The organism is Dictyoglomus sp., from assembly GCF_049968615.1.
GTDB lineage: Bacteria > Dictyoglomota > Dictyoglomia > Dictyoglomales > Dictyoglomaceae > Dictyoglomus > Dictyoglomus turgidum.
In genome coordinates this window covers 57,672-114,008 of sequence record NZ_JBMFQK010000001.1, presented here as the reverse complement: position 1 = coordinate 114,008, position 56,337 = coordinate 57,672, and the positions used below count along the sequence as shown (strand labels likewise).

The 56,337-nt window shown below is 33.1% G+C and carries 63 protein-coding genes and 1 pseudogene (2 of these 64 running past the window's edge); 49 read left to right on the top strand and 15 right to left on the bottom strand.

What is annotated here, in order from left to right:
• The 8 genes in view from ispE to argS are tightly spaced (at most 34 nt apart) and all read right to left on the bottom strand, a layout consistent with a single transcriptional unit that may run on beyond the window.
• On the bottom strand, window positions 1–546 hold the 5' portion of the coding sequence (ispE, locus tag ACP5QL_RS00610) for a 4-(cytidine 5'-diphospho)-2-C-methyl-D-erythritol kinase (protein ID WP_012583845.1). The gene continues 330 nt to the left of window position 1, outside the view; only the first 546 of its 876 coding nucleotides appear in the window; its start codon is at window positions 544–546; its stop codon lies off the left edge, out of view.
• Window positions 534–1,373 (bottom strand): 16S rRNA (adenine(1518)-N(6)/adenine(1519)-N(6))-dimethyltransferase RsmA, encoded by an 840-nt coding sequence (rsmA, locus tag ACP5QL_RS00605; protein WP_012583844.1) that lies wholly within the window; start codon window positions 1,371–1,373, stop codon window positions 534–536. The genes ispE and rsmA overlap by 13 nt, the downstream gene beginning before the upstream one ends.
• Complete coding sequence (locus ACP5QL_RS00600) at window positions 1,373–2,230, bottom strand: 3D domain-containing protein (protein WP_428124899.1); 858 nt, start codon at window positions 2,228–2,230, stop codon at window positions 1,373–1,375. Before ACP5QL_RS00600 ends, rsmA begins: the two co-directional genes overlap by 1 nt.
• Window positions 2,227–3,441: a tyrosine--tRNA ligase gene (gene tyrS, locus ACP5QL_RS00595; RefSeq protein WP_273333382.1), complete on the bottom strand. Its 1,215-nt coding sequence runs from the start codon at window positions 3,439–3,441 to the stop codon at window positions 2,227–2,229. The genes ACP5QL_RS00600 and tyrS overlap by 4 nt, the downstream gene beginning before the upstream one ends.
• Window positions 3,442–3,447: 6 nt before the next feature.
• Window positions 3,448–3,921 carry a QueT transporter family protein gene (locus ACP5QL_RS00590; RefSeq protein ID WP_012583841.1) on the bottom strand — a complete coding sequence of 158 codons (474 nt, stop codon included), beginning with the start codon at window positions 3,919–3,921 and terminating at the stop codon, window positions 3,448–3,450.
• Window positions 3,922–3,933: 12 nt separating this feature from the next.
• Window positions 3,934–4,485, bottom strand: a complete 552-nt coding sequence (locus ACP5QL_RS00585; protein ID WP_012583840.1) for an HD domain-containing protein — start codon at window positions 4,483–4,485, stop codon at window positions 3,934–3,936.
• Between the two features lie 34 nt (window positions 4,486–4,519).
• Complete coding sequence (locus tag ACP5QL_RS00580) at window positions 4,520–5,158, bottom strand: MBL fold metallo-hydrolase (RefSeq protein ID WP_428124898.1); 639 nt, start codon at window positions 5,156–5,158, stop codon at window positions 4,520–4,522.
• A 12-nt stretch (window positions 5,159–5,170) separates the two neighbouring features.
• Complete coding sequence (gene argS, locus ACP5QL_RS00575) at window positions 5,171–6,823, bottom strand: arginine--tRNA ligase (protein ID WP_012583838.1); 1,653 nt, start codon at window positions 6,821–6,823, stop codon at window positions 5,171–5,173.
• Between the two features lie 119 nt (window positions 6,824–6,942).
• Between argS and uvrC the strand changes: the two genes are divergently transcribed.
• The 36 genes and pseudogenes from uvrC to ACP5QL_RS00395 all read left to right on the top strand — a co-directional run bounded on the left by uvrC (window position 6,943) and on the right by ACP5QL_RS00395 (window position 38,768).
• Window positions 6,943–8,739 (top strand): excinuclease ABC subunit UvrC, encoded by a 1,797-nt coding sequence (uvrC, locus tag ACP5QL_RS00570; RefSeq protein ID WP_428124897.1) that lies wholly within the window; start codon window positions 6,943–6,945, stop codon window positions 8,737–8,739.
• Window positions 8,740–8,832: 93 nt separating this feature from the next.
• Window positions 8,833–9,720, top strand: coding sequence for a pyridoxal 5'-phosphate synthase lyase subunit PdxS (pdxS, locus tag ACP5QL_RS00565; protein ID WP_273333385.1), 888 nt, complete (start codon window positions 8,833–8,835; stop codon window positions 9,718–9,720).
• A gap of 1 nt (window position 9,721) precedes the next feature.
• A complete protein-coding gene (pdxT, locus tag ACP5QL_RS00560; protein WP_273333386.1) occupies window positions 9,722–10,294 on the top strand; it encodes a pyridoxal 5'-phosphate synthase glutaminase subunit PdxT in 573 nt (190 codons plus the stop codon).
• 2 nt (window positions 10,295–10,296) lie between these two features.
• Window positions 10,297–10,734, top strand: a complete 438-nt coding sequence (locus tag ACP5QL_RS00555; RefSeq protein WP_012583834.1) for a UvrB/UvrC motif-containing protein — start codon at window positions 10,297–10,299, stop codon at window positions 10,732–10,734.
• Complete coding sequence (locus ACP5QL_RS00550; protein WP_424661912.1) at window positions 10,731–11,801, top strand: ATP--guanido phosphotransferase; 1,071 nt, start codon at window positions 10,731–10,733, stop codon at window positions 11,799–11,801. Before ACP5QL_RS00555 ends, ACP5QL_RS00550 begins: the two co-directional genes overlap by 4 nt.
• A gap of 15 nt (window positions 11,802–11,816) precedes the next feature.
• Window positions 11,817–14,288: an ATP-dependent Clp protease ATP-binding subunit gene (locus ACP5QL_RS00545; protein ID WP_012583832.1), complete on the top strand. Its 2,472-nt coding sequence runs from the start codon at window positions 11,817–11,819 to the stop codon at window positions 14,286–14,288.
• Between the two features lie 11 nt (window positions 14,289–14,299).
• Window positions 14,300–15,673, top strand: coding sequence for a DNA repair protein RadA (radA, locus tag ACP5QL_RS00540; protein WP_012583831.1), 1,374 nt, complete (start codon window positions 14,300–14,302; stop codon window positions 15,671–15,673).
• Complete coding sequence (gene disA / locus ACP5QL_RS00535; protein WP_428124896.1) at window positions 15,661–16,716, top strand: DNA integrity scanning diadenylate cyclase DisA; 1,056 nt, start codon at window positions 15,661–15,663, stop codon at window positions 16,714–16,716. The genes radA and disA overlap by 13 nt, the downstream gene beginning before the upstream one ends.
• 261 nt (window positions 16,717–16,977) lie before the next feature.
• Window positions 16,978–17,583 (top strand): annotated as a pseudogene (locus ACP5QL_RS00530) (PIN/TRAM domain-containing protein); the annotation flags it as partial.
• Window positions 17,571–18,266 carry a 2-C-methyl-D-erythritol 4-phosphate cytidylyltransferase gene (gene ispD, locus ACP5QL_RS00525; RefSeq protein WP_012583828.1) on the top strand — a complete coding sequence of 232 codons (696 nt, stop codon included), beginning with the start codon at window positions 17,571–17,573 and terminating at the stop codon, window positions 18,264–18,266. The pseudogene ACP5QL_RS00530 and the gene ispD, both read left to right, overlap by 13 nt.
• A complete protein-coding gene (ispF, locus tag ACP5QL_RS00520) occupies window positions 18,251–18,721 on the top strand; it encodes a 2-C-methyl-D-erythritol 2,4-cyclodiphosphate synthase (protein ID WP_353745315.1) in 471 nt (156 codons plus the stop codon). The genes ispD and ispF overlap by 16 nt, the downstream gene beginning before the upstream one ends.
• 18 nt (window positions 18,722–18,739) lie before the next feature.
• Window positions 18,740–19,459 (top strand): 23S rRNA (guanosine(2251)-2'-O)-methyltransferase RlmB, encoded by a 720-nt coding sequence (gene rlmB / locus ACP5QL_RS00515; RefSeq protein WP_012583826.1) that lies wholly within the window; start codon window positions 18,740–18,742, stop codon window positions 19,457–19,459.
• Window positions 19,456–20,346, top strand: coding sequence for a site-specific tyrosine recombinase XerD (gene xerD / locus ACP5QL_RS00510; RefSeq protein WP_012583825.1), 891 nt, complete (start codon window positions 19,456–19,458; stop codon window positions 20,344–20,346). The genes rlmB and xerD overlap by 4 nt, the downstream gene beginning before the upstream one ends.
• Window positions 20,343–21,527: a phosphopentomutase gene (locus tag ACP5QL_RS00505; protein WP_012583824.1), complete on the top strand. Its 1,185-nt coding sequence runs from the start codon at window positions 20,343–20,345 to the stop codon at window positions 21,525–21,527. Before xerD ends, ACP5QL_RS00505 begins: the two co-directional genes overlap by 4 nt.
• Entirely contained in the window at window positions 21,524–22,828 is a 1,305-nt protein-coding gene (locus tag ACP5QL_RS00500; protein WP_012583823.1) for a pyrimidine-nucleoside phosphorylase, read from the top strand. The genes ACP5QL_RS00505 and ACP5QL_RS00500 overlap by 4 nt, the downstream gene beginning before the upstream one ends.
• 18 nt (window positions 22,829–22,846) lie before the next feature.
• Complete coding sequence (locus ACP5QL_RS00495) at window positions 22,847–23,449, top strand: site-2 protease family protein (RefSeq protein ID WP_012583822.1); 603 nt, start codon at window positions 22,847–22,849, stop codon at window positions 23,447–23,449.
• A 17-nt stretch (window positions 23,450–23,466) separates the two neighbouring features.
• Window positions 23,467–24,456 (top strand): tryptophan--tRNA ligase, encoded by a 990-nt coding sequence (gene trpS / locus ACP5QL_RS00490; protein WP_012583821.1) that lies wholly within the window; start codon window positions 23,467–23,469, stop codon window positions 24,454–24,456.
• Entirely contained in the window at window positions 24,453–25,112 is a 660-nt protein-coding gene (locus ACP5QL_RS00485; protein ID WP_012583820.1) for a rifampin ADP-ribosyl transferase, read from the top strand. The genes trpS and ACP5QL_RS00485 overlap by 4 nt, the downstream gene beginning before the upstream one ends.
• Entirely contained in the window at window positions 25,087–25,584 is a 498-nt protein-coding gene (gene scpB, locus ACP5QL_RS00480; protein WP_012583819.1) for an SMC-Scp complex subunit ScpB, read from the top strand. Before ACP5QL_RS00485 ends, scpB begins: the two co-directional genes overlap by 26 nt.
• Window positions 25,584–26,306, top strand: a complete 723-nt coding sequence (locus tag ACP5QL_RS00475; protein WP_164931095.1) for a pseudouridine synthase — start codon at window positions 25,584–25,586, stop codon at window positions 26,304–26,306. Before scpB ends, ACP5QL_RS00475 begins: the two co-directional genes overlap by 1 nt.
• Window positions 26,282–26,986 carry a helix-turn-helix domain-containing protein gene (locus ACP5QL_RS00470; protein ID WP_012583817.1) on the top strand — a complete coding sequence of 235 codons (705 nt, stop codon included), beginning with the start codon at window positions 26,282–26,284 and terminating at the stop codon, window positions 26,984–26,986. The genes ACP5QL_RS00475 and ACP5QL_RS00470 overlap by 25 nt, the downstream gene beginning before the upstream one ends.
• Entirely contained in the window at window positions 26,983–28,305 is a 1,323-nt protein-coding gene (gene rimO / locus ACP5QL_RS00465) for a 30S ribosomal protein S12 methylthiotransferase RimO (protein ID WP_012583816.1), read from the top strand. The genes ACP5QL_RS00470 and rimO overlap by 4 nt, the downstream gene beginning before the upstream one ends.
• Window positions 28,302–28,799: a CDP-diacylglycerol--glycerol-3-phosphate 3-phosphatidyltransferase gene (gene pgsA, locus ACP5QL_RS00460; protein ID WP_012583815.1), complete on the top strand. Its 498-nt coding sequence runs from the start codon at window positions 28,302–28,304 to the stop codon at window positions 28,797–28,799. The genes rimO and pgsA overlap by 4 nt, the downstream gene beginning before the upstream one ends.
• Complete coding sequence (gene thpR / locus ACP5QL_RS00455) at window positions 28,780–29,364, top strand: RNA 2',3'-cyclic phosphodiesterase (RefSeq protein WP_012583814.1); 585 nt, start codon at window positions 28,780–28,782, stop codon at window positions 29,362–29,364. The genes pgsA and thpR overlap by 20 nt, the downstream gene beginning before the upstream one ends.
• A 172-nt stretch (window positions 29,365–29,536) precedes the next feature.
• Window positions 29,537–29,965: an adenosylmethionine decarboxylase gene (gene speD, locus ACP5QL_RS00450; RefSeq protein ID WP_012583813.1), complete on the top strand. Its 429-nt coding sequence runs from the start codon at window positions 29,537–29,539 to the stop codon at window positions 29,963–29,965.
• Between the two features lie 40 nt (window positions 29,966–30,005).
• On the top strand, window positions 30,006–30,920 hold the full coding sequence (gene speE, locus ACP5QL_RS00445) for a polyamine aminopropyltransferase (RefSeq protein WP_012583812.1): 915 nt from the start codon (window positions 30,006–30,008) through the stop codon (window positions 30,918–30,920).
• Window positions 30,921–31,062: 142 nt separating this feature from the next.
• Window positions 31,063–31,188: a hypothetical protein gene (locus tag ACP5QL_RS00440; RefSeq protein WP_012583810.1), complete on the top strand. Its 126-nt coding sequence runs from the start codon at window positions 31,063–31,065 to the stop codon at window positions 31,186–31,188.
• Window positions 31,188–31,706 carry a shikimate kinase gene (locus ACP5QL_RS00435; protein WP_012583809.1) on the top strand — a complete coding sequence of 173 codons (519 nt, stop codon included), beginning with the start codon at window positions 31,188–31,190 and terminating at the stop codon, window positions 31,704–31,706. The genes ACP5QL_RS00440 and ACP5QL_RS00435 overlap by 1 nt, the downstream gene beginning before the upstream one ends.
• On the top strand, window positions 31,699–32,136 hold the full coding sequence (aroQ, locus tag ACP5QL_RS00430; RefSeq protein ID WP_012583808.1) for a type II 3-dehydroquinate dehydratase: 438 nt from the start codon (window positions 31,699–31,701) through the stop codon (window positions 32,134–32,136). Before ACP5QL_RS00435 ends, aroQ begins: the two co-directional genes overlap by 8 nt.
• 622 nt (window positions 32,137–32,758) lie before the next feature.
• Window positions 32,759–33,958, top strand: coding sequence for a glycosyltransferase (locus ACP5QL_RS00425; protein WP_428124895.1), 1,200 nt, complete (start codon window positions 32,759–32,761; stop codon window positions 33,956–33,958).
• Window positions 33,959–34,032: 74 nt separating this feature from the next.
• Entirely contained in the window at window positions 34,033–34,443 is a 411-nt protein-coding gene (locus ACP5QL_RS00420) for a hypothetical protein (RefSeq protein WP_428124894.1), read from the top strand.
• On the top strand, window positions 34,440–35,120 hold the full coding sequence (locus tag ACP5QL_RS00415; protein ID WP_428124893.1) for a hypothetical protein: 681 nt from the start codon (window positions 34,440–34,442) through the stop codon (window positions 35,118–35,120). Before ACP5QL_RS00420 ends, ACP5QL_RS00415 begins: the two co-directional genes overlap by 4 nt.
• 26 nt (window positions 35,121–35,146) lie before the next feature.
• Window positions 35,147–35,536, top strand: a complete 390-nt coding sequence (locus tag ACP5QL_RS00410; RefSeq protein WP_273333393.1) for a hypothetical protein — start codon at window positions 35,147–35,149, stop codon at window positions 35,534–35,536.
• 56 nt (window positions 35,537–35,592) lie between these two features.
• The gene (locus tag ACP5QL_RS00405) at window positions 35,593–36,258 is read left to right on the top strand and encodes a hypothetical protein (RefSeq protein ID WP_428124892.1); all 666 of its coding nucleotides are present in this window, start codon (window positions 35,593–35,595) and stop codon (window positions 36,256–36,258) included.
• 255 nt (window positions 36,259–36,513) lie between these two features.
• Window positions 36,514–37,749 (top strand): glycosyltransferase family 4 protein, encoded by a 1,236-nt coding sequence (locus ACP5QL_RS00400; RefSeq protein ID WP_428124891.1) that lies wholly within the window; start codon window positions 36,514–36,516, stop codon window positions 37,747–37,749.
• Entirely contained in the window at window positions 37,707–38,768 is a 1,062-nt protein-coding gene (locus ACP5QL_RS00395; RefSeq protein WP_428124890.1) for a glycosyltransferase, read from the top strand. The genes ACP5QL_RS00400 and ACP5QL_RS00395 overlap by 43 nt, the downstream gene beginning before the upstream one ends.
• Here the strand turns inward: ACP5QL_RS00395 and ACP5QL_RS00390 are convergent.
• From ACP5QL_RS00390 to rsmI, 3 genes are read right to left on the bottom strand one after another with little or no spacing between them, the layout of a single operon-like run.
• Window positions 38,765–39,814 (bottom strand): type IV pilus twitching motility protein PilT, encoded by a 1,050-nt coding sequence (locus ACP5QL_RS00390; protein ID WP_428125132.1) that lies wholly within the window; start codon window positions 39,812–39,814, stop codon window positions 38,765–38,767. The genes ACP5QL_RS00395 and ACP5QL_RS00390 overlap by 4 nt on opposite strands.
• A gap of 29 nt (window positions 39,815–39,843) precedes the next feature.
• A complete protein-coding gene (gene plsX, locus ACP5QL_RS00385; protein ID WP_012583799.1) occupies window positions 39,844–40,854 on the bottom strand; it encodes a phosphate acyltransferase PlsX in 1,011 nt (336 codons plus the stop codon).
• Window positions 40,851–41,720 carry a 16S rRNA (cytidine(1402)-2'-O)-methyltransferase gene (gene rsmI, locus ACP5QL_RS00380; RefSeq protein ID WP_273333396.1) on the bottom strand — a complete coding sequence of 290 codons (870 nt, stop codon included), beginning with the start codon at window positions 41,718–41,720 and terminating at the stop codon, window positions 40,851–40,853. The genes plsX and rsmI overlap by 4 nt, the downstream gene beginning before the upstream one ends.
• A 64-nt stretch (window positions 41,721–41,784) precedes the next feature.
• On the opposite strand from rsmI, the gene ACP5QL_RS00375 reads away from it, so the two are divergent.
• The 13 genes from ACP5QL_RS00375 to ACP5QL_RS00315 are packed head-to-tail and all read left to right on the top strand — an operon-like array spanning window position 41,785 to window position 52,117.
• Window positions 41,785–42,642, top strand: a complete 858-nt coding sequence (locus ACP5QL_RS00375) for an endoribonuclease YicC domain-containing protein (RefSeq protein WP_164931024.1) — start codon at window positions 41,785–41,787, stop codon at window positions 42,640–42,642.
• A gap of 16 nt (window positions 42,643–42,658) precedes the next feature.
• Complete coding sequence (locus ACP5QL_RS00370; RefSeq protein WP_012583796.1) at window positions 42,659–42,916, top strand: DUF370 domain-containing protein; 258 nt, start codon at window positions 42,659–42,661, stop codon at window positions 42,914–42,916.
• Window positions 42,917–43,549 carry a guanylate kinase gene (gene gmk / locus ACP5QL_RS00365; RefSeq protein ID WP_012583795.1) on the top strand — a complete coding sequence of 211 codons (633 nt, stop codon included), beginning with the start codon at window positions 42,917–42,919 and terminating at the stop codon, window positions 43,547–43,549.
• Window positions 43,530–43,733, top strand: coding sequence for a DNA-directed RNA polymerase subunit omega (gene rpoZ / locus ACP5QL_RS00360; protein WP_012583794.1), 204 nt, complete (start codon window positions 43,530–43,532; stop codon window positions 43,731–43,733). The genes gmk and rpoZ overlap by 20 nt, the downstream gene beginning before the upstream one ends.
• 8 nt (window positions 43,734–43,741) lie before the next feature.
• Window positions 43,742–45,853, top strand: a complete 2,112-nt coding sequence (priA, locus tag ACP5QL_RS00355; RefSeq protein ID WP_428124889.1) for a replication restart helicase PriA — start codon at window positions 43,742–43,744, stop codon at window positions 45,851–45,853.
• 10 nt (window positions 45,854–45,863) lie between these two features.
• On the top strand, window positions 45,864–46,325 hold the full coding sequence (gene def / locus ACP5QL_RS00350; RefSeq protein ID WP_428124888.1) for a peptide deformylase: 462 nt from the start codon (window positions 45,864–45,866) through the stop codon (window positions 46,323–46,325).
• A complete protein-coding gene (gene fmt / locus ACP5QL_RS00345) occupies window positions 46,322–47,266 on the top strand; it encodes a methionyl-tRNA formyltransferase (RefSeq protein WP_273333399.1) in 945 nt (314 codons plus the stop codon). The genes def and fmt overlap by 4 nt, the downstream gene beginning before the upstream one ends.
• A 15-nt stretch (window positions 47,267–47,281) precedes the next feature.
• Entirely contained in the window at window positions 47,282–47,971 is a 690-nt protein-coding gene (locus ACP5QL_RS00340; RefSeq protein ID WP_012583790.1) for a zinc metallopeptidase, read from the top strand.
• A complete protein-coding gene (gene rsmB, locus ACP5QL_RS00335) occupies window positions 47,971–49,263 on the top strand; it encodes a 16S rRNA (cytosine(967)-C(5))-methyltransferase RsmB (RefSeq protein ID WP_428124887.1) in 1,293 nt (430 codons plus the stop codon). Before ACP5QL_RS00340 ends, rsmB begins: the two co-directional genes overlap by 1 nt.
• Window positions 49,256–50,302, top strand: a complete 1,047-nt coding sequence (rlmN, locus tag ACP5QL_RS00330) for a 23S rRNA (adenine(2503)-C(2))-methyltransferase RlmN (RefSeq protein WP_273333400.1) — start codon at window positions 49,256–49,258, stop codon at window positions 50,300–50,302. The genes rsmB and rlmN overlap by 8 nt, the downstream gene beginning before the upstream one ends.
• Window positions 50,299–50,862, top strand: a complete 564-nt coding sequence (locus tag ACP5QL_RS00325) for a PASTA domain-containing protein (protein WP_012583787.1) — start codon at window positions 50,299–50,301, stop codon at window positions 50,860–50,862. The genes rlmN and ACP5QL_RS00325 overlap by 4 nt, the downstream gene beginning before the upstream one ends.
• Window positions 50,863–50,865: 3 nt before the next feature.
• Window positions 50,866–51,528, top strand: a complete 663-nt coding sequence (gene rpe, locus ACP5QL_RS00320) for a ribulose-phosphate 3-epimerase (RefSeq protein ID WP_424661896.1) — start codon at window positions 50,866–50,868, stop codon at window positions 51,526–51,528.
• 1 nt (window position 51,529) lies between these two features.
• Window positions 51,530–52,117, top strand: a complete 588-nt coding sequence (locus tag ACP5QL_RS00315; RefSeq protein WP_273333401.1) for a hypothetical protein — start codon at window positions 51,530–51,532, stop codon at window positions 52,115–52,117.
• Here ACP5QL_RS00315 and ACP5QL_RS00310 read toward each other — a convergent pair.
• The 4 genes in view from ACP5QL_RS00310 to ileS are tightly spaced (at most 23 nt apart) and all read right to left on the bottom strand, a layout consistent with a single transcriptional unit that may run on beyond the window.
• Window positions 52,091–52,873: an ABC transporter ATP-binding protein gene (locus tag ACP5QL_RS00310; RefSeq protein ID WP_012583784.1), complete on the bottom strand. Its 783-nt coding sequence runs from the start codon at window positions 52,871–52,873 to the stop codon at window positions 52,091–52,093. The two genes, ACP5QL_RS00315 and ACP5QL_RS00310, sit on opposite strands and share 27 nt — an antisense overlap.
• A complete protein-coding gene (locus ACP5QL_RS00305) occupies window positions 52,870–53,808 on the bottom strand; it encodes a FecCD family ABC transporter permease (RefSeq protein WP_012583783.1) in 939 nt (312 codons plus the stop codon). The genes ACP5QL_RS00310 and ACP5QL_RS00305 overlap by 4 nt, the downstream gene beginning before the upstream one ends.
• Complete coding sequence (locus ACP5QL_RS00300) at window positions 53,808–54,710, bottom strand: ABC transporter substrate-binding protein (RefSeq protein WP_273333402.1); 903 nt, start codon at window positions 54,708–54,710, stop codon at window positions 53,808–53,810. The genes ACP5QL_RS00305 and ACP5QL_RS00300 overlap by 1 nt, the downstream gene beginning before the upstream one ends.
• A gap of 23 nt (window positions 54,711–54,733) precedes the next feature.
• Window positions 54,734–56,337: the 3' portion of an isoleucine--tRNA ligase gene (gene ileS, locus ACP5QL_RS00295; RefSeq protein WP_273333403.1), read on the bottom strand. 1,324 nt of this gene lie beyond the right edge of the window; the window shows 1,604 of its 2,928 coding nt (coding positions 1,325–2,928); the start codon falls outside the window, past its right edge; it ends in the stop codon at window positions 54,734–54,736.

The following is a 56,337-nucleotide window of genomic DNA, read 5'->3' as shown; positions in this document are numbered from 1 at the left end:
TATTTTGGAATAGATCTCCTTTGTACTTATACCATACGGAGGAAAGATAAGAATAAATTTAAAATTTTGATGGGTTATTTTTTTGATAATTTCTCCTTTTCCCTCTGCTATAGCAGAGCCACCATAAAAGAAGAAGGGAATATCTGAACCTAAGGTCTCTCCTATTTTTGCCATATCTCTCAAAGGGAGATTTAAGTTGGTAAGAAGATTTAATCCCCAAATTGTTCCTGCAGCATTTGAGCTTCCTCCACCAAGTCCTGCCTGAGTTGGTATTTTCTTGAAAAGGAATACCTTGGCACCTACTTTTTCTCCTGTGATTTCAATAAATTTTTTATAAGCTTTGTAGACAAGATTTTCTTCTGAGGGGATGGGGAGATTTGATTCCAATATAAAGTGAGGATAAGGAAGTAGGGAAATCTGCATAAAGTCCCAAAAATCTACATTGTGAAGAAGTATTTTTACATTATGATATCCATCTTCTCTTTTGTTTATTACATCAAGAAAAAGGGTAATTTTACCAAAAGTATATATGTTTAACTTTTCCATAAATTAAAAGCCTTATTTGATAAGGTAATATATCCTTCAGGCGATAGCTCTTCTGCTCTTATTTTACCATCAATATTAAGTTCGGTGAATACGTATTTCCAATCTATAGAAGGAAAAGCTCTTTCCAAGTTATTTAGGAGAAATTTTCTTCTTTGATTAAAACTTTCCTTTATGAGTTTGAAGAAGAATTCTTTGTTATAGATTTTGTCAAGTTTAGGGTTAAATTTTAATTTTAGTACAACTGATTCTACTTCAGGTGCAGGAAAAAAGCAAGAAGGGGAAACTTTTGAGATAATTTCATAAGAATAAGTGATGTGAAGCAAGATAGAAAGAGGGCTGTATTTTTTGCTTCCAGGTGAGGAAGTTAGTCTTTCAGCCATCTCCTTTTGAAGCATTATAACCATAAGATGGGCATAGGGACCTTTTTGAAAGTATTCTCCCAAGAAACTACCAGATATATAATAGGGCAAATTCCCTACCAGTTTATAAGGTAAATTTATGATTCTTGAAAGATCTAATTTTAGAACATCCTCAAAGAGTATCTCCACATTGTTATAGTCTTTTAATAGTTCCTCAAGGATGGATTTGAATCTTTTATCAATCTCTACTCCAATAACTTTTTTAGCTTTTTTTGCAAGCTCAAGGGTTAAAGTTCCAACTCCGCACCCCACCTCTAATATATTGTCTTCTTTTGAAATCTCTAAAGCATCAATAATTTTTTTTAAAATATTTTTATCAATTAAAAAGTTTTGTCCTAAGCTTTTTTTTAGAAATATATTATTCCTTCGAAGAATTTCTATAAGCTTTGATTTGCTTGTTAAATCCATTAAGCTATTCTTTTAAGAAGATAAATAGTGATTTTTCGTCTACCAAAATATTTTACTTCTCTTAAGGTAGAAAAACACAAATCTACTTTCCATCCTTTTATGAGTCCCCCAGTATCTCCCGCTAAAGCAAAGCCATAATTAGGAATATAAAAAGCACTTTTTAGGGGAATGTATCTTGGATCTACAGCTATTATTCCTTTCATAGCTCTCCAGCCTATAGCAGTGATGTTGTTTCCATCGCCTCCAGTCCAGGGTTCATAGGCGGTTGCAGTTACTTTTATGGGTTTTACCACTTCAAAAGTAGCGGAATCTAATTTGAGGTATTTAAGGATGGGGGTTGTAATTTCTATAATTTTAGGGGACATCTTTTGAAGCTCTTTCTTAGAGATTAGGACTTTTTTTTCTGGTTTTCCATTGATTGTTCTTCTTTTGTAAATTTCTTCGATCTTACCAAACCTTCCATAGTCCTTTATCTTCTCTGTATAAGTTTTTGCATAGGTTACTTTCAGGATGATCTTAGGTTCAATAATGTTTATTTTTTTAATAGTAGTCTCATTCACTCTTGTAATTCTTATCTCTTTTATTCTTTCTGTTAGTGGAGTTCTTGCTGGAGGACTGACAATATCAAATTTAGATACTTTTATCTTCTTTTCTTCGAGTACTTCCCAAACAAAGCCAGCATTGGTTTTAACTTTTATAGGTCTCTTATTTCCATCCACTATGATGACCTCTTTTATAGGTCTTAAATGGGTAAAATTTCTCCATAAATTAGTTTCTATAATTTTAGCAGAAGCTATTATGACTAAACTTCCAAAAAATACAGTAACACTTATAATTCTTTTCTTTGTTTTTTTCATCCTTTTTTAATCCTCCTAAAAAAGTGTTTTCCCACCCTTAATATGAAGGGCTTATCAATAGTAATATCTAAATTTATGTCTTCTATTCTTGTACCATCTATTTCTACAGCACCTTGAGAGATTAGTCTTTTGGCTTCGCTATTACTTTTTGCTGCACCCACCTGAGTTAGCAGTTTTACAACCCATATTTTAGGTTCAGATATTTCCACTTCAGGTACATTTTCAGGAAGTTCTTTATTTCTAAATATTCTGTTAAATTCTTCCTCTGCTTTTAAACTTGCTTCTTCTCCATGATATATTTTCACAATTTCTCTTGCTAATCTTGCCTTTGCATCTCTGGGATTAAGCTTTCCTTCTTTCATTTCCTGTTCTATTTTTCTAATCTCTTCTTTGGGAAGTTCTGTTGCAAGCTCATAGTATCTAATGATTAACTCGTCAGGAATTGACATTACTTTTCCATACATTTCATTAGGGGGCTCGGTAAGTCCTATGTAATTTCCAAGGCTCTTACTCATTTTTTGTTTCCCATCAAGTCCTTCTAAAATTGGCATCAGCATTGCTACTTGAGGTTCCAAACCATACTCTCTTTGAATTTCTCTTCCCACGATAAGGTTAAATTTTTGATCAGTTCCTCCAAGTTCTATATCTGCTTTTATAGCTACAGAATCATAGGCTTGAAGCAGGGGATACATGATCTCGTGTATAAAAATTGGTTTTTGTTCTTTGAATCTTTGAGCAAAATCGTCTCTTTCTAACATTCTTGCAATGGTATATTTGGAAGTTAAAACCAAAACATCTTCTAATTTCATTTTTCCAAACCATTCTTCTTGATACCTTATTTCTGCCTTTGTGACATCAAGAATCTTTCCTACCTGTTCTTGGTAGGTTAAAGCATTTCTTTTAACCTGATCTGGAGTTAGAGGTTTTCTGGTTTCGCTCCTCCCTGAGGGATCTCCTATTCTTGCAGTAAAATCTCCAATAATAAATACTACTTGATGTCCAAGATCTTGAAATTGTTTTAATTTTCTCAACACCACAGCATGTCCTAAATGTAGATCAGGAGCAGAAGGATCTGCTCCTAATTTTACTCTTAAAGGCCTTCCTTCTTCTCGTGCTTTTTTTAGTTTTTCATATAAGCCATCTTCAGGAATTATTTCTACCACATTAGATTTTAATATCTCTAATTCTTCCTCAATACTTAGTTTTCTCATCTCTGTCTACTCCTCGGTAAAGAATTTCTTTAAATTTTCATTCCTGAATATGTAAAGAAGAATAGGAAGCCCAATAATGTATGTAGCAATAGTTTCGCCTACTCCTATGTAGAGCACATTTAACAAATAAGGTAGCTTAAAAAAGAGGTGAAGATACAAACTAACCCCGAAAGCATTTATAAGTATTGGAGGAATAGGGGAAAGATAAACATTGGGCATTTTTCTGGTCAAATAGGCTGCAATTAAAGTGAATAAACTCCCAAAAATCACATCTATCCAACCAGCTGGACTAAATAGATTAGCTATTGCACAGCCTATAAAAAGTCCTGGTATGGCTAACTTGTCTATAAATGGAAATAAGGTCATGAATTCTGATATTCTTACTTGAATAGGACCATAGCTTATGGGACTTAAAATTACAGTAAGTACTGAATAAGAAGCAGCATACAATGCTATTTTCGCAACCTTTTTAGATCTCATAAGAGTTCCTCCTTATAATCCTAATTCATCAGAGATTGATTTCATAGCCTCCAAACCTATCGCTATAAACTCTTCTAAACTTAGTCCTAAATCTTCGCAGGTTTTAATTTGATCTCTATTTGCTCCTCTTGCAAAACTTTTTTCTTTAAATCTGTTGAGGATAAAATTCACGTCTAAAGGAGCCAACTTTTTTTCAGGGTGTATTAATGCTGCAGCAACAATGAGTCCTGTTAGAGGATCTACCGCATATAGTGCCTTTGCAAGAAGGGTTTCTCTTGGTAGATTATGTATTTCATTGTGGGCTTTTATAGCATCGATAACATCTTTAGACAGATTTTCGTCTTTAAGTAATTCTTCTGCAAGAAGACTGTGTTTTTCAGGTTCCTTCTCTGTAATTTCGTAATCAATATCATGTAAAAGTCCAGTAAGTCCCCATTTTTCTTCGTCTTCATTAAACCTTTTAGCAAGAGCCCTCATAATGGCTTCTGTAGCCAGCATGTGCTTTATTAAATTTTTATTTTTTACGTACTTTTTAACTTTGTCTAAGGCTTCGTCTCTATTCATAATTAGCCTCCTATGAATTTTATGGAGTTTGAGATTAGTAGGATAGGATCCAAACTTCGGTAGAAGGAGGAAGGGTATCTTTATTTATTTCTATCTCTTTTTCCTCAAATTTTTTTACAGGATAATTAACTTTGTTGATAAAGTCTTCTACTTTAGCAAGGTCAAATTTTAAATGGGGAGTTTTATAGTGCATTGGTATTACCACGTTGGGTTTTAAGAGCTCTATCACCTTCACTGCCCCATTAGCATCAATGGTAAAGGTTCCTCCTACAGGGATGCAAAGTATATTTACTTCTCCGATTTTTTCTTTATATTCATCCGTTAAAATATGTCCTAAATCTCCTAAATGTAATATTTTAATTCCATCAGTTTCAATTAAATAAATGGTATTTGTTCCTCTCTTCTTACCTCTTTCTTCGTCATGAAAGGTATTGAGACCTTTTATCTTTACGCTATTTATTTGAGTTTCACCTTCTCCCTGTACTACTATAGGATTTCCTTTTAAAAGATGGACCGCATTATGGTCAAAATGCTCATGACTTACGGTAACTATGTTAGGTTCCACGTCAGGTAGAGGATATCCAACAGAAGAGTCAAAAGGATCTGTAAGAATCTTTTTACCTTCTGAATTTGTGAAGAGGAAGCATGCATGTCCATACCATCTTATTTTCATAATCACACCCCCTTACATTTTTTCAGGGGCTGAGACCCCCAGTATACTTAAGGCATCTTTTATTATAATCCTAACACAATCCACAAGAACAAGTCTTGCTAAGGTTAATTCTTTATCTTCACTTATTACTTTGTAAGAATCGTAATACCCGTGAAAGAGAGTGCTAAGATTTAAGAGATAAAAAGGAAGCTGATGTATCTCTAAGGTCCTGGTAATATCTTCTAATCTTTCAGGATATCTTAAGAGGTTTAATATTAAATCCTTTTCTTTTTCTTCCTTAAGGAGGGATAAATCTGCTTTATCCAGATCTGCCAAATTATAACCCTTTGTTTCTGCATTTTTAAGTATACTACAACATCTTGCATGGGCATATTGTACATAATAGACAGGATTTTCTACTGATTGCTTTTTAGCAAGATTTATATCAAAGTCAAGCTGACTTTCAGGGCTTCTTAATAAGAAGAAAAATCTTATTGCATCTTTTCCAACCTCTTCTTGAATCTCCTTTAAGGTTATAAAATCTCCTGTTCTTTTTGACATCTTTATTTCTTCATTCCCTCTCATAAGTCTTACCATTTGTACTAAGATTATTTCTAAGATATCCTTAGGATATCCTAAGGCTTGAATTGCTCCTTTTAACCTAGTTACGTGACCGTGATGATCTGCTCCCCACACGTCGATTATCCAATCGAAACCTCTTTGAATTTTATTTAAATGATAAGCAATGTCAGCTAAAAAGTAAGTTGCTTTTCCATCACTTTTTATGAGAACTCTGTCTTTTTCATCTCCAAATTTTGTAGAGGAAAACCAGAGAGCTCCATCTTTCTCATAGGTGTACCCATTTTGTCTTAAAATTTCTAATACCTCTTTTACTTTGCCGTTTTCATGTAGGGTTCTTTCACTAAACCAGACATCGTACTCTACTCCGAAATTTAGGAGTGTTGTTTTTATGTCTTCTAACATTTTGCTTAGGGCATATTCTTTGAAAAACTTCTTTTTTTCTGTCTCATCCATTGATTCTATCTGGGATTTTTGGTTCAATAACTCTTTTGCTAACTCTATAAGGTAATATCCATGATAACCTTCTTCGGGAACTTGATAGTCATAACCTAAGAGCTGCATATATCTTGCATATAGAGATTCGCCAAGAAGATCAATCTGGTTCCCAGCATCATTTATATAAAACTCCTTTTCTGTATTCCAACCTATTCTCTTAAATAGATTTGCTAAAGAATCACCAATGGTTACTCCTCTTGCATGGGCGATATGCATGGGGCCTGTAGGGTTGATGCTTCCAAACTCAATCTGTATCTTTTTCTTTTTTGAAGGTATTTTTACAAAATCATCTATATCCTTTCTAATTAATCTGAGAGTTTCCCATAAAGCTTCATCATTAAGGAAGAAGTTTATAAAACCTGGTCCAGCGATCTCTATTTTTTTTACAAAGGGTGATTTTTTAATGTACTCTGAAATTTTTTCAGCAACTACTCTCGGCGGTTTTTTATTTTTTTGAGCAATTTGGAGAGCAACAGCTGTTGCGTAATCTCCATATTCTTTTTGTTTTGGAGTTTCTACAATAATCTCAATATCATCTACTATAAAATTTTCTTTTTCTTTTAAAGAATTTACAGCTTTTTTTATGAGCTCATAAATATGTTTCCTCATGCTCTATTCCTCGCTTTATTATTTATTAAAAACTATTTTAATAATATACCCTATGTTAAAATTCAATGCAACTTTTTTTGTTGAGGTTTATTTTTAGTTGATTTAAAATTATCTATGGTATGAAAAATGATAGCATATTAAACCTTAAACAAAAAGTAGAAAATTTTCCAGAAAGCACTGGAGTATATATCTTTTACGATCACTCAGGTAAAGTAATTTATGTAGGTAAAGCAAAAAACCTGAGAAAAAGAGTTTTGTCTTATTTCAGTGATTCGTCTCCTAAAAGTGCTTATATTTTGAAGAAAGCTCAAAATATAGAGTTTTATATAACTGATACAGAGACGGAAGCTTTGATTTTGGAATCGGTTCTCATTAAAAAACATAGGCCCATTATGAATATTCAACTAAGGGATGATAAACAGTATCCATTACTGAAATTGACTTTGTATGAGGAATATCCAAGGCTTATTCTCGCAAGACGTTTTGAGGATGATGGGGCAAAATATTACGGACCATATACCCAAAGTGGAACTGTAAGAGAGACCATATCTATGGTTAAAAAACTCTTTAATTTAAGATCTTGCAATTGGAATTTGCCAAAATCAAAGCCTAAAAGACCCTGTTTAAATTACTTTATTGAAAATTGTAAGGCACCATGTCAGGGATATATTACCAAGGAGGATTATCAAGAGATTGTAAGAGAAGTAATAGACTTTATGGAGGGGAGATATGAAGAGATCATAAATAAACTTTACAATGAAATGCAGAAGTATTCTAAGAATTTAGAATTTGAAAAGGCTGCGAAAGTAAGAGATAAAATAAGATTGTTGCAGAATTTAAGCGAAAAACAGAAGATCCTTACCTTCAATAGAGAGAATAAAGATTTAATCCAATTCTATGTGGAGGATCATAAGGCAAAAGTGCTTGTTTATTTAATAAGGGAAGGAAAATTGGTTGAAAAGAGGATATTTAATTTAACTTTACCCGAAGAATATTCCCGAGATGAACTCCTTGAAAGTTTTATTTTACAATACTATTCAGTAAGAGATATCCCTGAGATCATAGTACTCCCCTTTTTGGTCTTTGGAGGAGAAGTGGACTTGAAGGAATTTTTGTGTAGAAGAAAGGGGACAAAAGTAGAAATAAGGACACCAGAAAGCGAGGATGAGGAAAAACTTTTAAATATGGCATTAAAGGATTTGACTATTGAGAGTTTAAGATCAGAAAAGGTGTGGTTAGCTCTTTCCGAACTTAAGAGAATTTTTAACTTGCCTAATCTGCCTGTTGCTATAGAAGGGTATGATATTTCTAATCTTCAAGGAAGAGAAGCAGTAGGGGCAAGGGTTTATTTTCAAAATGGATATCCCGATAAAAATAGGTATAGAAGGTATAAGATTAAGTATACAGAAGAATCACCCAACGATTATTTAATGCTCCAAGAAGTGATAAAAAGAAGACTTAATAAAATTGAGGAAGATCCCTTGCCAGATATTATGCTCATAGATGGAGGAAAAGGACAACTAAATGCGGTATTAGAGGTTTTTGAGGAATTAAAAATAAAACCTAAGTTTATATTAGCTCTTGCGAAAGAGAGAGAGGAAATTTTTGTTCCAGGAAACTCTGATTCTATTTTGCTTCCTTATGATTCTCCTGCTCTGCATCTTCTCCAACAAGTAAGAGACGAGGCTCATAGGTTTGCTGTTTCTTATCATAGGAAATTACGTAGTAAAAAATTAATAGATTCTCATTTGGAAAAAATACCTGGCATAGGAGAAAAAAGGATGAAAATTCTTCTTGAGGCTTTTAATGATTTAGAAAGTTTGAAAAAAGCATCTTTGGAGGATTTGAAAAAAATTCCAGGAATCTCTGAAAAAATTGCTGAGAAAATTTATCTTTATTTCCATAAGTCTTCTTAACAAAATTTTAATATACTATATTTTGACAAATTCATATAAAAGGAGTATACATTTAGAAAAATATCGATGGTTTTTTTAAAGGAGGTGTTATAGATGCAGGTCTTTACAGGAACAGATAAAGTAAAAAGAGGTTTGGCTCAGATGCTAAAAGGCGGAGTAATTATGGACGTGACTAATGCTGAGCAGGCTGAAATTGCTGAAGAGGCTGGTGCTGTGGCTGTTATGGCTCTTGAAAGAGTTCCTGCTGACATAAGGGCAGAAGGTGGAGTAGCAAGAATGGCAGATCCTAAAAAGATAAAGGAGATTATGTCAGCAGTTAGTATTCCTGTTATGGCGAAAGTTAGGATTGGTCATTTTGTGGAGGCTCAAATTTTAGAAGCTCTCGGGGTAGATTTTATTGATGAAAGTGAGGTTTTAACTCCTGCCGATGAAAAATATCATATAAATAAACACGCTTTCAAAGTTCCTTTTGTTTGTGGTGCTAGGGATTTGGGAGAAGCTCTAAGAAGGATTGCAGAGGGAGCAGCTATGATTAGGACAAAAGGAGAGGCGGGAACAGGAAATGTGGTAGAGGCGGTACGTCATATGAGACAAATTATGGACGAGATAAGGTCATTAGTTCTTCTCCCCGACGAAGAATTAGTGACAAAAGCAAAAGAATTAGGAGCTCCATTAGATCTTATAATAGAGACAAAAAAATTAGGAAGACTTCCTGTAGTGAATTTTGCTGCTGGTGGTATTGCTACTCCTGCTGATGCTGCTTTAATGATGCATCTTGGCGCTGATGGAGTGTTTGTAGGATCTGGAATATTTAAATCAAAGAACCCAAGAAAGAGAGCAAGAGCCATAGTTCTTGCTGTTACTTATTATGATGATCCTTATGTATTGGCGGAGATATCGGAGGATTTAGGAGAGCCAATGCCTGGTATTGATGTAAGAAAGCTATCTGAAAGTGAATTATTGCAGGTGAGAGGTTGGTAAAATGAGGATAGGAATACTTGCTATACAGGGTTCTGTAGTAGAACATGAAAAAATGTTAAAAAGGCTAGAGGTTGAGACAGTTTTAGTAAAAAAGCCAGAACATTTGGATATTATTAATGGGATAATTCTTCCAGGAGGAGAAAGTACTACCTTTTTTACTGTTTTAGAAAATCGTCTACTCTTTGATGTATTAAGAGAAAAGTTGGCTAATGGGCTGCCTGCTATGGGAACATGTGCTGGACTAATTTTGCTTGCAAATAGGATAGAAAATCATCCTGATCAAAAGACTCTTAAAGTATTAGATATAACTGTGTCTCGTAATGCCTATGGTAGGCAAAGGGAAAGTTTTTCTACTTATATAAAAATTCCTATTCTTGGTGAAAAGGAATTTGAATGTGTGTTTATAAGGGCTCCTCAAATTGTTGAGATAGGCAAAAATGTGAAAGTTCATGCAACTTTTGAGAATAAACCCATATTTGTAGAGGAAGGTAATATATTAGGTTTGACTTTTCATCCTGAACTTACTGATGATTTGAGAATACATGAGTACTTCTTAAAGAGGTGTTCAGAATAGGGATGAAATGTGATTTTTGTAATCAGAACGAGGCTGTATATGTCTTGGAGATAAGCGATGAAAAAGGGAAAAGAAAATATTCTATTTGTGAATATTGCTTAAAGCAGGTTATAAAAGATATATTTCAGGGTAATTATTTTATGAGAGACGAAAAAGTCAAAAGATGTCCAAAATGTAATAGAAGTTTAGAAGAAATTAAAGAGACAGGTATGTTAGGTTGTAGTTATTGTTACAGTTATTTTAGAGATGAAATAGGTAAACTGGTATATCAATATCATGGGAATAAAGTTCATAGAGGAAGAGTTCCAATTAAAAAAGAATTTAAAACGGATAAAATATTAAAATATAAAATTGAACTTTCCAAGGCTATAGAAGAAGAGGATTATGAAAAGGCCGCAAAATTAAGAGATCTTCTTAAAAATATAGGGAAGGGTGGATGAGAGAGTTTTATTATAAGTATCTTAAATGGTTAGGAGAAGAAAAAGGTAATAATAGAGAGGTAATATTAAGTACTAGAATAAGGCTTGCAAGAAATTTAGAAGATTTTGTTTTTCCAATCCAAGCAACAGAGTCTCAAAGAAGAAGAATTCTTAATAAGGTGGAATGGGTTTATAAAAATGATCTAAATTTTGGTGGATATGAGTTTTTAAAATTAGAAAAGTTACCAAATCTTGTACTCGAATCTTTAGTTGAGAAACACCTGATAAGCGACGATCATTTAGATAATATTAAAGGTGCTGGACTTTTAGTAGATAGAGATGGTAAACTTAGCGTAATGATAAATGAGGAGGACCATTTTAGGTTACAAGTATTGAGTAGTGGCTTAGAGCTAAAGGAAAGTTGGCAAAGATTACTTTCTTTAGAGGAGAGTTTTTCTGATTATTTCAAGTTTGCTTTTGATGATAAATTGGGTTATTTAACTTCTTGTATAACTAATCTGGGATGTGGAATTAGGATTTCCTTTATTGTGCATCTTCCGGGATTAACCTATTCTGGTAAAATAAAAGACTTTCTCAGGAAACTTAGGTCAGCCAAAATTCTTATAAGGGGTATTTATGGGGAAAGAAGTAAACCTATCGCAGGTTTTTACCAAATCACAAGCAGATCCTCCTTAGGAATTAAGGAGGAAGATTTGATTGAAAAGATGGAAAAGATGGCAAAGAAGATAATAACTGAAGAGCTGGTAACAAGAGAATTTCTATTTGAGGAACAAAAAAGGTATGTGGAAGATGTGATAGGTAGAGCATATGGAATATTAAGTAATGCAAGATATCTAAGTAGTATTGAGGCTATAAACTTATTATCAGATTTGAGATTTGGAATATATTTAAAAATGTTAGACATACCCTTAAAGGTTTTGGATCTTCTTATGATCTTAATGCTACCAGCGCATTTGCAGCTGAAATATGGAAAAGAAATGGATTCTGAAGAGAGGGATGGGGTGAGAGCAGATTTGTTGCGTGGTTTTCTTAAAAATTATAAAATAAATCAGGGAGGTGTCGTTTAAGGAGGTGCATAAAAAATGATGGATAAACTAACACAAAGGGCATATAGAGTACTACTCTTAGCACAGGAGGAAGCACGTAGGCTTAATTATTCTACGGTGGGGACAGAACATATTCTCCTGGGGTTGATACGTGAGGAGGGAGGTATAGCAGCTCAAGTCCTTATTAATTTAGGACTTGATCTGAATCAGCTCAGGAATGAGATAGAGAGATTGATAGGTCGTGGAGATGGTACCTCCTATGGAGCACTTCCCTTCACTTCAAGAGCAAAGAAGGTTCTGGAATATGCTTCTGAATCGGCTCAGGAACTTAATCATAACTATATTGGAACTGAGCATTTGCTTCTTGGACTGTTGAAGGAAGGTGAAGGTGTAGCAGCTCATGTTTTGGAGGGAATGGGAGTAAGATTAGAAGATGTTACTATAGAGATATTAAAACTTCTTGGTGAGCCTATAGATCCAACTAAGATAAGAGGCAGACAACAAATGAATACTTCTAATAATAACTCCTTAAAGAAAAAGAGAACAGTAACAGCTACCTTGGATGAGTTTGGTCGAGATCTAACTCAACTTGCAAGGCAAGGCAAATTGGATCCTATTATTGGGAGAGAAAAAGAGTTAGAGAGGATAATTCAAATACTGAGTAGAAGGACTAAAAATAATCCTGTTCTTGTGGGAGAACCTGGTGTTGGTAAGACCGCTATAGTAGAGGGTCTTGCTCAAAAGATAGTAGATGGTGAAGTACCTGATACTTTGTTAAATAAAAGGATCGTTGCTATTGATATGGGAAGTATCGTGGCTGGTACAAAATATAGGGGTGAGTTTGAAGAGAGAATGCAAAGGATCATTGAGGAAGTTAAGATGGCAAAAGATGTCATCCTTTTTATAGATGAGATTCATACCTTGGTTGGGGCAGGAGCAGCAGAAGGAGCGGTTGATGCAGCAAATATTTTGAAACCCTCTCTTGCAAAGGGTGAGATACAATTAATTGGTGCTACAACCCCATCAGAATATAGGAAGTATATTGAGAAAGATGGGGCATTAGAAAGAAGATTTCAGCCTATAATGGTTAACGAGCCTACACCTGAAGAGACTATACAGATATTGAAAGGTTTAAGAGAAAAATATGAAAATTATCATAGAGTTAAAATTACCGATGAGGCTATAGAAGAAGCAGTCAAATTGTCAGTTAGATATATAACCGATAGATTCTTGCCTGATAAGGCGATAGATGTAATAGATGAAGCTTCAGCGAGGGTAAGATTGAGAAAACAAAAGAGCACAGTGCATAGTAATTTAGAACTTGAACTCGCGAGAATAAGAGAACAAAAGGAGATTGCTATAAGAAATCAAGCGTTTGAAAGAGCAGCTCAGTTAAGAGATGAAGAAAGAAAGATTGAAGAGTATCTTAGAAATTTCATAGATACATCTTCTCCTTCTGATCTTGGAGTTGTAACTCCTGAAGATGTGGCTCAAGTAGTGGCTACTTGGACTGGAATACCTGTAGCTCAACTTCTAATTGAAGAAAGAGAAAGGCTATTAAGAATGGAAGAAGAGCTTCATAAGAGAATAATTTCTCAGGATGAGGCTGTAAGGGTGGTCTCAAGGGCTATAAGAAGATCAAGATCTGGTTTGAAGGATCCAAGAAGACCTATAGGTGTGTTTATGTTCTTAGGACCAACAGGGGTTGGAAAGACTGAGCTTGCAAGGGCACTTGCAGAGTACCTCTTTGGAAATGAGAATGCTTTAATTAGGTTTGATATGTCAGAGTTTATGGAGAAGCATACTGTTTCAAGGTTAATTGGTGCTCCTCCTGGATATGTGGGATACGAGGAAGGAGGACAACTTACTGAAAAAGTTCATAGGAGACCTTATTCTGTTATTCTCTTTGATGAGATAGAAAAGGCTCATAGTGATGTATTTAATATCCTTTTGCAAATAATGGACGAAGGACAACTTACCGATGGTCATGGTAGAAGAGTAAGTTTTAAGAATACTATCTTGATAATGACTTCAAACTTTGGAGCAGAGTATTTTAAGCAAGAGGCAAGTATAGGGTTTGCTTCTAAAGAGGATAGGGAAAAGTCTTTTGATAAAATTAAAGATTTAATTTTGAGTGAGATGAAGAAGTACTTTAGACCAGAGTTCTTGAATAGGCTTGATGAGATTGTATTCTTCAAGCCACTTACCAAGGAAGATTTGAAGCAAATTTTAGAATTATTACTCAAACCAGTCCAGGAGAGGATAAGAGAAAAGAAGTTGGAATTAGAAATAAGTGATGAGGTAAAAGAACTATTACTTGAGAAAGGATATGATCCTCAGTATGGAGCAAGACCTTTAAAGAGAACTATTCAATACTATATTGAAGATCCATTAGCTGAATTTATACTTCAAGGGGATTTTAAAGAGGGAGATATTATAAGAGCAGAACTTGATAAAAAGGGAGAAATAGTGTTTAGAAAGATGACTCTTGCGAAGGAGCCTTCATAGTAAGTTTTTAAATGTCAAAAGTAAAGAGCAAGTTTGTATGTCAAGTATGTGGATATGAGAGTGTAAGATGGTTTGGCAGATGTCCTAACTGTCAAAGTTGGAATTCCTTTATTGAGATTACCGAAAAAAAGCAGGGTTTTAATAATAGAGAAAGTAAAGAAAATTTGGGGGTATATAGATTAGAAGATATTTTGAATTATGAGCCTGTCAGGTTGAAAACGGGCCTGACAGGTTTTGATTATGTTATTGGTGGGGGAATTGTGGAGGGGGAAGTAATTCTCTTGGCAGGAGAGCCTGGAATTGGCAAATCTACGTTACTTTTGCAACTTGCTATATCGCTTGATAAAAATGATACAAGAGTTTTATACATCTCTGCCGAAGAATCTTTATCACAGGTGGGACTAAGATTAAGGAGATTAAATTCAGGTGATAAGTTAAATATTGATTTTGTGTCTGAAAGAGATATTGAAAATATATTACCAAACCTTGAAAATTCTAACTATTCACTAATAATTGTAGACTCTATTCAAACAATTTATTCCTCTGAGTTTCCTACTTCTCCGGGAAATGTGGTTCAGGTGAGAGAATGTACTTCTAAATTAGTAGATTTTGCGAAGAAGAATAATATAGCTGTCATATTAGTCGGGCATGTTACTAAGGAAGGAGATATTGCAGGACCTAAAATATTGGAACATTTAGTTGATGCGGTTTTATATCTTGAGGGTGAAAGATATCATGATTTAAGGATATTAAGAGTAATTAAAAACAGATTTGGTCCTACTAATGATTTCATACTCTATGAGATGAAAGAAAATGGACTTTTTGAAGTAGAGGATATCTCTGCAAAGGTAATTGAAAATAGAAATACTAATGTTTCAGGATCTATTATTATACCAATTATGGAAGGAACAAAACCATTATTGATAGAATTGCAGACCCTTGTAAGTAGAACAAATACATCATATCCCAGGAGGATTACTTCAGGTATAGATCTTAATAAATTGGTGCTTATATTGGCCATTCTTGAGAAAAAGCTAAATATTAGTTTCTCTGATAAAGATGTATTTGTAAATGTAGTGGGTGGAATAAAAATAAGTGAACCTGCAATAGATTTAGGACTTGCCTTTGCTCTACTTTCTGCGTTGATAAATAAACCTTTTCCATCTGATATGGTAGCTATAGGGGAGATAGGACTCGGGGGAGAGGTTAGAACTGTTCCTCACATAGAAAGAAGGTTAAAAGAAGCAAAGAAATTTGGCTTTAATAAAGCATTAATTCCTAAGGACAGCAAAGTTAAGTCGTATGAATATAATATGAATGTGCGGACTATTACAGATATTGGTGAGGGAATAGATTTAGTTTGGGGGGAAAAATGGCGGAGTTAAAGAAGTTTGCATTACAGGCTTTAAGATTTGTAGCTCCTGGAACTCCACTGAGAGAAAGTTTGGAACAAATAGTAAAAGCTAAGACAGGAGCCCTAATTGTTGTTGGAGAAATAGAAAAGGTTAGACCTCTTATGAACGGTGGTTTTCCCTTAGATATAGATTTTACTCCGAATAGGTTATATGAGTTGTCAAAAATGGATGGTGCTATTATACTTTCTAAGGACGGAAAGAAGATATTGTTTGCTAATGTTATTTTATTACCTGATCCTACTATTTCCTCTTCTGAAACTGGGGCAAGACATGCTACTGCTGAGAGGGTTGCTAAACAGACAGGGTGTCTTGTTATTAGCGTCTCTCAAAGAAAAGATACTATAACTTTGTTTCAAAATGATTGGAAGTACGTTTTAAGAGATGTGGAAGAGATATTGACTAAAGCCTCTCAAGCTCTTCAAACCATGGAAAGATATAGAAACATTTATGATGATCTTTTAAACAGACTTAATTCTCTTGAATTGGAGAACCAAGTTAATATATATGAGGTTTTATCTTTTTTACATAGAGCCTGCATGTTATTTACTATAGGGAAAGAAGTAGAAAATTATTTAATTGAACTTGGGGTAGAAGGGAGACTTATAGAGATACAGCTAGAGGTTCTACTTACTGGGGTAAAAGAAGAGACTGTTTTGGTGATAAAAGATTATGCTAAGAAAGGCAAAGATCCTGAGGACATTTTGAGGGAATTAGTTGCTAATTTTAGAGGGAATTTCCAAGAATTTTCTTATATAGCTGGAGAGATCTTAGGCTATAGAAAAGAAGAAATAGATACAGGAATAATAGTGGTATCCAAAGGATATAGAATTTTAAATAGGATTGCATCCATACCTTCAAGTGTGATTGAAAAAATTGTTAATTATTTTGGTGATCTGCCAAGAATCCTGGAGAGTAGTTTTGAGGATCTTGATAATATTGAAGGAGTTGGGGAGGTGAGGGCTAAAAAGATTAGAGAGGCATTAACAAGAATGCAGAGAATTTTAACTTTTTAATATTTTAATTTTAAGGGATTTATTTATAATCACATTATTATGGGGGACTGAAAATTCATGAGAAAAAATTGGAAATTATTATTAATAGTGACTTTTATTCCTTTTATGGGCGACTTTGTTCTGTCATCTTATCTTTTATGCTCTAACTTTAGAAATCTATGGAATATGTTTAATTTCATTTTTTCTCTTTTGGTTTTAAGTATTTATATTATTTTTGCAAGAAAAATTAGATTTTTTGATCTTGTAAATTTTCCTTATGTAAAGATTTTAGATACAAGTGTTATTATAGATGGTAGAATTGTAGATGTTTTAAAGACTAATTTCATAGAGGGAAAAATCATAATACCTCGTTTCGTTCTTAAGGAACTTCAACAACTTGCTGATTCTTCTGAATCACTTAAGAAAAATAGGGGTAGATTCGGTCTTGATAATTTGAGTCAGATAAGGAAAGAACTTGGTAGTCAGGTAATCATTGTAGATATGGATTTTCCAAAAGTGCAAAGTGTGGATAGTAAGTTAGTAAAACTCGCTAAGACTTTAGGCGGTAAGATTATTACCAATGACTATGGTCTAAATAAGCTTGCTAAAATTGAAGGAATAACGGTTTTAAACATCAACGAGCTTGCAAATGCATTGAAGCCTATTTATCTTCCTGGGGAAGAAATATTGATAAGTATAATAAAGGAAGGAAAAGAACCAGGACAAGGTGTGGGATATCTTGAGGATGGTACTATGGTGGTAGTGGAAAATGGTAAGAAGTATATTGGACAAACTGTTAAGGTTACTGTTACCAGTGTTTTTCAAACAGCTGCAGGGCGATTAATTTTTGGTAGGGTAAAAGAGGAGAAAGAGCATTGGAAAAAATAACTGGAATTATTGTGGCTGCAGGTAAAAGTAAAAGATTTGGAGAAGATAAGCTTCTAATTGATATAAAAGGTATGCCTATAGTGTATTATTCATTAAGAAAATTAAACGATATAGAAGACTTAGAAAGAATAATTCTTGTAGTGAGGGAGGAGATGGTAGAGTATTATAAAAAGAAAATAAGTAATTGGGGATTGGAAAAAATCTATAAGATAATTCCAGGAGGAGAGGAAAGACAAAATTCTGTCTATAATGCGTTAAAATCTATTAACTTTTCCTGCGATTATATACTTATCCATGATGCAGCAAGACCTCTTATATCAACTAAAAAGATAAAAGAACTTATAGATTTTTGTACAGAGAAAAAAGTTTCGGCTATCCTTGGCATTCCTGTAAGAGACACTATAAAGGTGGTAGATAAGAATTCCAAGAAAGTTATAGAAACTCTTGATAGAAGCAAACTATGGCTTATTCAAACTCCTCAGATGTTTCCCTTTGAGATAATTAAAAAGGCTCACGAAAAAGCGGTAGAAGATAATTTTATAGGGACCGATGATGCTTCTTTAGTAGAAAGATTAAATATTCCTGTTTATATAGTAGAGGGAGATCCTTTAAATATAAAGATTACCACTAAGGATGATCTGTTATGGATAGAAGGGATTATACAAAAATTAGAGTTGGTTTAGGTTATGATGTGCACCCTTTTGAGGAAGGAAGAGAGCTTTTTTTAGGAGGAATAAAGATACCTTTTGATAAGGGTTTAAAAGGCCATTCTGATGGGGATGTTTTAATACATGCTATAGCAGATGCCCTTTTAGGGGCATCTGCATTACCTGATATAGGTTATTTTTTTCCTGTTGATGATAAAAGCATTGAGGGTATTCCTAGCACTATTATTCTTGAGAAGGTAAGAGATTTGTTAAAAGAAAAAGGAGTGAATATAATTAATATCGATTGTACAATTATTGCTGAAGAACCCAAAATTATGCCTTTTAGAGATAAAATTATTAAGAATTTGTCCTCAATATTGAGGATTCCTGAGGATTGCTTGAGTGTAAAGGCTACTACTAATGAAAAATTAGGCTTCATTGGAAAAAAAGAAGGAATAGCAGTTTTTGCTGTAGCTCTTGTAAGTTATTAATAAAGAAAGGAGCATAAGATGGAAGATATAATTTATGGAAAGAATTCAGTACTTGAGGCTCTTAAAAGTGAGATTCCTTTAAACAAGATATATATCGCGAGAGGTATTCATTTTGATAATAAATTTAACGAGATATTAAAGTTGGCTAAAGAGAAAAGTATTCCCATTAAGTATGTGGAGAGAAGCTTTATAGAAAAAATGGTGGATGGAAATTCTCAGGGAGTTCTTGCTATTCTTTCCTCAGTTCCATATAAAGATTGGAAAGAATTGGAAAAATCTTTGGATAATAAAAGTATAATTGTGGTGCTGGATCATATTCAGGACCCTTATAACTTGGGAGCTATTGCAAGGACTTCTGAATTTGCGGGTGTTTCAGCGATAGTGATACCTAAAGCAAGAAGTGCGGGAATAACTTCTGTTTCTTTTAAAACTTCGGCTGGAGCTCTGTCTTACATACCTGTAATAAGGGTTTCTAATATAGCAAATTTTTTAAGAGAGTTAAAAGGGAAAGGATGGTTTATAGTAGGGGCAGACCTTAATACTGAAAATTTATATAATAAAGTAGAGTATAACTTTCCTCTTGCTCTTGTAGTAGGAAGCGAAGGAGAAGGTTTACATAGGATTGTTAGAGAGTCTTGTGATTTGCTTGTAAAAATACCATCATATGGTAAAGTGGAATCTTTAAATGTCTCGGTAGCGGTAGGGATTATTCTATATAAGATAAGAGAAAGTCTATGAAAGATAAATTAGAGGATTTTTTATTTTATCTGAAATTTGAAAAAAACATGTCTCCTAATACTATTGATAGCTATAGGAGAGATTTAGAAGATTTTATTATTTTTCTTCAAAAAGAAAAGGTAAATATTAAAAACTTAAAAAGAGAAGAGTGGCAAAGGTATTTAGTATCTTTATATAACAGATACAAGATAAAATCTATTGCAAGAAAGATATCTTCTATAAGAAGCTTCTTAAAATTCCTTCTAAGGGAAGGCTATATTAATAGGAATTACAGTAGTTTTATGATAATTCCAAAGATTCCTATGTATCTTCCAGAGATTCTTGATAACAAAGAGATAGAGAATTTTTTGAAAATTCCTGATCCCTTATCTCCCCTTGGTATTAGAAATATAGCAATTCTTGAAACCTTTTATGCTACGGGCATGAGAGTTTCAGAACTTGTTAATTTGGATGTTCAAAGTATAAACTTAGAAGAAAAATATGTTAGATGTTTTGGGAAAGGAGATAAAGAAAGGATTATTCCCTTGGGGGATTATGCTGTAGAAAGTCTTAAAAAATATCTTTTAGTGAGAGATTCTTTTAATCCAAAAGATGAAAAGGCGTTGTTTTTAAATAAAAAAGGTGAGAGAATAACGAGACAAGGTGTATGGTTTATCATAAAGACCTATTCTAAAATCTTAGGACTTCCTAAGAAGGTTAGTCCTCATACTTTTAGACATTCTTTTGCTACTCATCTCCTATCTAATGGGGCTGATATACGTATTGTACAAGAACTTCTTGGCCATTCTGATGTTGCCACTACCCAAATTTATACTCATATTGTTTCTAGCAAGCTTCATGAGGTTTATCAAAAGGCTCACCCTTTAACAAGGAGGAATGATAAATGAAAAGAGCTATATTAATAGTTTTGGACGGTGTGGGAATAGGTGAGCTTCCTGATGCTTTTAAATATAACGATGAGGGAAGTAATACTTTAGTAAATACTGCCAAAGTTGTGGGGGGTCTTAATCTCCCTAATATGGGAAAGATGGGACTTTCTAATATAGAAGAAATTCCAGGAATTCCCAAAGAAGAAGACCCTATAGCCCTCTATGGTAAGATGGCAGAAGCTTCGCCAGGAAAGGATTCCACAACAGGACATTGGGAAATTGCAGGCTTGATTCTTGAGAAACCCTTTCCCGTATATCCCAATGGGTTTCCTAAGGAAATAATAGAAGCTTTTGAAAAAGCTATAGGGAGAAAGGTGATTGGAAATAAGCCAGCATCAGGAACAGAAATTATAAAAGAATTGGGTGAATATCACATGAAGACAGGATATCCTATTGTTTATACCTCAGCAGATAGTGTTTTCCAAATAGCTGCTCATGAAGATGTAATTCCAGTAGAAGAACTTTATAGAATGTGTGAAATTGCAAGAGCTATGCTACAAGGTGATCATGCAGTGGCAAGAGTTATTGCAAGACCTTTTGCGGGTTCTCCTGGAAATTTTTACAGAACACCAAGAAGAAGGGATTTTTCTTTGCCTCCTTTCAAACCTACACTATTAGATTATCTTAAACAAAATGATTACGATGTTATAGGAGTGGGAAAGATTGAAGATCTTTTTGCGGGAAAAGGGTTAACTTCATCTTTTCATCAAGAAAATAATACTGAGGGTATAAATAATATCTTTAAAGCCTGGGAAAAATTAAGGGAAGGACTAATATTTGTGAATCTTGTAGATTTTGATATGTTGTACGGACATAGAAATGATCCTCAGGGAATGACGAGAGCTCTAAAGGAATTTGATGATGCCTTGCCTGATGTAATGGGTCTCCTCTCTGATTTTGACTTATTAATAATTACTGCTGATCATGGAAATGATCCAACGACTCCAAGCACGGACCATTCAAGAGAATATGTGCCTCTTCTTGTTTATTCTCCTAATTTTAAACGTACTTTTTCCTTAGGAATTAGGAAAACTTTCTCGGATCTTGGTAAGACCCTTGCAGAGTTTTTTGAGGTGGAGAATGATCTTTGTGGGGAAAGTTTTTTGAATGAAATAGAGAAGGGGTGGAAAGGATCATGAGAATGATTGATATTATCATTAAAAAGAGAAATGGAGAGGCTTTAAGTGAAGAAGAGATAAGTTTTGTAGTGGACGGATATGTAAAAGGAGATATTCCAGATTACCAGATGTCTGCCCTATTAATGGCTATTTATTTTAGGGGTATGAATATAGAAGAAACCATTACTTTAACGAAAAAGATGGCTTACTCTGGAAAGGTTTTGGATTTGTCCTCTATACCAGGGATAAAAGTAGATAAGCATAGTACTGGTGGGGTAGGGGATAAAACTACATTAATCTTTGCACCCCTAATTGCTTCTATGGGATATCCTGTAGCAAAGATGTCTGGCAGAAGTTTGGGACATACAGGAGGGACTATAGATAAGTTGGAATCTATTCCAGGTTTTAAAACAAGTATGAAGGATGAAGAATTCATAAAACAAGTTAAAGAGATAGGTATTGCCATAGTAGGTCAGACAGAAGATTTGGTTCCTGCGGATAAAAAAATATATGCTTTAAGAGATGTAACAGGGACTGTTGACTCCATACCACTAATAGCAAGTAGTGTTATGAGTAAGAAAATTGCGAGCGGTTCTGATGTAATAATTCTAGATGTTAAAGTGGGGAGAGGTGCTTTTATAAAGGATATAAATTCTGCGAAAGAACTTGCCAGGATTATGGTGGGTATTGGTAAAGGATTTGGCAGAAAAATTGTTGCAGTACTTTCTCAAATGGATCAACCTTTAGGTTTTGCTATTGGAAACTCCCTTGAAGTTATGGAAGCAATAGAAACTCTTAAGGGCAGAGGACCTAAGGATTTGAATGAACTTATAGTTACTCTTGCTACAGAGACGTTGAGATTAATAAATATTAATTATAAAAATGAGGATATCAGGGCTAAGGTGATGGAACAATTGAGCAATGGAAAGGCTTTGGCAAAGTTTAAAGAGATGATTAAGACTCAAGGTGGAGATGTAAAAATAGTAGATGATTATAGTCCTCTGTTGAGTGCTAAGATTCAAAAGGAGATTTATTCTCTTGAAGGGGGATACGTGGAGGATATAGATGCTTATAAGGTAGCTTTAAGTGTGATGGCTCTTGGTGCAGGGAGAGAGAAAAAGGAAGATAAAATTGATCTTTCTGTAGGGATAAGACTTTACAAGAAGATTGGAGATAAGATAGAGAAGAATGAGCCTATCGTGACTTTTTATGCTAATGATGTTGAAAAATTGAAGAGGGCTCAGGAAATTTTTAGAGAAGCAATTAAAATAGGAAATAAGAAAAAAGATCCGCTTCCCATAGTTTTGGATGTTATTTCGTAAAATTAGGAGGAAAAAAGAATGGAATTTAGTAATTTAGTCACTTACTTATGGAGAATAATTGCTATATTAATTGCTATAACAGTTCATGAATTTGCTCATGGTAAAATGGCAGAAATAGAAGGAGATATTACTCCAAGACTCTCAGGAAGATTGACTTTAAATCCTTTAGCTCATATAGATCCTATAGGTTTTTTGATGCTTCTTCTTTTTAGATTTGGATGGGCAAAGCCCGTGCCCGTAAATTTTGATAACCTGAGAAGAGGAGACAAAAGTGTCATACTTGTTTCTCTGGCGGGTCCACTTGCTAATTTCTCTCTTGCTTTTTTAGTAAGTATTTTCTGGAGGTTTGATTTACCTGTTCCTATAGGTTTTGTGAGCTTTTGTATAGAGCTTGCTATTCTCAATGTATTCTTAGGGATATTTAATCTGATTCCTATACCCCCTCTTGATGGTTCTCATATATTGGAGGCTCTTTTACCTTACAAGTACAAAAGATATTATCAGTCTATAGGTATTTATGGTGTACTCATATTGATGATTTTGATATTGACCAATGGATTGTATATAATAATTAGTCCTTTGTTAAATCTATTTCTATATCTTTTGGGATTACGATTTTAAAGGGAGGTTTTTGATGGATGAAGATCGGAAGAATACTTAGTGGAATGAGACCTACTGGTAAACTTCACTTAGGGCACCTTTTAGGGGTTTTAAAAAATTGGGTTGAGCTCCAAGATAGTTATGAGTGTTTCTTTGAGATTGCAGATTGGCATGCCTTAACTACTCATTACCGAGAGACCGAAGAGGTTGTGGAAAATGTGTTAAATATGATTTGCGATTGGCTTGCTGTTGGTATAGATCCTAAAAAATCTGTTATATTTAGGCAGTCTGACATAATAGAACATGCAGAACTTTTTTTATTATTTTCCATGATAGTGCCTCTTCCTTGGCTTGAAAGGAACCCTACTTATAAAGAGCAACTTCGTGAGATGGAAGGAAGAGATCTTATGACCTACGGTTTTTTGGGATATCCTGTGCTTCAAGCAGCTGATATATTAATCTATAGAGCAGACACAGTGCCTGTAGGAGAAGATCAACTTCCTCATTTGGAGCTTACAAGGGAGATAGCAAGAAGATTTAATTATTTTTATTCCCCTATATTTCCTGAACCACAAGCAAAGCTTTCAGAAGTTCCTGAGCTTGTAGGTATTGATGGTAGAAAGATGTCCAAAAGTTATGGAAATACTATTCCCTTAGACACAGAAGAAGAGGAGCTTAAGAAATTAGTAAGAAGTATGATTACTGATCCTGCAAGAATAAGAAAAAATGACCCAGGACATCCCGAGGTATGTACTGTGTTTGCTTATCACAAAATCTTTAACAAAGAAGAAATAGAAGAAATTGATTATGCATGTAGGAATGCTCAGATAGGATGTGTAGAATGTAAAATGAAGCTTGCAGAAAAGTTAAATCAATTTTTAGCTCCTATAAGGGAGAAAAGAAAAATTTATTCAAAGGATAGAGATCTTACTTGGAGTATTCTTCTCGAGGGAAATAAAAAAGCAAGGGAAGAGGCTCAGAAAACTATGGAGCTTGTAAGGGAGGCTATGAGAATTAAAATAACATGATAATAAATCCTTTCATTACTATAAAAGAAATGTTGCAGAGAGAGGTTGATATATCTCTCTTCCCTTTAAAAAATCTAGTAGATCAGTATTCTTCTCTTGGGGAGGAAAAGTGGAAAGATCTTGAGCTTACTACTTCTTTTCTGGATGTAACTTTAGAGCTTCTTGAAGGAAAAATTAGAAAACTTTTTAACAAAAAGGCAGATTTAAAAATAGAAGAGGAAGAAGAAGTATCATACTTTTACGATGATTCTTGGAGAGATTTGGTGGAGTATTTAAGAGAGAAGGAAGAAAGAAGTTTACTGATATTTAGAAGAGAGAAAAAAGAAGAAATCGAGCTTACGCCAGAAAAAAAGGTAAATATAGCTGAGATTTACTTTTTGTTTTTGGAAAAGAAAAATAGTCTTATCTTAAATCTTTCTTATCTTGACGAAGATTATGATTTAGACTTTGAGGAAAAATATAAGGAAATTTTGAGTAAAAAGGAAGGAAGATTTTCGGAGCTTATTAGAAAAAAGCCCCTATTGGATGCTATAGGTTATTTTCTTGTTTTGTGCGATATGAGCAATAAGAATGAAGTGATTTTAAAACAAGAAGAATTCTTGGGAGAGATATATTTTAAGGTGAAAATCTATGAAGGAAATAAAGCCAATAATTAAAAAGCAAATAGAGGCACTAATATTTGTAGCTGATAAGCCTCTTTATCCTCAAGAGATTGCAAAGATCTTGGAAATAACTGTGGAAGAAGTGGAGTATATTTTGCAGGAGCTTAAAAAGGAATATGAAGAAAGAGGAATTAACCTTTATAAGATAAATGGAGCTTATGAATTTGCCACCTCGCCCGATACAGCTTCTGCTTTATGGAGATATGTGTCAAGGAAGAGGGAAAGATTGTCTAAAGCTGCTCTTGAGGCTCTTGCTATAATTTATTACCATCAGCCTATAACTAAAGCTGAGATAGAGACCATAAGAGGGGCAAAAGTAGATAGTGTTTTGGGGATGCTCTTAGAGAAAAGGTTGGTAAAAATAGTGGGTAGGAAAGAAACCATAGGAAGGCCCTTTTTGTATGGCATAGGGGATGAGTTTTATAGGTATTTTTTTATTGAGGATGATGAAGAGTTAAGGAGATGATGGAAAGACTTCAAAAGTTTATATCAAGATCTGGAGTTACATCAAGAAGAAAAGCCGAAGAGTTAATTTTAGAGGGTAGGGTAAAGGTAAATGGGAAGGTAATTAGAACCCTTGGGGTTAAGATTGATCCAGAAAAAGATGTGGTAGAGGTAGATAACAAAATTATAAAACCCGAAAAAAAACTTTACATTGCTTTATATAAGCCCGTGGGATATTTATCCTCGCTATATGACCCCTTTGGTAGAAGAACCATAAAGGATCTTTTAAAAGATAAACTTTCTTCAAGGGTTTATCCTGTAGGTAGGTTAGATTTTGATAGCGAAGGGCTTTTGTTATGCACTAATGATGGAGAGATAGCTAATTTTGTTATTCATCCCCGATATAAAATTCCAAAGATTTATGAGGTCTTAGTCAATGGAATACCAAAAGAAGAGGAGTTGAAAAAATTTAGGGAAGGTGTTATTTTAGAGGAAGGGAAAACTCTTCCTGCAGAATTTGAGGTTGTTTGGAAGAATAGTAAAACAAAAAGATCTCTATTGAAGGTGGTTTTGTATCAAGGTTGGAAGAGACAGATAAGGAGGATGTTGGCGCTATTTGGATATGAGGTTTTAAAACTTAAGAGAATACAGATAGGAGAGATAAGGCTTGGTAATTTAAAACCAGGAGAATTTAGATTTTTGAATGATGAGGAAATAAAATGGTTGAAGAGTCTAAGACCTTAGGAGAAATTCTAAGAGAAGAGAGAGAAAAGAGAGGGCTCTCTTTAAGGGAAGTATCTGACTCTCTTAAAATAAGCTATAGATATCTTAAGGCCCTAGAAGATGATGAATATGATAAGGTGAATCTTGCTGAGATTTATAAGAAGGGTATTTTGAAGAAATATGTTAAATTTCTTGGGCTTTTTGAAGACGAAATATTTAAGATTTATACTGCTCAGTATAAGACAAAGATAGAAGAAAGTCTGCCTAAGCTTGCTAAGTCAGAAAGATGCTCTTGGAAATATGGGGTTTATTTGATTGTTATATTTATAATATTTTTGACCTTATTTTTGACGGCAAAGTTTAATCAACGCGAAACTCCCAAGAATGTTAGAACTGATATAAGAAATTATGAGTTAACTATGACAGAGACTTATACGGAGAGTAATAGTGAGGTTAATTTTACGCATACTTTTACTGATACTATAAAGGTTGTAGCTGTGGATAGAGTTTGGCTTAGAGTTAGTTATAACAACAATACTATTTATGAAGGAACCTTAAAAGAAGGTGATACTTTAACTTGGACTTATACCCCTCTTTATTTTCATATAGGTAATGCAGGAGGACTTGAAATATATTATAACGATAATAGCCTTGGAGTTTTGGGAAAGAAAGGAGAGGTTATAAAGATTAAGGTGCCATGAAAAAGGCTGGGGTTATACATTTGGGTTGTTCTAAGAATCAAGTAGATACCGAGGTACTTATGGGTTTTTTGAAAAACCTTGGATATACTTTTACTCCTCATTCTGAAGAGGCAGATCTTATTCTTGTAAATACTTGTGCTTTTATAAAGCCAGCGTGGCAAGAAGCAGAGGAAAATATTAGCCTATTAGAGAAATATAAAAAAATTAATGAGAATTTAAAGATTGTAGTTGTGGGTTGTTATGTGGAAAGATTTAAAGAAGAGTTAGAAAATAAATACCCTTTTGTAGATCTTTTCATAGGTCCTGGAGAATATGAAAAATTTGTTTCCCTAATAACCTCTAATGGAAAAAGGGGAATTTATTCTTCTCCTGCTTCTTCTTTTATCTATAACCACAAAATGCCGAGAATTTTAATTTCTCCTAATTTCTGGGTATATGTAAAAATTGCTGAGGGCTGTAATAACTTTTGTAGTTACTGTACTATACCTTTTATTCGTGGAAGACTTAGAAGTAGAAGCATAGAAGATATTGTTAAAGAGATAGAAATCTGGATAGGAAAAGGGGTAAAAGAGGTAAATCTTATTGCTCAAGATACCACGAGATATGGAGAAGATTTATATGGAAGACCATCCTTAGTTGATTTATTGAGAAATATTGAAAAAATAAGAGGTGATTTCTATGTGAGAATTTTATATTCTTACCCTTCTCGAATAAGTGAGAAACTTATTGAAGCTATAAAAAATTCTGAAAAAGTTGTTCCATATTTTGATATTCCTATTCAGCATGTAAGTGATGTGATATTGAAGAGGATGAATAGGAGTTATAAAAAAGATGATATCATAAAATTATGGCATAGAATAAAGGAAAACTTTGAAAATGCTGTTATAAGAACTACAGTAATGGTTGGTTTTCCTGGAGAAACAGAGGAAAATTTTGAGGAGCTTATTGACTTTATAAAAAAATATCCTTTTGATAGATTAGGTGCTTTTATTTACTACAATGAGAATGGAACAATTTCTAAGGGTTTTGAAAACCAAGTAGATGAGGATGAAAAATTGAGAAGATATGAAATTTTAATGGAAACTCAGAAAAAGATATCTAAAAAACTAAATGCTAAACTTTTAGGGAAGGAATTTGATGTAATAATTGAGGATGAAAAAGGAAAATATTTTGTGGGTAGAAGTTGGAGAGAAGCTCCCGAGGTAGATGGATTAATAATGATACCCAAAGAAAAAGAAAAAACTCTTAAGATTGGAAGTAAGGTGAGGGTAAAAATAAAGAAGTACAGATCCTATGATCTTCTTGGGGAGTTGGTATGAATTTACCTAATATTTTAACAATTATAAGAATATTTATGGTCTTTCCTATAGTTTTACTCATGGATGTGAACCCTTTAGCTTCTGGTTTATTATTTATTCTTGCTATATTTACCGATTATTTGGATGGAGAAATAGCAAGAAAATACAATAAGGTTTCGGATTTAGGTAAATTTCTTGATCCTCTTGCCGATAAAATCCTTGTATTAGGGATTCTAACTTACTTTGTTTGGTTAAGATATTTTTCACCTTGGATTGTTATTCTTATTCTTTTTAGAGAGTTTATGATTACAGGCTTGAGACTTTCTCTTGTTCAAAGAGGCATCATTCTTCCAGCTTTAAAGTCAGGAAAATTAAAGACCCTTTTTCAGGATATAAGTATCTTATTCTACTTATGGAATTTACCCTTTAAATATTTACTATTAATTATATCCTTAATTCTTACCTTATATTCTGGTTTTTATTATTTTTACAAATATGGCAAAAAGATCTTCTGATAAAAATACAAACTATAAAAGACTATTCATAGCTATAGAATTTGAGGATAGCGTTAAAGAACACATTTATAAATTTCAAAAAGAATTAAAGGCTTCTATAATAGGGGATATAAAGTGGGTTGAGAAGGAAAATTTCCATTTAACCATTAGATTTCTTGGAGAAACCCCTGAATCTTTGATTGAGGATGTCAAGAGTATTTTGGAAGAAGTTTCTAATTATGTTGATCCCTTTTATATTTCTCTTGAGGGGTTTGGTGCTTTTCCTTCTTTGAAAAGTCCAAGGGTTTTGTGGATTGGAATAGAAGAGGGATTAGAAGAGTTAGAAAAGATTTTTGATTTTATTGAGAAGAGATTAGTTAAAAAAGGACTAAAAAAAGAAGATAAACCATTTTCGCCCCATTTAACCTTAGGTAGAGTTAAGGATAAAGACATTAAAATTTTGAAAGAGAGTTCTTTTTCTAAACAAGTAGTCTTTGTTAATAGTATCACTCTCTTTGAAAGCAGATTAACCTCTCAGGGCCCCATATATACTCCTATTTACAAGGTTAGTTTTGGTAAAAAATAACGAAATTTTGCAAAAATTCTCTAAATACTGCAAAACACAGAGAAATATTGAGAATATTTGCTAAAAATTTCAAACTCTGTTCATTTTCTCTGGAAAAATTGTTGTCAAAAGGTTATATTAGTGATAAAATTTGTTTCGTAAAAAATTTCAACGAAAGGAGGCGGGACCCAAGGTGAAAATAACAGGGAAATCTCTTGGAAGACATATTTTGGCTGAAATGTATAATTGCAACAGAGAGATTTTAAACGATGTGGAGAAGATTAAAGAAATTATGGTTAGAGCCGCAATAGAGGCAGGAGCAGAAGTAGTGGAAGTTGTATTTCATAAATTTAGTCCCTATGGTGTAAGTGGAGTTGTAGTAATATCTGAGTCCCATCTTGCAATTCATACTTGGCCTGAGTACGGATTTGCAGCAGCTGATCTTTTCACCTGTGGAGATCATGTAAATCCTTGGAAAGCTTTCGAGTATTTGAATAATTATTTGCAGGCTGAACAGTTCATTACTTTTGAGGCAAAAAGAGGTATTTTGCCTATAGAGGCTGGTAATTTCACTTATAAACCAGAAAGTGTAAAAGAGGAGGAAAAAGAAACTGTAGGTTGACTGGTATAATATTTTTGAATGAAGAAGGTGAAATATAAAAATGGATGCTTATTGGATTATTGAGAAAAATCATCCCAGTGAGATACATTGGCATGGAGTAAGTAGGTTTTACTATACAGGGGTATCTCCCTTTCAAAAGATAGAGATTATTGAAAGCACTTTCTATGGAAAATGTCTTGTATTAGATGGAAGGATTCAATCCAGTGAGAAAGATGAGTTTATCTATCATGAGGCATTAGTGCATCCTGCCTTGCTATTGAATAGAGCTGCTAATAAGAAAGTGTTGATAATGGGTGGAGGAGAGGGGGCTACCCTGAGGGAAGTTTTGCGGCATAAAGATGTAACAGAAGCTATTATGGTTGACATAGATGGGGAAGTAGTAGAGGTGTCAAAAAAATATTTACCTGAATGGCACCAAGGAGCCTTTGATGATCCAAGGACAAGATTGTATATAACTGATGCAAGAGAATTTGTAGAAAAGTCCAAGGAAAAGTATGATGTAATAGTAAGTGATCTTTCAGAGCCTATGGAGGGTAGCCCTGCAGTAAAACTTTTTACCTTTGAATTTTACCACATTATAAAGGATCATTTGAAGGAAGATGGCATATTTGTAATGCAAGCTGGTACAACTCATCATCTCAAAATAGCTTTTCATTCTGCCATGAATTCTACTTTACGTAGGGTGTTTAAGATAGTAAGATCTTATCAAGCCTATGTACCAGCATATGACTTTATTTGGAGTTTTATCTGGGCAAGTGATAAAATAGATCCAAAAGATTTTAGTGAGGAAGAGATAAATAGCTTGTTAAAATCCAAGAATTTAGCAAATTTAAAGTTTTATGATGGAGAAACCCACAAAATGATGTTCTCTCTTCCAAAACACCTTAGAGAACTAATAGAAAGAGAGGAGAGAGTAGCTTATGATAACGCTCCTCTATATGCAGTAGAGGATTAAAAAGGAGGTTTTTATGTTTTGTTGTGAGGATTGTCCATATTATAAAGAGTGTCTAAATCATAAGGTAGGATGTTGCTCTAAATGTCCTCACTACAATGAATGTTATGATGTTAAAGAAGGCTATAATTCGGAGGGGTAAGATATGGCAAAACCAAGATCTAAGAAAGAGAAGAGGGAAAGAGCTATTAGAATAGTTGCTGCTGTTGTAGCTGTGTTTTTCCTTTTAAGTATCTTTATAATCTGGGGTATGTATTTTATTGGTAGATAATGAGATCTTCCCTTTCTTTTGTTGGCTTTATGGGAAGTGGGAAAACTAGCATAGGGAAGAGGATTTCCCTTTTTTTTAATATTCCTTTTTTGGATTTAGACGAGTATATAGAAAAAAAATTAAAAAAATCCATCTCTGATATATTTATAGAAAAAGGAGAAGAGTATTTCAGAAATATCGAAACAGAGTCTTTAAGAGAAGCTTTTTCTCTTTATCCTAAGATAGTCCTTTCCACAGGAGGAGGAGTTGTTCTTAGAGAGGAAAATAGAAGGATTTTAAGAGAAAAAAGTAAAGTTATATATCTAAAAGGAGAATTTGAAAATTTGATGAAACATTTAGAAAACAAAGAAGAACATGAGAAGAGACCTCTTTTAAAGAAAGGAAGAGAAGAATTATACAATTTGTGGAAAAAGAGACTACCTTTATATGAATCCTGCGCAGATATTATTGTTGAAGTAGATAATAAAGATATAGATGAAATAACTTTTGAGATTATTGAGAGGTTAAGAGATGATTAAAGTATTAGTTTTACATGGTCCTAATTTAAATCTTTTGGGGGTAAGAGAGCCAAATATTTATGGGAGAGTAGATTTTCAAACTCTTAATAATTTAATATTACAAAAGGCAAAAGAAAGAGAAATAGAGGTAGAAATAAAACAGTCCAATTTTGAAGGACAACTTATAGATTGGATTCAAGAGTATAGAGATTGGGCAGATGCCATAATTATAAATCCAGGAGCCTTAACCCATTATAGTTATTCCTTAAGAGATGCTTTATTGGCCTTTGGAAAACCTGTAATAGAAGTCCATATAAGTAATATTTATAAAAGGGAAGAATTCCGTCATCATTCCGTTATAGCTCCTGTTGCTTTAGGGCAGATATCAGGCTTTGGAGTTAATAGTTATTTATTAGCCTTAGAAGCTATTTTTTTGTATTTTAATAAATAAATATGGACAAAAAAGAAAGATTTATTCCTTACCATAGAGCTTATAGGAAGTTTCCCTCCATAGGTAGGAACTTTATATTTTATCTTCTTCTATTAGTGTTACCCTTTGAAATAATTCTTTTCCTTATTCTCTCCAGGATGTAAAAATAGTAAAGATTGATGGTATTTTAAAAGATATATACATCTTAGATTTTCCTGGAAAGTATCCTTATCTATTTTCTTTCTTCTTTTTCCATCAAAATTTCCATATAATATAAAAATCTTTTCAGAACTTTATATGAATACTCAAATTGGAGTTTGGATTTTTATTCCGATAATTATGGGTATAGCTTTAATTCCAATTCCATCTAGTTTTTTAACAAAGTTTCTAATTGTTTTTCTCACTCTATCTTATTCTATTATTTTTGGATCCATTAGATATGCTTTTTTCATGCATACTCTTTTAAATTTTTCCTATATTTTCTCTGCTCCTCTTTATTTTATTTTTGGCCCCTTTATAGATTTTAGCTATGTTGTTGGCACGTACTCTTTTTATGTGGGTATTATAGCTAAAAAATTGCAGAAAACTGAAGAGGCATGGAAATGGATATATTAATACTTCTCTATATGCTCTCAGGCACTTTTTGTTTACACTTAATAGAGCTTTTGGAGAACAGAGACTTGGATATCAGGATATTATAGATTCAGATTTACCTTATGTAAGTGTACTCATTCCAATGCATAATGAAGAAAAGGTAGCAGAGAATGTTTTAAACGCCTTGCTTAATACAGATTATCCTAAGGATAGAATAGAAATTATTCCTATAGATGATAATTCTACTGATAGAACAAGAGAAATATTAGAAGATTATAGCAGTAAGTATCCTCATCTTATTAAGCCTTTATATAGAGGATCTTATCTTCCAAGAGGAAAACCGTCGGCCCTTAATGATGCTTTAAAAGTAGCAGAAGGGGAAATTATTATTGTTTTTGATGCGGATTATATTCCTCCCAAAGGGATTATTAGAGATCTTGCTGTTTCTTTCTTAGATCCCGAAGTAGGAGTAGTAATGGGAAGAGTAGTACCTTTAAATATATCTAAGAATCTTCTTACAAGACTCTTTGATCTTGAAAGAATTGGAGGATATCAGGTAGATCAACAGGCAAGATATAATTTAAAGCTTATTCCTCAATTTGGAGGTACAGTAGGAGGATTTAGAAAAGAGCTAATCTTAAAATTGGGTGGTTTTAATCCCAAAATTCTTGCAGAAGATACTGAATTAACAATTAAGGCATATATTAATGGGGTAAAAGTTTGTTATACGAATAGAGCAGAATGTTATGAAGAAGCACCAGAAACATGGGAAGTGAGAGCAAAGCAGATAAGAAGGTGGTCTCGCGGCCATAATCAAGTTATGTTCAGATATTTATTACCACTTATCAAATCTCCTTATCTTTCTTTAAGAGAAAAGGTTGACGGTGTATTTCTCCTTTGTGTATACTTAATTTCCCCTCTTTTTCTTATTGGATTGGTAGATTCTATTGTTCTTTTCTTCTTAGGAGAAATGCAGATTTTAGGTAGTAGTTTTTTTATTTTTCTTTCTGCATATAATACCTTTGGAAATTTTGCTCCTTTTTATGAAATTGGATTAGGAGCTCTCCTCGATGGAGCAACTTATAGGATATTTCTTTTGCCACTACTACTTTTCAATTTTTTCTTCAATATGTGGTATTCCTCTTTAGGTTTTTTTGATTCAGTATTGGATTTAATTACTAGAAGAGATCCTGTTTGGCATAAAACTGAAAGATTTAGAAATGGGGGAGATGTAAATTGCTGCTCATAACCCTTATTTTTCTTTTATTTCTCCTATTTCCTTTCCTGCCAAGTATAAAAGAATATCTCAATCCTAGAGATATTTTGCCTTTGCCAATTGATTTTAATTATTCCAGAAATCCTAGGTATTTTTCCGAGTCTTTTAAGAGAAAATTGCATGAGGCAATAAAAATTGAGGATGTCTTAAAAGCATTGGACGGGACAGGAATTTTGGATTTTCATGGTGAAGATATTAAAATCTACCATATAGATAGCATTCCTTCTGAAATGGAGCTAAATAAAATTATATATATGTTGGGCGATTTAAAAACAGGAGAAAATGTGACTATAAAGGGGAATGTTTTCTCTCAAGGTAAAGTAGTTTTGGAAAATAATTCTGAAATTGGAGAAAAAGGAAAAATAAAATCGGCTATAGGGAAAAAGGGGATACATATTAAAGGAAAAGTAAAGGTATATGGTTATATGATGACAGAAGGAGAGGATAAAGTAAATTGAAAAAGTTTTTGGTCTTTTTGTTTTTAATTCTTGTAGTTATATTTTTATTTTCCTTTAAAAATCTTTTGGAAATATATTCTCTATGGGGAAAAGATTTTGCAGTATTGATTGTTTATAATCCCAACTTTCTTAAAGAACATTCTTATATAATGAATGCTTATAGAAGTGTTTTGGAGGAAGAAGGTGTTATTTATAAAGAAGTGAGTATTTTTAATTTAATCACTTTTGATCCTAAAATAGTTGCAGACTTTAAGAAAATAATTATATTTCCTAATGGTTTAAATCAGTATTTGCCGAAAGAAGCAGGGCCATGGGTAAGGAACTATCTTTCTTATGGAGGAAATATTTTTGTGAGTTATGATGCAGGGATAAAAGATTTCAAAAATGAATATCTTGAAAAGGCTTTGTTTTCTGAATTTGTGGGAGCAAATTATATCACATATAAAAAATATAAGGTTTCCTGTTTCACCTTAGGATACTTATATATAGATAAAACTCGGAAAGAATTTTTAGAGATACCAGATGGTAAGTTAGAAAAAGAAAATCTTTTAGGGGGTTATGCTTATGGAAATCTTGAATGTCCTATAGTTAGAGTAGAGGAAGAAAAAGATATTAAAGAGAATGAAATTTATGCGCTGACAATTTCTCAAGATGGAAAAAATATCCTGGAATTATAATAAGAAATTATAGCCGTGGGAAAGTGATGTATGTAAATCTTCCCTTGGGACACCTGAAGGCTTATGCTGATGATTTTCCTATTAGAACCTTTTTAAGAGTTTTTCTCTTTAAGATTTTGAAAATTCCTCATCTTTTAAATACTCCATATGGAATAGGTGGGATTGTGATAAACTGGCATGTGGATTCAAGTATTGATTGGAAAAGTATTCCTTATATGCTACAGAATAATTATCTAAGAAAAGGAATTGAATATTCTATTCATATAACTGCGGGAGATTTTAGAGATAAACAAGGAGATAAGTTGGGGTTTGATGCTTGTGGAGAAGGTAAAAAATATGTAAAAATGATTCTTAATTTTGGAGTTATAGGTTCCCATGGTGGGGGACACATAACTTCTTTTCAGATAATATCCTGAAAGGAATTTTTGGAGAAAAGGAAATTTACGAGTATATTTTGAGGAACAATGAGTGTTTGGAAAATATAACAAACTATAAGATTTTAGAATATTCTGCTCCTAACGGTGTACATCCTCAGCCTATAACCACAAAAGTTTTAGAAAAATTAGGCATGCTTTGCTATTATTATACAGGAGATAATGGATCCTCTCCTAATAGAACTTTTATAAATGGTAAAATGGTGTCTCATAAAGTTATAGCTTTTCCAATATCTTCATTTGGTAAGTATGCTTCTTTTTTGAAAATGAAAAAAGGTGGGAAAACCGAGGATGAGGTTAAGAGATGGCTCTTTTCAATTGTATATTATGTGGTTAAAAATCGCACTTTGAGACTTATATATTCACATCCGTATGATATTCCTTTATATCCTAATGCTCTTAGAGAATTTTGGGATTATGTAAACACTTTGAAAAATAAAGGTATTATTCAAGTAAAACCCATGTCATACTTTGCTACTTTGCTTCTTAGATTTCTGAATACTAAATATAGTATTAACTTTTCTAACAAGAGAATAACTATAGTAAACAAAGAAGGTTTAGAAGGTATAACTCTTGCCCTTCCTAAGGATTTTGTTATAAAAGATCTTCCCTATGGAGTTACTCTGAAAGAAGAGGAAGGTTATCAATATATTACTATTACGAAAGCCTTTTCTGCTAATAAGCTTGACATCTTTTTTAATTAAGTAGAAGCGGGTTAATAGATAAATTAACTACTAGATTTATTTTGTGGTAAGTTTTTAGTACTACTAAAGACTGTCTTTTTTACTCATCTAAGATTTTTAGGACAAATCTTCTTTTATAGTTGACAAATCCCCTAAATATATCTATAATTAATATAGATAAACTAATCATATCTATTAATAAATCATAATCCAGTAAGATCTTATCGACGTAGTAACTTTAAACTCCCTTTTAAACCAATAAAGGAGGTGACACTTATGATTAGGAATTATTTGGACAAGATTAATGTGGCATTTCTTAGCACTTATCCTCCTCGAGCATGTGGACTTGCAACTTTTACAGAGGATCTTATAAAGGAGATTGATAAAATAGCCCCCTTATATAATCCCTATGTAGACACCTCGGTGATTGCTGTAAGTGACGATAAGTATAATTATGATACTAAGGTTATTAAAGAAATAAATCAATTCAATAAAGCAGATTATTTTGAACTTGCTCAATATCTTAATGACTCTGATATTGACCTTTTAGTAATACAACATGAGTATGGGATTTTTGGAGGAGAAAGTGGCGAATATCTTTTAGATTTAATTTATCACTTAAAGATACCTTTTATTACTGTGCTTCATACGGTTTTAATAAATCCCAGTGATAAACAAAAGTATGTTTTGAAGGAAATTGGAAAATATTCTACAAGGGTTGTTACTATGGCTAAAAATACCATTGAACTTTTAGAAAACATTTATGACATTGATAGGAGGAAAATAGTACATATTCCTCATGGAGTGCCATATATATACTATGGTGAAAGGGAAAATCTTAAAAAAGAACTTGGATTAGAAGGAAAAATAGTAGTAAGTACTTTTGGTTTAATAGGACCTGGAAAGGGGCTTGAATATGGCATTGAGGCAATAGCAAAACTGAAGAATGAATTTCCTAATATAGTTTACCTAATTTTAGGTAGAACTCATCCTGGAATTGTGAAAAATGAAGGTGAATCTTATAGAGAAAAATTGTTAAAAATGGTAGAGAACTTAGGAGTGAAAGAGAATGTCTTATTTGTGAATAGATATTTGACCCAGGAAGAAATTCTCAAGTATCTACAAGCGTCAGATATCTACATGACTCCCTATCTTAATAAAGAGCAAGCAGTTAGTGGAACTTTAAGTTACGCTCTTTCTTGCGGGAGAGTTATTGTATCTACTGCTTACAGATATGCTGAGGAACTTTTGGCTGATGGTAGAGGTATTTTAGTAGACTTTAGAGATTCAGAAGGAATTTACAGAGCTATAAGAGATGTATTAAATAATGAGGAGAAAAGAAAAGAAATAGAAAGAAAGGCTTTTAAGTATGGTAAAAGCATGTGGTGGAATGTAGTTGCAGAAAAATACATAACACTCTTCCATGAAGTAATCTTGGAAAAAAATGCAGAAATTGGGGGGTGGAAGAAATGGAGCTTTTCTACCCTAGAGTTGACCACCTATTCCGATTAACTGATGATACAGGTATTTTGCAACATTCAAAATTTGGTGTGCCTGATCCACGTTTTGGATATACTACTGATGATAATTCAAGAGCTCTAATTGTAGCAATAATGCTATACAAAAATTATCATGAAAAGAGATATTTAGATCTTATTTATAAGTATAGTTCCTTCCTTTTGAATGCTCAGACAGACAAGGGAAACTTTAGGAATTTTATGTCCTATGAGAGAAGGTTTTTAGAAGAAGAGGGTTCAGAAGATTGTTTTGGTAGGACCTTATGGGGATTGGGTTTTGGTATAGCCTCAAAGGAAATCCCAATAGGGGTAAGGAATTTACATAGGGAACTATTTATAAAAGCCCTAAAATACATAGAAAATCTAAGGTCTCCTCGGAGTAAAGCTTATACTATTTTAGGCCTTTATTATGCGCAAAAGGATTTATCTCTAAGTAGTCTCAAACTTATAGATTACATAGATCAACTTGCAAAATCCTTAGTAAGACAATTTAGAGAAAATAATGACTCTTCTTGGAGATGGTTTGAAGATATAATGGCATATAGCAATGCTATACTTCCCCTGTCTTTATTGGTTGCTTATAAAGTTTTGAAGAATGAGAATTTTAAAGAAGTTGCCATTGATAGTATGGAGTTTTTAGAAGGAATAGTATTTAGATATGGATATTTCAAACCTATTGGATGTAATGGCTGGTATGTAAGGGGAGGAAAGATAGCTGAATTTGATGAACAACCTATTGAGGCAAGTGAAATGATTCTTCTTTATAGAGAGGCTTATGAACAATTTAAAGATGTAAAATATATAAACAAAGCAAAAGAAACCTTTATGTGGTTTCATGGAAGGAATTCAAAGGGGGTAAGTATGATTGATGTGGAAAGTGGGGGTTGCTTTGATGGTATAAATGAATATGGTGTTAATCTTAATCAGGGTGCAGAAAGTATTTTATCTTATCTTATTTCCTATTTAACCATAAAAGAAATAGTTAATCTCAAAGAAGAAATTGCTGTATCTTAACCTGAAACAATTCCTTTAATGGCAAGCTCCAAATCTGAAGGATTTGGACTTGCCATTAAAGCTTCATTAGCATCTATTATATTGGCTCTATATAGTTCTAAGAGATGCTGATTAAAGGATTGCATTCCTTCTAATCTTCCTTCTTCTATAATCTTAGGAATTTCTGAGAGTTTATTTTCTCTGATCCATTTCCTTACTGTAGAGGTACCTATTAACACTTCACATGCAGGGACAAGCCCTGTTTTATCCTTTCTTTTTAATAGTCTCTGAGATATGACCCCTACAAGGGTACTTGCTAATTGATATCTTACTTGATTTTGTTGATAAGGAGGAAACATATCTACAATTCTTGAAATAGTAGAAACGGCATCTATAGTATGAAGTGTACTAAGTACTAAGTGTCCTGTTTCTGCAGCTTGAAGGGCTACCGATACACTTTCCAAATCTCTCAATTCTCCTACCATTATTATGTTGGGATCTTCTCTTAAAGCCATTTTAAGAGCTGCATAGAAAGAGCTTGTGTCAATTCCTATTTCTCTTTGAGAGATAAGAGATAATTTATCAGTAAATACATACTCTATAGGATCCTCAATAGTTATTATATTTAGGCTTTCATTTTGGTTAAGGTATTCTATCATGGCGGCAAGAGTTGTAGATTTACCGCTTCCTGATGGTCCTGTAACTAATATTAATCCTGCCTTTTTAGTGGCAAGGTTCTTTAATATAGTGGGAAGCCCTAATTCCTCTATAGAAGGGATGTTTAATTTAATAAGTCTCATAGATATAGCTATGGTTTGTCTCTGGGTGTAGACATTGACTCTAAACCTAACTAGTCCTTTTTTCTCATAAGGAAAGTCTATTTCTTTATTCTTTAGAAAGATATCTCTTACTGCAGGAGGCATTATGCTGAAAGCTAAATTTTCAACCTCTTCTGGGGTTAGAGGCTCTTCCTTAAGAAAGACAATATCTTTCATAATTCTTACTGCTGGAGGAGTTCCAGCTTTCAAATGAATATCTGATGCCTCTAAACTTAATGCAAGGTTTATTATCTTTTCAAACCTCTCTGGTTTTATTTTTAATCCCCCCTATCGGTTATTTTGTTTAGTCCCTCCAAAATTTTCTTATTTACTTCTAATTTTACCATTTTTTCTGCAACTTTTAATGCATTTTTTATGGCTTTAGCCTTTGATCTTCCGTGAGATATGATTACAGTTCCATCTACTCCTAAAAGAGGAGCTCCTCCAAATTCACTATAATCGAGCTTCTTTTTTACATTTTTGAATTTTGGCTTTAATAATAGTCCTAAAATGATACTCCAGAGAGAGCTCTTAATCTCAGAAGAAAGAAGGTCAAATAGGGTTTCAGCTACTCCTTCGGCGGTTTTGATAGCCACATTTCCTACAAAACCATCACAGACAATCACATTGGCTGTCCCCTTAAAGAGGTCTTTCCCTTCAACATTTCCTATAAAATTAAATAGGGGATTATTCTTAAGAAGGGTATATGTTTCTTGTACTAATTGGTTTCCTTTTCCTTCCTCTTCTCCTATATTTAAAAGGGCTATTTTAGGGTTTTTTACGTTAAAAATCTCTTCCATATATACTTTACCCATAAGGGCAAATTGCTCTAAATATTCTTTTTTGCAATCTACATTTGCTCCTATATCAAGGATTATTGAAGGAATCTGAGTTAATGTGGGAATAAGAGTTGATATAGCAGGTCTTTTAATTCCCCTTATTCTTCCTAAATATAGTAAAGCACTACTCATTACAGCTCCTGTATTTCCTGCGGAGACTACACCATCTACTTTTTTTTCTTTTAGTAATTTTATAGCTTTTACTATAGAAGAATCCTCTTTTTCTTTTACTGCAAAAGCAGGATGTTCATGCATTTCTATTACTTCTTCCGCATGGACAATCTCTATTTTACTTTCATTATAATGATAGTCTTGGAGAATTTTTTTAATCTCTTCTTCTTTACCTACAAGAACCACAGAAATATTGCTTTCTTTAATTGCCTCTAAGGCACCTTTTACCGTTTCTATAGGTGCGTAATCTCCACCCATGGCATCTAAAGCTATCTTCATATCTTAAAGTCCTCCTCTTTTAGCTTATTTTTTAATTCTAGACTTTTTTTGTAGACCTCTTTTTTAGGTATATTATACAATTTTGAAACCTTATATATAGCCTCTTTCAAAGAAATATTGTGCTTTACAATTTGATCTATTAATAGAGCCTCTATAGAGAAAGAGACTTCCCTTTCCATATTGTCCTCCCATGAGACTATCACTGTGTATTCTCCTTTTTCCTTATAAGGATCATTGTTTATTTCTTCGATTACCTTTTTTATCTCTCCATAATAAGTTTTTTCAAACTTCTTAGTAAGTTCTCTGCATATACATACAGTAGAATTAGAGAAGATTTCTCTTATAATATTTAGAGTTTTAATTATCCTTTTAGGAGATTCGTATATTATGAAAGTATTAATTTTGCTTTTTTTAATCTCTCTAAGTTTATTTACCTTTTTGTTTTCTTCTTTTGGAAGAAAACCTAAGAAGAGAAATTCATTAAGAGGAAGCCCTGAAACAGAGAGTGATGCGGTAAGGGATGATGGACCTGGAATAGGTATGACCTCAATATTTTTTTCTCTCACAGCTTTTACTATTTTATATCCTGGATCTGAAATACATGGGGTTCCAGCGTCAGAGACAAGAGCAATGTCCATATTTTTATTTAGTAGAAAGTCAAGAAAAAGCTCTATTCTTTTTTCTTCGTTGTATTTATGGTAAGAGATCAAAATTTTGTCTTGAATATTATAAGTTTTAAGAAGAATTGAGGTATGTCTTGTATCCTCAGCAGCTATCACAGGACATGCTTTAAGAGTTTCTATAGCTCTAAGGGTTATGTCTCTCAAATTGCCTATTGGGGTTGCTACCACATATAATTTACCCATGAGTAAATTATATAAACTTTTTTCTACTTGGCAAATATTTTTAGGTGAAGTAAAATAACTACTAATGAAGAGCATGACTGCTTCAGCATTTAGAGAATTATCTATTGATAGCCTTAATTTTTTCTTAGAAGTTAAAGGCTATAATCATAGATTTTTGGAGATTAAAATAAATCTTCCTGATACTCTATCATCAATTGAGAAAGAGATTGCAAGAGAGATTAAAAAGTTTGTAAAGAGAGGTTTTATCTTATTTTCTATTAAGATAACTAAAGACCATTTAACTAATTATAAAATTAATGTTCCTTTGATAATGAATATTCTTGAGGAGATTGGAAGAATAACGGGAAAGGAAGAGAATATTTGGGATTGGAAGGAAATACTTGCTAATCCGCAGATTTTTTATGTAGAAAACAGATTTTTCAGAGACGAGGATTTTTCAAACTTATTGACTGAGACTAAAATTCTTCTTGAAGAATTTAATAGAATAAGAGAAGAGGAAGGAAAAAGCATATTTGAGGCTTTAGAAAGGAGTCTTGATAAGATAGAAAGTTTACTTTTTTTAATTAAAAAAGAAGAGGGAAAATGGCAAAAAGAAGCAAAAGAATTTTTGGAGAGAAAATTGAAGGAGTTTAATTTTAAGGATATAGACGAGAATAGGTTATATCAGGAGCTCTCTTTATTACTTATGAAAACAGATATAAATGAAGAGATTATAAGAATAGAAGAATTTGTTCGAAGATTTAAGAATGAAATGAAAAAGGAAGAATCAATAGGCAAAACTCTTGAGTTTATAGTCCAAGAAATACATAGAGAAGTTAATACTCTTTCTAGTAAGACAGCTAAAACTTCTGTTATGTTTTATGCGGTAGACATTAAAAATGAGCTTGAAAAAATTCGTGAATTAATATTAAATGTTGAATAGGAAGGAGAGGGTTTAGATGAAACTCATAAATATAGGTTTTGGTAATATGGTAGTTAGTTCTCGTATTGTAGCTATTATTAGTCCTGATTCTGCGCCTATAAAAAGATTTTTATCTGACGCCAAAACTAGAAATGAACTTATAGACGCTACTTATGGTAGAAAAACAAGGGCAGTGTTAGTTCTTGATAGCGGGCATATAGTTTTATCTGCTTTACATCCTGAAACTATTGCAGCAAGAATAGAAGGTGGAGATAAAGAAGAGGAGAGCTCATAGATGTTTAGGGGAAATCTTTTTGTTTTATCAGGACCATCGGGAGTTGGAAAAGACGCAATCTTGGAAAGGGTTTTAAGAATTGTACCCAATCTTGTTAAATCCATCTCTTATACCACAAGGCCTAAAAGACCAGGTGAAGAAGATGGTAAAAACTATTTCTTTGTAAATGAAGAGAAATTTAAAGAAATGATCGATAAAGAAGAGTTTTTGGAATGGGCAGTGGTTCATGGATATCTTTATGGAACTCCTAAAAAAATGGTTGAAGACTATATTAGTAAGGGTGTAGATGTAATATTAAAAATAGATGTACAGGGAGGAATTAATGTAAAGAGAATTTTTAGTGATGCAAAGTTAGTTTTTGTTTTGCCTCCTGATTTTAATGAGCTAAAAAGGAGACTTATAAATAGAGAAACCGAAGATTTACAAGATTTAAATATACGTCTAAAAAATGCCCCTCTTGAAATTTCTAAGATTTCTTATTATGATTATGCTGTTGTAAATGATAATTTGGATGAAGCAGTAGATGTAGTAAGGTGTATTATATATGCTGAAAGACATAGACTGTGCAAAGAAAAAGTAGAACATTTTTTAAGAATCTTTGGAGGTGTAAAAGATGAAGGAAGTAAATATTGATACACTTATTTCTAAAATACCTAACAAATATGTTTTGACTGTTGTAATATCAAAAAGAGCAAGGCAACTTTTTGAGGAGTTAAAGTTTTTGAAAACTATCGCGAGGGATCCTCTAATCCTTGCTATGGAAGAGATTGCTCAGGAGAAAATTGCTTATGGAGAAGGAGATGATTTAGAAGATTAGAAAGTTTAGTGAAAGCGAGTAAAGTAGTACTTTTTGACACATATATTCCAGAAAAGGATTTTTTGTATTACTCTATTCCTGATGAATTTATTTCATTAGTTGATATTGGAAAGGCGGTTATTGTACCTCTTAAAAAATCCAAGAAATTAGGGTATATTTGGGATATTGTAGAAATTGAAGATCCTAAATTTGAGGTGTATCCAATTCTTAGCGTATTAGAAAATATACCGCCTATTTCTAAATCTCTTATAACTCTTGTGAATTGGATAAGCAATTATTATTCTAACTCCCTATATAAAACTGCAAATTATATATTTCCATCAGGTGTTGAATTAGAAATTGATCGTTATTTAAAAGCAAAAGATGTGGCGGTAGATATGTCTAAGAAACAGGAAAAAGTATTTTTGGCTTTAGTTGAAAGTGAGATAGAGGAAAAAAAATTAAAGAAAGAGTTAAAAATTTCTGAAAATATTATAAAAAGTCTACTTAAGAAAGGAGCTATTGAGGAAAGATTTGAAATAAAACTGAAGGAGAAAAAGCCAAGAAAACATGTGTATTTGAGTGAAAAGAAGGGGGATTCGTGGGGAAGTTTTCTTATAGAGAGGAAAATTCTGGATTTAATGCAAAAACCTCTTCTTTTATTTGTTGAAGCAAGAGAGGAAAGGTGGAAGATTTATCATGAGATAATGAAACATATTTATCAAAAAGGGAAAAGTGTGCTTTTTGTTTTTCCTACTATCAAAAGTTTGATTCAATTTGGAGATTTTCTCTCTCAATATGTACCTTTTTCTATATATTTTTATCACAGTTTTCTTACTGAGGCTCAGGCTTATTCTGTTTTTAAGACCACTAATACGGAGCAATCTGTGGTTTTAAGTACAAGTAAAGGTCTATTTTTGCCCTTTAAAGACCTTGGATTGATAATAGTAGATCAGGAAGAAAATGAATTTTACAATATGCGTGAGAAGGAACCAAGATATGATACAGTAGTTGTGGCCTTAAAAAGGGCTCAGTTAGAGGGAATACCTATAGTCTTAGGTAGTAGTTCTCCTTCAATAGCATCCTTTTATAGAGCTATAAATTATAAGGATTTGGAGCTTTACAGAAAACCTCTCTTAAATAGACCTCAGATTACAGTAGTTGATTTGAGAAGAGAAAAAACCCATGATATCCTTGATTTTTATTCTTTAAGAAAGACCGAGGAAAACCTCAAGAATAAAAAAAAGGTTTTTATCTTATTGAATAGGCTTGGATATTCTCCCTATGTTCAATGTCAGGATTGTGGTTACATATTTATGTGTCCTCATTGTAAATCTTCACTTGTTTATCACTTAGAGGAAAGAATTATGAAGTGTCACTATTGTGGGTTTGAGATGTTGCCTCCTGAAAGATGTCCAGTTTGTGAAGGATACAGTTTTATACAAAGCGGAATCGGGACGGAAAAATTGTATCGCTATATTGTCAATACGTATAGATGGGCAAAAGTCTTAAGGGTTGACAGTGAGATAGAATTACAAGATGAGACTTTGATTCATGAAGCGGATATAATAGTAGGTACAAGGTTGATAGAACCTTGGCTTGACGATAATGGAATTGGGCTTTTGATTATATATAATTTAGATAATTTCTTGCATATTCCTGATTTTGCAAGTCCTGAAAAGACTTTCAATATGATGAAGAGAATAGTTGGTATGTATAAAGGAAAAGAGATAATAATTAGAACTTATAATCCTTCTCATTATGTAGTGAAAGCTTTAAAAATCAATTCCTTTGGGGATTTTCTGAATAGAGAACTTTCTAATAGGAAGTCTTTGAATTATCCTCCTTTTTCTAAGATTCATCAAATACTTCTGGAGGATATAGATGAGAGGGAGATATTAGAAGAAGGAGGTAGGATTGTTGAGGAGATAAGGAGTAATTTTGTTACTTTGGATGTTCTTGGACCTGCACCATATTTTCCTTATTTTATTAGGGATAAATACAGATATCAGATTATAATAAAAGATAAGGAAGGTTTAATAGATGGTGCTTTTTTGCGAGAGATATGTGAAAAAAGTAAAGCTCCATTTTCAAACTTGAGATTTATAATTAATATAGATATGGAAGAAATTCTAACATGAGGTGAAGGATATGATTATGGAGATAAGAAAAATAGGTGATCCAATTTTAAAAATTAAGGCAAAAAAGGTAGAAAAAATTGATGAAAAAGTCAAAAATTTAGTTAGAGACATGATAGAAACAATGAAATTTTCTAATGGGGTTGGGTTGGCAGCCCCTCAGGTGGGAGAAAGTCTAAGAATTATTGTGGTGGATTACGAAGAAAATCCTATAGCTTTTATTAATCCAGAGATTTTAGAAATGGATGGTGAAGTTCTGGATTATGAGGGATGCTTAAGTGTTCCTGGAGTTGAGGTACCTATAAAAAGGGCTGAAAGAATAATTTTTAAAGCACAGGATCTACAGGGAAGGACAAAAAGATATAAAGCAAAAGGTCTTCTTGCAAGAGTGATTCAGCATGAAGTTGATCATCTTGAAGGAATATTAATTTTAGATAGAGCTGTGGGAGAACCTACTCCACCGGAGGAAAAATGAGAATTATATATTTTGGGACTCCCGAATTTTCAAGAATAATTCTGGAAAGGATATCTCCCTATCTTAATATAATTGCTGTGGTAACTCAACCTGATAAGCCAAAAGGAAGAGGCAAGAGAGTAATGTGTTCTCCTGTAAAGGATTTTGCTATTTCTAAGGGTATTCCTGTATATCAGCCAGAAAAGCTTAAAGGAAACAAGGAATTTTTTGAAATTATTAGAAGCTTAAATCCTGAAGCTTTAGTTGTAGCTTCTTATGGCAAGATCATTCCTGAAGATATTCTGAATATTCCTCCATATGGCGGAATAAACGTACATGCTTCTGTTCTTCCTAAGTATCGTGGTGCTGCTCCTATAGAAAGAGCAATAATGAATTGTGAAAAGGAAACAGGGGTATCTATAATGAAGATGGAAAGAGGTCTTGATACTGGTCCTGTTTACGCTATAAGAAAAATTCCGATACTTCCTGATGATAACAGAGGTACTCTTTCAATAAAACTTGCCCATTTAGGTGCAGAACTTTTGCTTGAGGTTTTGCCTCTTATAAAAGACGGAAAACTTAGTCCAGTACCTCAAGAAGAATCCTTAGCAACTTACGCACCTAAATTAAGTAAAGAAGAGGAGATAATAGATTGGAATATGAGGGGCGAGAAGATATGGTGTCAAATAAGAGCTCTTTCTCCTGAACCTGGAGCTATGACTTTTTTTAGGGGTAAGATTTTAAAGATATTTAAGGCAGATTTCGAAGAAAAAATTTTTAATGAGGAGATAATAAATGGTACAATAATTGAGCAGAATAAAAAAAGAGGTATAGGAGTCAAAGTAAATAATGGAATATTATGGCTTCTGGAACTTCAGCCAGAGGGTAAGAAGAGAATGAGCTTCTTGGAATTTATGAACGGATACCGTTTAAATATTGGTGAAAGATTTGAAAATAGTTAGGGAGGTGAATATACTATGTTATTTTGGTGGGATCCTACCTATATTTTACTTTTGCCTGCTTTAATTCTCTCCATATATGCAAGTATGAAAGTGAGGTCCACCTTTGCATACTACTCTGAGATACCTAATTCTCGTAGGCTTACAGGAAGGGAAGCTGCAGAAATAATCTTAAGAAGTATAGGATTAGATAATGTTAGAATAGAACCTATTCCAGGGACTTTAACTGATCATTATGACCCTACCACAAAGGTTTTGAGACTGTCTGAACCTGTGTATTCAGAGCCATCAGTTGCAGCTCTTGGAGTTGCGGCTCACGAGATTGGACATGCAATACAACATGCTACAGGTTATTACGCTTTGGCTTTAAGATCCTCTCTCGTACCTGTGGCTAATATTGGTACTAATCTTGCTTTTCCATTGTTCTTTTTAGGATTTATATTTGGAAGTTCAAGCTTAATGAATATAGGTATTTTAGCTTTTTCATTGGCTGTTTTGTTTTATTTAATAACTCTTCCTGTAGAAATTAATGCTAGTAAGAGAGCTCAAGAAGTTTTACTATCTCTTGGTCTTGTTACTCAAAGAGAGGCTGAAGGGGTAAAAAAGGTATTAAATGCAGCTGCTCTTACGTATCTTGCTGCTGCTTTGACAGCATTATTAAATCTACTTCGTTTGATACTTCTTGCAAATATGAGAAGAAGAGACTAATGGAAGTAAGATTAAGAGCTGCAGAAATTCTGTATGACTTGGAGAGGAGGGAAGCTTATTTAAATATTCTTTTAAGGAATAGGCTTCTCTCTTATGATTTATCTTTAAAAGAGAAGCATTTCATTACTGAACTTGTTTATGGGGTAACTCGATGGAAAATAACTCTTGATTATATATGGTCAAGATTTGTAAGAAAAGATAACCTTAGCCTTTTTAGTAAAGTCCTTTTGAGATTAGTGGTATATCATGTTTACTTTTTAAAAGATACTATTTTGCCTGTTGCTGTTAATGAGATTGTAGAAATAGCTAAAAAAAAGGTTCCTAAGGAAGCAAAATTAATAAATGCGGTTTCAAGAAATATAATAAGAGAGAAAAATAATTTGAATTTAAATTCTATCCCTCTCCATATCCGTTATGGGGTTCCAGATTTTATTTTGGAGGAATGGTTTGATTATATAGGTAGAGGGGAGGCTGTAAAGGCTTTAAGTTGGTTAAATAGAAGTCATAACGTTTCTATAAGAGTTAATACTTTAAAAATTTCTAAAAAAGATTTAAAGGAAAAACTGTTGGAAAGAAGGATTAAGTTCAAAGATGGTAATCTTGTAGATCAGGCCCTCATAATTGAGGATGGCTTTGATTTTGAGAGATCTGATCTATTTAATGAAGGTTATTTTGTGATTCAAAGTGAGGCATCTATGTTGCCTGCATTAATTTTAAATCCTAAACCAGGAAATAGAGTGATTGATCTTTGTTCTGCTCCAGGATTAAAAAGTACCCATTTAGCAGAATTGATGAAGAATCAGGGTAAAATTATCTCAGTAGATATTAACAAGAACAGATTGAGGTTGGTAGAAGAAAATGCTAAAAGACTTGGAATTTCAATAATTGAGACTTTCTCTCAAGATGTCTTAAACTTGCCCTCCTCCTTGGATAGATCTTTTGATAGAGTACTTTTAGATGCTCCATGCTCTGGTTTAGGGGTGATAAGTCATAAACCTGAAATAAAATGGAGATTGAAAAGAGATGATATTTATAATCTTTCTGAGATGCAAGTGAAGATGCTTGAAAGGGCAGGAAAACTGCTTAAGAGAGAAGGAAGGATGGTGTATAGCACCTGTACTATTACCTGGCATGAGAATGAAAGTGTATTGCTACAATTTTTACAGAGAAATCCTGAATTTAAGTTAGTTAACTTTAAGTATAAAGGAGAACTTTTTCCAGGAATAATGAAGGTACTTCCTCATAAGTATAATACTGACGGATTTTTTATTGCGTTAATAGGTTATGAATAACATTCTTTCCTTTGAGATAAATGAAATAAGAAATATATTGCAAGGATGGGGAGAGCCCTCTTATAGGGCTGATCAAATTTTTGATTGGATTTATAAGAAGTTAGTTTTAAACCCCTTGGATATGACTAATCTTTCTAAAACTTTGAGACAAAAACTTTTAGAATATTTTTCTTTTCAAATTCCTAAAGTTGTTAGGATCACTGGAGATGGAAACACTAAAAAATATTTATTAGAACTTGAGGACGGAGAGAATATTGAGACAGTGCTTATCTCTCATAAGAATAGAAATACAGTGTGTGTTTCAGTTCAGGTAGGTTGTCCTATAGGTTGTAAATTTTGTGCTACTGGGCTTATTGGGCTTAAAAGAAATTTAGAGACTCATGAGATTATAGGTCAATTAATGGTAATTCAAGAAGATTTAGAGAAAAAGGAAGAAAAAATTTCTAATGTGGTTTACATGGGTATGGGAGAGCCTCTTGCAAATTATGATAATGTGATTAAGTCTATAAGAATTATAAAGGAAGAATGGGGCTTTAATATAGGATCAAAACATATAACCTTATCCACTATTGGGATAATTCCTAAGATATATCAATTAGCGGAAGAGAATCTAAAAATTAGGCTTGCTATATCTCTTCATGCTTCTAATAATGAATTAAGGAGTAAAATTATACCAATAAATAAGGAGTATCCTATTGAAGAACTCTTGGAAAGCGCCTTTTATTATGCTGAAAAGACTGGGAGAAGGGTAACCTTTGAATATGTTTTAATAAAGAATTTTAATGATAGAAGAGAAGATGCTAAGGAACTTGTAAGGCTTTTGAAAGGTAAACCTGCTCATGTAAATCTTATACCGTGGAATAAAGTTAGAGAGTATCCTTGGGAGACCTCTGATCTAAAAGATATATTTAGATTTAAGGAAATTCTTGCTAAGAGTGGTATTAATGTTACTCTAAGAATTTCCTATGGTAGTAAAATAAAAGCAGGGTGTGGTCAGCTTAGAGCTTTGTATTTGAAAAATAAAGGGGAAACAATATGAGAAAGTGGGAAATATTTAAGAAAATTTCTATAAGAGAATTAATTCTATATTTACTTATTTTTGTAAACTTTGCTGTTTTAGTTTTTTTAATTTTCTTTTTGCAGAAGTCTATAAACAGCAATCCTAATTTGGTTTTCCCACCCGATGTTCGGGGCAAAAATTTAGTAGAGGCTACTGATATTTTGGCAAAAAATAATTTCAAAGTAGTCATAGGAGGAATTTTAATTGATAAAAATAAAGACCCACTTATGGTGTTAGATCAAAACCCTTTAAATACAAAAGTACCTTTAGGAAGCATAATATTTCTTTGGATAAATATGCCTCAAATTGTTAAGATTCCTGATCTAATACACAAGGATACAGGGGAAGCACGAAATATTCTTGAGAAGTTAGGACTAAGAGTAGAAATTATTAATGGAGAAAATGGCTATATTGTAAGGCAAATACCTGAATCAGGCTTTTTTATAGAGAAAAATGCTACAGTTATTCTTTATTCTTATACACCTCAGGAACCTACTTATACCTCTTACACCACAGAGCCTTATACAGGGGGACAATAAAAAATGGATATAAAAGTTTATCCTTCCCTTCTTTCTGCGGATCTTCTTAATATGGAGAGGTCAATAGAGATAGTAAAAGATCTTTCTGATGCTCTTCATGTAGATATCATGGATGGACATTTTGTCCCTAATTTGAGTTATGGACCTTCCTTAGTAAAAGCTTTAAGAAATAGGTACAGCATTCCATTAAATGTGCATTTAATGGTGGAAAAACCCGAGAATTTTGTGGATATGTTTATAGAAGCTGGAGCAAGTCACCTTGGTTTTCATGTTGAAGCTACCCACCATCCTCAAAGACTCTTAAAGTACATAAGAGATCATAATATTCGTCCTTTTATTACTTTAAATCCTGCGACTCCTTTAAATACCATAGAGTATCTATTAGGAGAGTTGGATATGGTGTTAATCATGACTGTAAATCCTGGCTATGGAGGACAGGAATTTTTGCATTTCTCTTTAAAAAAAATAAAATCTCTTAGAGAGATGGCTGTTAAAGAAGGAATTAACCTTGACATTATGGTAGATGGAGGTATAGATCTTCATACTGCTCCCTTAGTGATAGAGGCAGGAGCTAACGTATTAATTAGTGGTAATAGTATATTTAATTCGGAAAATCCAAGAGAAGTTATTATAAAGATGAAATCTATAAGATATAAGGAGGTGTAGAATGGGATTGGTATATCAGCCCTGGTTTATTCCTATAACTATAATTTTCTTTATAATTTTAAGAAGTTATTTAGAAAAAAAAGAAGAATTACATTATCAGGAGGATGCTAAGAAGTATATAAAAGTAGAGGGAAGCGAAGAAGTTGTTCCTCCTTGGCGAAAGCAGGGAGAGAAAAAGGCGGAAAAGCCTAAGAGAGGTTTTGGTTTTTGGCTTTTAAACATCATATTAATACTTTATGTTCTTTTTGTATGGGTGCTTACAAGATATCATGGCTTCAGCAAAGAAGTGTATGAAATAATCGCAGGGTTTACTATAGCCCTTTATTTCTTCTATTTGGATATTCCTGGGTATATAAGTAATATCTGGACTTACAGAGAATATCCGGGAAGTGTAAAAGGCGAGATAACCTTAAGCAAGCATTTTATTTACTCTTCAAAGAAGAATGAAGCAAAGATATTCTTAATAATTTCATTTTTCTATTATCTTATGACTTTGTCCAATATTATTTTGGGAGCTATTTTTGCTCTTATTATAAGGATCTGGTTTATTGATAGAAGACTATCAAAGATCAGTCTTCCCGATTGGTAACGTTGTGGGAAGGAAGAATTTTTTCCCTTCAAAATTTATCTCGGTATATTTTACATGAAAAATTTCTTCTAAAAGTGCTTTAGAAAGTACTTTATTGGTTTCTCCATAAGTTATTAATCTTCCATTTTTAATTGCGAGAATATGATCAGAATAAATGGAAGCCATATTTATATCATGGAGGCTTGAAATAACGAGGATTTTTGAACTAAGTTTTTTTACAAAATTTAAAAAAAGTATTTGATAAAAGGGATCTAAACTGTTGGTTGGTTCATCGAGGAGTAAAATACGAGGATTCTGCGCTAATACTCTCGCAAGTAAAACTCTTTGTTGTTCTCCTCCTGAAAGCTCGGCCAATTTTTTCTTTCTAAGGTGCATGGTATTAGTAATATTTAAGCTCTCATTAATCTTGTTTATGTCTTCTTTACTCAAAGGTCTCCAATAGGGATGATGAGGGTACCTTCCTAAGGAGACATATTCTTCCACCGCAAGATTTATCTCAAAAAAAGGTTTTTGGGGTAGTAGAGCTATTTTTTTTCCTATTTCTTCTTGTTTAATATATTTTAGGTTTTGATCTTCAATAAAGATTTCTCCTTTTGTGGGCTCTATATACTTAATTAGTAATCTAAAAAGTGTAGTTTTTCCAGCGCCATTGGGACCTATGATTCCTACGAATCCTTGATTTGGAGTTTCCCAATAAAAATCTTTTATAACGATCTTATTTTTATATCCAGCAGAAACGTTTATAAATTTAATCATTTTTTTCTGATTAGGAGATACATAAAAAATGGAACTCCTAAAAAAGAGGTAATGATACCCACAGGAATTTCAGTAGGATAAAAAAGTATCCTCGATAATATATCTGAAGCAAGAAGTAAATTTGCGCCAGCAAGAAAACTTGATGGTATCAACCATTTATAATCAGAGGTTTCCCATACTCTCATTAAGTGGGGGGCTATAAGTCCTACAAATCCGATACTTCCAGATACAGCTACCGATGGAGATATAAGAAAAGAGAGAAGTATTATTATAAGAGGTTGATATTTTCTTAGCGAAAAACCTAAGCTGTACATTTCTTCTTCGCTTAAGAATAATAAGTTAAATTTATTTCTCCATAAGAAAGCCCATAGAATTCCAATATTAGAGTAAGAAGCTAACAAACAAAAATGGTTCCAGGTTTTACCATTAAATCCCCCAAGGAGCCAAAAGTAAACTCCCTGAAAGGTTTTTTGTTTTAAAAAGAGTATTAAAGCAATAACAGATGAAAGGAGAGAGTTTAATGAAATTCCAAGGAGAATCAAAGTATATGATGATTGGAATTTTTTGTTTAACAAAATAAGTAAAATAAGCACTATTACGGAACCTGTTATAGCAAACAATGGAGTCAATAAAGGATCAATATCCCATGTGCTTCCAGAAAGAATAAAATATAAAGTTGCTCCCAATAAGGCTCCCGAAGAAAGGCCAATTATGTGGGGTTCTGCTAAAGGATTATGAAAAAGACTTTGCAAGATTGCCCCAGCAAGTCCTAAGTTCCCACCTACCAAAGTTGAAAGAAGAGTCCGGGGGAGTCTTATGTTCCATATTATCTTTCCCCGGACTTCATCTGAGAGTTTTTTAACTCCTCCTACATAAACTGATAAGAATGTTAAGATTATAAGAACTGCAGATAAAAGTGCAATTTTTAGTCTCATCAATTTAGATTAGGATAAACTATCTTAAATAATTCCTTCAAGCCTTCTGCAAGTCTTGGTCCTGGTCTAAAAACAAGATCGTCATTGATTAAGTAAACTCTTTTATTTTTAGCTGCATTTGTTTCTCTTAGTAAAGGGTGATTTAATATGGAATTAATTGAAATTCCTGACATCTCCCCTATAATTATCAGGTCAGGGTTTTTAGAAACGATAAATTCTATGCTCAGTACGGGATATTCTGGTTCTTTATTTTCAACAATATTGATGGCTTTAAGCTTCTTTATAAGGTCCCCTAAAAAGGTTGATGGAGAAACAGAAATAAAGGGATCATTCCACACAAGGAATAAAATTTTGGGGGATTTTTTTATAGAAATGGTCTTTTTTTGAATTTCTAGCCATGTCTTAAGCATGTTGTTATAGACTCTTCTTGCTTCCTCTTCCTTTCCTACAGCTTTTCCTATTAAAATTATATTCTTCATCACATCCTCGTATGTTTTAGGGTCTAATACAATAAAATTGGTATCAGGTAAATTCTTTTCAAGTTGAATAAATACCTCCTTAGGAAAACTCTTATAAAGAACTACAAGATCGGGTTTTAAGGAAATAATCTTTTCTACATTAGGGTTACTAAATCCTCCAACTTTTTCTTTAGTTAAAGCTTCCTTAGGATAGTTACAAAAATCTGTCACTCCGATGACTTTGTCTCCTGCACCTATGGAAAATAAAATTTCCGTAGAGGATGGAGCAAGAGATATGATTCTTTCTGGGTATTTATTTATAACTATGGTTCTTCCTAAATCATCTTTTAAAGTAATAGGGAGGGTTTTAGAAAAAGAAATGGAAAAGATAAGTATTAAAATTACTATTGAAATTATTAATTTTAAGGCTCTCTTTTTAAACATAAACCATCACCTCCTATTAAGATTCATGCCTTTTCAAAGCCCACTGTTAATTCTTCATCATATACTTTGATGTTTTTCTTGTATGCGGAGTCTGGCATATTTCCTTCTTTGATCTCTATAGCTAAAATTTCTTCAGCAAATTCTTCCTTATTATTTTCTATAATATTTTTTATCCTTTGAGAACCTTCATAGTAGAATTTTATTCTGTCGGTATAATCTAATTTGGCTTCTTTTCTTAACATTTGAATTTTGTGCTCTAATTCTCTTAAGATACCTTTGTTTAATAGTTCCTCAGTCAGTTTTGTGTCAAGTTCAATTTCAAAAGCGTCTTCTTTATGATAGAGTACTCCCTCTTTACTTTCAGCACTTCCCATAATCACTTCCTCAACGTTTAATTCTTGTTGTACATACTTTTTAAGAGCTTCTATGTCCTTTTCTAACTTAGGATCAACTTTTATCCATATTTTAGATAGAGGTTGTCTAATCTTTATGTTAGCTTGATTTCTTAGCATTCTTCCTGCTGTTACAATCTCTTTTATAATTTCCATGTTTTCTTCAAGGGTAGTATCAATTAATTCTTTTGCTTCCTCAGGATAGTCACATAGATGGACACTTTCTGGTGAGTTTTTTTCGGCTACTCTTACTATTTCTTGGTAAATCTTTTCAGCAGTAAATGGAATAAAAGGAGCTATTAATTTAGAAAGTTCTTTTATTACAGTGTAAGTAACAGTATAAGCAGTCCATTTATCTTTGTCCTTTTCAGACTTCCAAAATCTTTCTCTATTAAGGCGGATATACCAATTACTCAGATCATCAATAACAAAGGACTGAATTGATCTTGCTGCTTGGGTTGCATTGAAATTTTCCATATCATTTTTCACTTTTACAATTAATGAGTTTAAACGTGAGATGATCCATTTGTCAGAATGATCTTCGAGTTCATTGAAAGGTACAAAATGGGAATTGGGATCAAAGCCATCAATTTCCGCATAAATAGAGAAGAAAGATACAGTATTCCACAAAGTTAATAGGAATTTTTTAAGAGCTTCATTTACAGCGTCAGGTGCAAACCTTAGTGGTACCCATGGTGGGCTTACTGTAAAGATATACCATCTAAGAGCGTCAGCTCCATATTTGTTCAGAATTATCCATGGATCTACTACGTTTCCTTTGTGTTTGCTCATTTTTTCGCCTTTTTCATCAAGAACTAATTCGGTAACAAGTACATTTTTGTAAGCTGGTTCATTAAATACAAGGGTTGAGATAGCAAGTAAACTGTAGAACCATCCTCTTGTTTGATCTATAGCCTCACATATAAAGTCAGCGGGAAAGGATGCTTTGAATTCCTCTTGGTTTTCAAAAGGATAGTGCCATTGGGCTACAGGCATTGCTCCTGAATCAAACCAGCAGTCAATAACCTCGGGAACTCTGTGCATAGTCCCTCCACATTTAGGACATTTAAGGGTAATCTGATCTATATATGGTTTATGAGGATCAAAATTCTTAGTATCAGTAATACCTAATTCTTCATAACTTCCAATACATTCTTCGTGGCCACAAGAGTCACATACCCAGATAGGAAGGGGTGTACCCCAATATCTTTCCCTTGATAATGCCCAATCAATAT

What these genes read in the sequence shown, in the direction of transcription:
- rsmA (WP_012583844.1), bottom strand. Translation starts at nt 1,373, where the DNA reads ATGGATTTAACAAGCAAATCAAAGCTTATAGAAATTCTTCGAAGGAAT.
- ACP5QL_RS00600 (WP_428124899.1), bottom strand. Translation starts at nt 2,230, where the DNA reads ATGAAAAAAACAAAGAAAAGAATTATAAGTGTTACTGTATTTTTTGGA.
- tyrS (WP_273333382.1), bottom strand. Translation starts at nt 3,441, where the DNA reads ATGAGAAAACTAAGTATTGAGGAAGAATTAGAGATATTAAAATCTAAT.
- ACP5QL_RS00590 (WP_012583841.1), bottom strand. Translation starts at nt 3,921, where the DNA reads ATGAGATCTAAAAAGGTTGCGAAAATAGCATTGTATGCTGCTTCTTAT.
- ACP5QL_RS00585 (WP_012583840.1), bottom strand. Translation starts at nt 4,485, where the DNA reads ATGAATAGAGACGAAGCCTTAGACAAAGTTAAAAAGTACGTAAAAAAT.
- ACP5QL_RS00580 (WP_428124898.1), bottom strand. Translation starts at nt 5,158, where the DNA reads ATGAAAATAAGATGGTATGGACATGCATGCTTCCTCTTCACAAATTCA.
- argS (WP_012583838.1), bottom strand. Translation starts at nt 6,823, where the DNA reads ATGAGGAAACATATTTATGAGCTCATAAAAAAAGCTGTAAATTCTTTA.
- uvrC (WP_428124897.1), top strand. Translation starts at nt 6,943, where the DNA reads ATGAAAAATGATAGCATATTAAACCTTAAACAAAAAGTAGAAAATTTT.
- pdxS (WP_273333385.1), top strand. Translation starts at nt 8,833, where the DNA reads ATGCAGGTCTTTACAGGAACAGATAAAGTAAAAAGAGGTTTGGCTCAG.
- pdxT (WP_273333386.1), top strand. Translation starts at nt 9,722, where the DNA reads ATGAGGATAGGAATACTTGCTATACAGGGTTCTGTAGTAGAACATGAA.
- ACP5QL_RS00555 (WP_012583834.1), top strand. Translation starts at nt 10,297, where the DNA reads ATGAAATGTGATTTTTGTAATCAGAACGAGGCTGTATATGTCTTGGAG.
- ACP5QL_RS00550 (WP_424661912.1), top strand. Translation starts at nt 10,731, where the DNA reads ATGAGAGAGTTTTATTATAAGTATCTTAAATGGTTAGGAGAAGAAAAA.
- ACP5QL_RS00545 (WP_012583832.1), top strand. Translation starts at nt 11,817, where the DNA reads ATGATGGATAAACTAACACAAAGGGCATATAGAGTACTACTCTTAGCA.
- radA (WP_012583831.1), top strand. Translation starts at nt 14,300, where the DNA reads ATGTCAAAAGTAAAGAGCAAGTTTGTATGTCAAGTATGTGGATATGAG.
- disA (WP_428124896.1), top strand. Translation starts at nt 15,661, where the DNA reads ATGGCGGAGTTAAAGAAGTTTGCATTACAGGCTTTAAGATTTGTAGCT.
- rlmB (WP_012583826.1), top strand. Translation starts at nt 18,740, where the DNA reads ATGGAAGATATAATTTATGGAAAGAATTCAGTACTTGAGGCTCTTAAA.
- xerD (WP_012583825.1), top strand. Translation starts at nt 19,456, where the DNA reads ATGAAAGATAAATTAGAGGATTTTTTATTTTATCTGAAATTTGAAAAA.
- ACP5QL_RS00505 (WP_012583824.1), top strand. Translation starts at nt 20,343, where the DNA reads ATGAAAAGAGCTATATTAATAGTTTTGGACGGTGTGGGAATAGGTGAG.
- ACP5QL_RS00500 (WP_012583823.1), top strand. Translation starts at nt 21,524, where the DNA reads ATGAGAATGATTGATATTATCATTAAAAAGAGAAATGGAGAGGCTTTA.
- ACP5QL_RS00495 (WP_012583822.1), top strand. Translation starts at nt 22,847, where the DNA reads ATGGAATTTAGTAATTTAGTCACTTACTTATGGAGAATAATTGCTATA.
- trpS (WP_012583821.1), top strand. Translation starts at nt 23,467, where the DNA reads ATGAAGATCGGAAGAATACTTAGTGGAATGAGACCTACTGGTAAACTT.
- ACP5QL_RS00485 (WP_012583820.1), top strand. Translation starts at nt 24,453, where the DNA reads ATGATAATAAATCCTTTCATTACTATAAAAGAAATGTTGCAGAGAGAG.
- scpB (WP_012583819.1), top strand. Translation starts at nt 25,087, where the DNA reads ATGAAGGAAATAAAGCCAATAATTAAAAAGCAAATAGAGGCACTAATA.
- ACP5QL_RS00475 (WP_164931095.1), top strand. Translation starts at nt 25,584, where the DNA reads ATGGAAAGACTTCAAAAGTTTATATCAAGATCTGGAGTTACATCAAGA.
- ACP5QL_RS00470 (WP_012583817.1), top strand. Translation starts at nt 26,282, where the DNA reads ATGGTTGAAGAGTCTAAGACCTTAGGAGAAATTCTAAGAGAAGAGAGA.
- rimO (WP_012583816.1), top strand. Translation starts at nt 26,983, where the DNA reads ATGAAAAAGGCTGGGGTTATACATTTGGGTTGTTCTAAGAATCAAGTA.
- pgsA (WP_012583815.1), top strand. Translation starts at nt 28,302, where the DNA reads ATGAATTTACCTAATATTTTAACAATTATAAGAATATTTATGGTCTTT.
- thpR (WP_012583814.1), top strand. Translation starts at nt 28,780, where the DNA reads ATGGCAAAAAGATCTTCTGATAAAAATACAAACTATAAAAGACTATTC.
- speE (WP_012583812.1), top strand. Translation starts at nt 30,006, where the DNA reads ATGGATGCTTATTGGATTATTGAGAAAAATCATCCCAGTGAGATACAT.
- ACP5QL_RS00440 (WP_012583810.1), top strand. Translation starts at nt 31,063, where the DNA reads ATGGCAAAACCAAGATCTAAGAAAGAGAAGAGGGAAAGAGCTATTAGA.
- ACP5QL_RS00435 (WP_012583809.1), top strand. Translation starts at nt 31,188, where the DNA reads ATGAGATCTTCCCTTTCTTTTGTTGGCTTTATGGGAAGTGGGAAAACT.
- aroQ (WP_012583808.1), top strand. Translation starts at nt 31,699, where the DNA reads ATGATTAAAGTATTAGTTTTACATGGTCCTAATTTAAATCTTTTGGGG.
- ACP5QL_RS00410 (WP_273333393.1), top strand. Translation starts at nt 35,147, where the DNA reads ATGTATGTAAATCTTCCCTTGGGACACCTGAAGGCTTATGCTGATGAT.
- ACP5QL_RS00400 (WP_428124891.1), top strand. Translation starts at nt 36,514, where the DNA reads ATGATTAGGAATTATTTGGACAAGATTAATGTGGCATTTCTTAGCACT.
- ACP5QL_RS00395 (WP_428124890.1), top strand. Translation starts at nt 37,707, where the DNA reads ATGGAGCTTTTCTACCCTAGAGTTGACCACCTATTCCGATTAACTGAT.
- plsX (WP_012583799.1), bottom strand. Translation starts at nt 40,854, where the DNA reads ATGAAGATAGCTTTAGATGCCATGGGTGGAGATTACGCACCTATAGAA.
- rsmI (WP_273333396.1), bottom strand. Translation starts at nt 41,720, where the DNA reads ATGGGTAAATTATATGTGGTAGCAACCCCAATAGGCAATTTGAGAGAC.
- ACP5QL_RS00375 (WP_164931024.1), top strand. Translation starts at nt 41,785, where the DNA reads ATGAAGAGCATGACTGCTTCAGCATTTAGAGAATTATCTATTGATAGC.
- ACP5QL_RS00370 (WP_012583796.1), top strand. Translation starts at nt 42,659, where the DNA reads ATGAAACTCATAAATATAGGTTTTGGTAATATGGTAGTTAGTTCTCGT.
- gmk (WP_012583795.1), top strand. Translation starts at nt 42,917, where the DNA reads ATGTTTAGGGGAAATCTTTTTGTTTTATCAGGACCATCGGGAGTTGGA.
- rpoZ (WP_012583794.1), top strand. Translation starts at nt 43,530, where the DNA reads ATGAAGGAAGTAAATATTGATACACTTATTTCTAAAATACCTAACAAA.
- def (WP_428124888.1), top strand. Translation starts at nt 45,864, where the DNA reads ATGATTATGGAGATAAGAAAAATAGGTGATCCAATTTTAAAAATTAAG.
- fmt (WP_273333399.1), top strand. Translation starts at nt 46,322, where the DNA reads ATGAGAATTATATATTTTGGGACTCCCGAATTTTCAAGAATAATTCTG.
- ACP5QL_RS00340 (WP_012583790.1), top strand. Translation starts at nt 47,282, where the DNA reads ATGTTATTTTGGTGGGATCCTACCTATATTTTACTTTTGCCTGCTTTA.
- rsmB (WP_428124887.1), top strand. Translation starts at nt 47,971, where the DNA reads ATGGAAGTAAGATTAAGAGCTGCAGAAATTCTGTATGACTTGGAGAGG.
- rlmN (WP_273333400.1), top strand. Translation starts at nt 49,256, where the DNA reads ATGAATAACATTCTTTCCTTTGAGATAAATGAAATAAGAAATATATTG.
- ACP5QL_RS00325 (WP_012583787.1), top strand. Translation starts at nt 50,299, where the DNA reads ATGAGAAAGTGGGAAATATTTAAGAAAATTTCTATAAGAGAATTAATT.
- rpe (WP_424661896.1), top strand. Translation starts at nt 50,866, where the DNA reads ATGGATATAAAAGTTTATCCTTCCCTTCTTTCTGCGGATCTTCTTAAT.
- ACP5QL_RS00315 (WP_273333401.1), top strand. Translation starts at nt 51,530, where the DNA reads ATGGGATTGGTATATCAGCCCTGGTTTATTCCTATAACTATAATTTTC.
- ACP5QL_RS00310 (WP_012583784.1), bottom strand. Translation starts at nt 52,873, where the DNA reads ATGATTAAATTTATAAACGTTTCTGCTGGATATAAAAATAAGATCGTT.
- ACP5QL_RS00305 (WP_012583783.1), bottom strand. Translation starts at nt 53,808, where the DNA reads ATGAGACTAAAAATTGCACTTTTATCTGCAGTTCTTATAATCTTAACA.
- ACP5QL_RS00300 (WP_273333402.1), bottom strand. Translation starts at nt 54,710, where the DNA reads ATGTTTAAAAAGAGAGCCTTAAAATTAATAATTTCAATAGTAATTTTA.